Source organism: Rheinheimera texasensis (genome assembly GCF_964031785.1).
Taxonomy (GTDB): domain Bacteria; phylum Pseudomonadota; class Gammaproteobacteria; order Enterobacterales; family Alteromonadaceae; genus Pararheinheimera; species Pararheinheimera texasensis_A.
On sequence record NZ_CAXIRE010000021.1, the window covers coordinates 1,094,406 to 1,152,076 of the forward strand.

The 57,671-nt window shown below is 52.0% G+C and carries 50 protein-coding genes, 5 tRNA genes and 1 other RNA gene (2 of these 56 cut by a window edge); 28 read left to right on the top strand and 28 right to left on the bottom strand.

Annotated elements, in window-relative coordinates:
- From smpB to ABNT34_RS16435, 8 genes are all read left to right on the top strand, one after another.
- Positions 1–210, top strand: partial view of an SsrA-binding protein SmpB gene (gene smpB / locus ABNT34_RS16400; RefSeq protein WP_348733526.1) — the end only. Its footprint begins 270 nt before the window's first position; the window shows 210 of its 480 coding nt (coding positions 271–480); its start codon lies beyond the left edge, outside the window; the stop codon is at positions 208–210.
- A gap of 154 nt (positions 211–364) precedes the next feature.
- Positions 365–722, top strand: a transfer-messenger RNA (tmRNA) gene (gene ssrA, locus ABNT34_RS16405).
- Between the two features lie 142 nt (positions 723–864).
- On the top strand, positions 865–2,223 hold the full coding sequence (locus tag ABNT34_RS16410; protein ID WP_348733528.1) for a DUF6538 domain-containing protein: 1,359 nt from the start codon (positions 865–867) through the stop codon (positions 2,221–2,223).
- A 1,297-nt stretch (positions 2,224–3,520) separates the two neighbouring features.
- Positions 3,521–3,874 carry a Rha family transcriptional regulator gene (locus ABNT34_RS16415; protein WP_348733530.1) on the top strand — a complete coding sequence of 118 codons (354 nt, stop codon included), beginning with the start codon at positions 3,521–3,523 and terminating at the stop codon, positions 3,872–3,874.
- A 275-nt stretch (positions 3,875–4,149) separates the two neighbouring features.
- Positions 4,150–4,359: a hypothetical protein gene (locus ABNT34_RS16420; protein WP_348733532.1), complete on the top strand. Its 210-nt coding sequence runs from the start codon at positions 4,150–4,152 to the stop codon at positions 4,357–4,359.
- A gap of 184 nt (positions 4,360–4,543) precedes the next feature.
- Positions 4,544–4,834 (top strand): hypothetical protein, encoded by a 291-nt coding sequence (locus tag ABNT34_RS16425; protein WP_348733534.1) that lies wholly within the window; start codon positions 4,544–4,546, stop codon positions 4,832–4,834.
- Between the two features lie 73 nt (positions 4,835–4,907).
- Positions 4,908–5,936, top strand: coding sequence for a phage major capsid protein (locus ABNT34_RS16430; RefSeq protein WP_348733536.1), 1,029 nt, complete (start codon positions 4,908–4,910; stop codon positions 5,934–5,936).
- A gap of 55 nt (positions 5,937–5,991) precedes the next feature.
- Positions 5,992–6,366, top strand: a complete 375-nt coding sequence (locus tag ABNT34_RS16435; RefSeq protein WP_348733538.1) for a hypothetical protein — start codon at positions 5,992–5,994, stop codon at positions 6,364–6,366.
- A gap of 778 nt (positions 6,367–7,144) precedes the next feature.
- Here ABNT34_RS16435 and ABNT34_RS16440 read toward each other — a convergent pair.
- Together ABNT34_RS16440 and ABNT34_RS16445 are read right to left on the bottom strand one after the other, a co-directional pair.
- Complete coding sequence (locus ABNT34_RS16440) at positions 7,145–8,011, bottom strand: hypothetical protein (RefSeq protein ID WP_348733540.1); 867 nt, start codon at positions 8,009–8,011, stop codon at positions 7,145–7,147.
- A 2-nt stretch (positions 8,012–8,013) separates the two neighbouring features.
- On the bottom strand, positions 8,014–9,393 hold the full coding sequence (locus ABNT34_RS16445; protein ID WP_348733542.1) for an AAA family ATPase: 1,380 nt from the start codon (positions 9,391–9,393) through the stop codon (positions 8,014–8,016).
- Positions 9,394–10,252: 859 nt separating this feature from the next.
- Here ABNT34_RS16445 and ABNT34_RS16450 point away from each other — a divergent pair.
- From ABNT34_RS16450 to ABNT34_RS16485, 8 genes are all read left to right on the top strand, one after another.
- Positions 10,253–10,876, top strand: a complete 624-nt coding sequence (locus tag ABNT34_RS16450) for a cold shock and DUF1294 domain-containing protein (RefSeq protein WP_348733544.1) — start codon at positions 10,253–10,255, stop codon at positions 10,874–10,876.
- Positions 10,877–10,944: 68 nt separating this feature from the next.
- On the top strand, positions 10,945–11,175 hold the full coding sequence (locus ABNT34_RS16455) for a DUF350 domain-containing protein (protein WP_348733546.1): 231 nt from the start codon (positions 10,945–10,947) through the stop codon (positions 11,173–11,175).
- Between the two features lies 1 nt (position 11,176).
- Positions 11,177–11,989 carry a transglutaminase domain-containing protein gene (locus tag ABNT34_RS16460; protein ID WP_348733548.1) on the top strand — a complete coding sequence of 271 codons (813 nt, stop codon included), beginning with the start codon at positions 11,177–11,179 and terminating at the stop codon, positions 11,987–11,989.
- A 104-nt stretch (positions 11,990–12,093) separates the two neighbouring features.
- Positions 12,094–12,315 carry a hypothetical protein gene (locus ABNT34_RS16465; protein ID WP_348733550.1) on the top strand — a complete coding sequence of 74 codons (222 nt, stop codon included), beginning with the start codon at positions 12,094–12,096 and terminating at the stop codon, positions 12,313–12,315.
- A gap of 139 nt (positions 12,316–12,454) precedes the next feature.
- Entirely contained in the window at positions 12,455–13,837 is a 1,383-nt protein-coding gene (locus ABNT34_RS16470) for an APC family permease (RefSeq protein ID WP_348733552.1), read from the top strand.
- Between the two features lie 349 nt (positions 13,838–14,186).
- Complete coding sequence (locus tag ABNT34_RS16475; RefSeq protein WP_031568432.1) at positions 14,187–14,681, top strand: Dps family protein; 495 nt, start codon at positions 14,187–14,189, stop codon at positions 14,679–14,681.
- 176 nt (positions 14,682–14,857) lie between these two features.
- Positions 14,858–15,331, top strand: a complete 474-nt coding sequence (locus tag ABNT34_RS16480; RefSeq protein ID WP_348733554.1) for a hypothetical protein — start codon at positions 14,858–14,860, stop codon at positions 15,329–15,331.
- A gap of 97 nt (positions 15,332–15,428) precedes the next feature.
- Positions 15,429–18,197, top strand: a complete 2,769-nt coding sequence (locus ABNT34_RS16485; protein ID WP_348733556.1) for a PAS domain S-box protein — start codon at positions 15,429–15,431, stop codon at positions 18,195–18,197.
- Between the two features lie 50 nt (positions 18,198–18,247).
- Here the strand turns inward: ABNT34_RS16485 and ABNT34_RS16490 are convergent, their stop codons facing one another.
- From ABNT34_RS16490 to ABNT34_RS16500, 3 genes are all read right to left on the bottom strand, one after another.
- Positions 18,248–19,930, bottom strand: coding sequence for a diguanylate cyclase (locus ABNT34_RS16490; RefSeq protein WP_348733558.1), 1,683 nt, complete (start codon positions 19,928–19,930; stop codon positions 18,248–18,250).
- A gap of 69 nt (positions 19,931–19,999) precedes the next feature.
- Positions 20,000–21,259 (bottom strand): ABC transporter permease, encoded by a 1,260-nt coding sequence (locus ABNT34_RS16495; RefSeq protein WP_348733560.1) that lies wholly within the window; start codon positions 21,257–21,259, stop codon positions 20,000–20,002.
- A complete protein-coding gene (locus ABNT34_RS16500; RefSeq protein WP_348733562.1) occupies positions 21,250–21,951 on the bottom strand; it encodes an ABC transporter ATP-binding protein in 702 nt (233 codons plus the stop codon). The genes ABNT34_RS16495 and ABNT34_RS16500 overlap by 10 nt, the downstream gene beginning before the upstream one ends.
- A gap of 78 nt (positions 21,952–22,029) precedes the next feature.
- Here ABNT34_RS16500 and ABNT34_RS16505 point away from each other — a divergent pair, with 78 nt between their 5' ends.
- Positions 22,030–22,641 carry a DUF3299 domain-containing protein gene (locus ABNT34_RS16505; protein ID WP_348733564.1) on the top strand — a complete coding sequence of 204 codons (612 nt, stop codon included), beginning with the start codon at positions 22,030–22,032 and terminating at the stop codon, positions 22,639–22,641.
- Between the two features lie 148 nt (positions 22,642–22,789).
- Here ABNT34_RS16505 and ABNT34_RS16510 read toward each other — a convergent pair whose 3' ends face one another.
- Both ABNT34_RS16510 and ABNT34_RS16515 read right to left on the bottom strand, forming a co-directional pair.
- Entirely contained in the window at positions 22,790–23,320 is a 531-nt protein-coding gene (locus ABNT34_RS16510) for a DUF2796 domain-containing protein (RefSeq protein ID WP_348733566.1), read from the bottom strand.
- 92 nt (positions 23,321–23,412) lie between these two features.
- Positions 23,413–24,759, bottom strand: coding sequence for a GAF domain-containing protein (locus ABNT34_RS16515; protein WP_348733568.1), 1,347 nt, complete (start codon positions 24,757–24,759; stop codon positions 23,413–23,415).
- A gap of 176 nt (positions 24,760–24,935) precedes the next feature.
- On the opposite strand from ABNT34_RS16515, the gene ABNT34_RS16520 reads away from it, so the two are divergent.
- From ABNT34_RS16520 to ABNT34_RS16530, 3 genes are read left to right on the top strand one after another with little or no spacing between them, the layout of a single operon-like run.
- Positions 24,936–26,459 (top strand): cryptochrome/photolyase family protein, encoded by a 1,524-nt coding sequence (locus ABNT34_RS16520; protein WP_348733570.1) that lies wholly within the window; start codon positions 24,936–24,938, stop codon positions 26,457–26,459.
- Positions 26,456–27,829 (top strand): FAD-binding domain-containing protein, encoded by a 1,374-nt coding sequence (locus ABNT34_RS16525; protein WP_348733572.1) that lies wholly within the window; start codon positions 26,456–26,458, stop codon positions 27,827–27,829. Before ABNT34_RS16520 ends, ABNT34_RS16525 begins: the two co-directional genes overlap by 4 nt.
- Before the next feature lie 3 nt (positions 27,830–27,832).
- Positions 27,833–29,356 carry an FAD-binding domain-containing protein gene (locus ABNT34_RS16530; protein ID WP_348733574.1) on the top strand — a complete coding sequence of 508 codons (1,524 nt, stop codon included), beginning with the start codon at positions 27,833–27,835 and terminating at the stop codon, positions 29,354–29,356.
- Here the strand turns inward: ABNT34_RS16530 and ABNT34_RS16535 are convergent.
- The 9 genes from ABNT34_RS16535 to ABNT34_RS16575 all read right to left on the bottom strand — a co-directional run bounded on the left by ABNT34_RS16535 (position 29,335) and on the right by ABNT34_RS16575 (position 39,194).
- Positions 29,335–30,327, bottom strand: coding sequence for a M28 family peptidase (locus ABNT34_RS16535; RefSeq protein WP_348733576.1), 993 nt, complete (start codon positions 30,325–30,327; stop codon positions 29,335–29,337). The genes ABNT34_RS16530 and ABNT34_RS16535 overlap by 22 nt on opposite strands.
- Positions 30,305–31,480, bottom strand: a complete 1,176-nt coding sequence (locus tag ABNT34_RS16540) for a tetratricopeptide repeat protein (RefSeq protein ID WP_348733577.1) — start codon at positions 31,478–31,480, stop codon at positions 30,305–30,307. The genes ABNT34_RS16535 and ABNT34_RS16540 overlap by 23 nt, the downstream gene beginning before the upstream one ends.
- Positions 31,481–31,656: 176 nt before the next feature.
- Positions 31,657–32,145 carry a histidine phosphatase family protein gene (locus ABNT34_RS16545; RefSeq protein ID WP_348733579.1) on the bottom strand — a complete coding sequence of 163 codons (489 nt, stop codon included), beginning with the start codon at positions 32,143–32,145 and terminating at the stop codon, positions 31,657–31,659.
- A gap of 143 nt (positions 32,146–32,288) precedes the next feature.
- A tRNA-Leu gene (locus tag ABNT34_RS16550) sits at positions 32,289–32,373 on the bottom strand.
- A gap of 46 nt (positions 32,374–32,419) precedes the next feature.
- A tRNA-Leu gene (locus tag ABNT34_RS16555) sits at positions 32,420–32,504 on the bottom strand.
- Positions 32,505–32,704: 200 nt separating this feature from the next.
- Positions 32,705–33,658, bottom strand: coding sequence for a 2-oxoglutarate and iron-dependent oxygenase domain-containing protein (locus ABNT34_RS16560; protein ID WP_348733581.1), 954 nt, complete (start codon positions 33,656–33,658; stop codon positions 32,705–32,707).
- A 15-nt stretch (positions 33,659–33,673) separates the two neighbouring features.
- Positions 33,674–34,888, bottom strand: coding sequence for a NupC/NupG family nucleoside CNT transporter (locus ABNT34_RS16565; protein ID WP_348733582.1), 1,215 nt, complete (start codon positions 34,886–34,888; stop codon positions 33,674–33,676).
- A gap of 353 nt (positions 34,889–35,241) precedes the next feature.
- Positions 35,242–35,874 carry a uridine kinase gene (gene udk / locus ABNT34_RS16570; protein ID WP_348733584.1) on the bottom strand — a complete coding sequence of 211 codons (633 nt, stop codon included), beginning with the start codon at positions 35,872–35,874 and terminating at the stop codon, positions 35,242–35,244.
- A 158-nt stretch (positions 35,875–36,032) separates the two neighbouring features.
- Positions 36,033–39,194, bottom strand: coding sequence for a TonB-dependent receptor (locus ABNT34_RS16575; protein WP_348733586.1), 3,162 nt, complete (start codon positions 39,192–39,194; stop codon positions 36,033–36,035).
- 358 nt (positions 39,195–39,552) lie between these two features.
- On the opposite strand from ABNT34_RS16575, the gene ABNT34_RS16580 reads away from it, so the two are divergent.
- Positions 39,553–40,731, top strand: coding sequence for an endonuclease/exonuclease/phosphatase family protein (locus ABNT34_RS16580; RefSeq protein WP_348733588.1), 1,179 nt, complete (start codon positions 39,553–39,555; stop codon positions 40,729–40,731).
- A 73-nt stretch (positions 40,732–40,804) separates the two neighbouring features.
- On the opposite strand, the gene gpt is transcribed toward ABNT34_RS16580, so the two are convergent.
- The 6 genes from gpt to ABNT34_RS16610 form a co-directional block, all read right to left on the bottom strand.
- Positions 40,805–41,281: a xanthine phosphoribosyltransferase gene (gene gpt / locus ABNT34_RS16585; RefSeq protein ID WP_348733590.1), complete on the bottom strand. Its 477-nt coding sequence runs from the start codon at positions 41,279–41,281 to the stop codon at positions 40,805–40,807.
- Positions 41,282–41,294: 13 nt separating this feature from the next.
- Positions 41,295–41,996, bottom strand: a complete 702-nt coding sequence (deoD, locus tag ABNT34_RS16590) for a purine-nucleoside phosphorylase (protein ID WP_348733592.1) — start codon at positions 41,994–41,996, stop codon at positions 41,295–41,297.
- A gap of 32 nt (positions 41,997–42,028) precedes the next feature.
- Positions 42,029–43,237, bottom strand: a complete 1,209-nt coding sequence (locus ABNT34_RS16595; protein ID WP_348733594.1) for a phosphopentomutase — start codon at positions 43,235–43,237, stop codon at positions 42,029–42,031.
- Between the two features lie 316 nt (positions 43,238–43,553).
- Positions 43,554–43,629 (bottom strand) — tRNA-Phe (locus ABNT34_RS16600).
- Positions 43,630–43,643: 14 nt separating this feature from the next.
- Positions 43,644–43,719: transfer RNA gene (locus ABNT34_RS16605), tRNA-Thr, on the bottom strand.
- A gap of 69 nt (positions 43,720–43,788) precedes the next feature.
- Positions 43,789–43,864 (bottom strand) — tRNA-Phe (locus tag ABNT34_RS16610).
- Positions 43,865–44,172: 308 nt separating this feature from the next.
- On the opposite strand from ABNT34_RS16610, the gene ABNT34_RS16615 reads away from it, so the two are divergent.
- Positions 44,173–46,812 (top strand): ATP-binding protein, encoded by a 2,640-nt coding sequence (locus tag ABNT34_RS16615; protein ID WP_348733596.1) that lies wholly within the window; start codon positions 44,173–44,175, stop codon positions 46,810–46,812.
- A 44-nt stretch (positions 46,813–46,856) separates the two neighbouring features.
- On the opposite strand, the gene kdsA is transcribed toward ABNT34_RS16615, so the two are convergent.
- From kdsA to hemA, 6 genes are all read right to left on the bottom strand, one after another.
- Complete coding sequence (gene kdsA / locus ABNT34_RS16620; RefSeq protein WP_031568478.1) at positions 46,857–47,696, bottom strand: 3-deoxy-8-phosphooctulonate synthase; 840 nt, start codon at positions 47,694–47,696, stop codon at positions 46,857–46,859.
- Positions 47,697–47,764: 68 nt separating this feature from the next.
- Complete coding sequence (locus tag ABNT34_RS16625) at positions 47,765–48,139, bottom strand: SirB2 family protein (protein ID WP_348733598.1); 375 nt, start codon at positions 48,137–48,139, stop codon at positions 47,765–47,767.
- Between the two features lie 194 nt (positions 48,140–48,333).
- Positions 48,334–49,887, bottom strand: a complete 1,554-nt coding sequence (locus ABNT34_RS16630; protein WP_348733599.1) for a DUF3369 domain-containing protein — start codon at positions 49,885–49,887, stop codon at positions 48,334–48,336.
- A 179-nt stretch (positions 49,888–50,066) separates the two neighbouring features.
- The gene (prmC, locus tag ABNT34_RS16635) at positions 50,067–50,921 is read right to left on the bottom strand and encodes a peptide chain release factor N(5)-glutamine methyltransferase (protein ID WP_348733601.1); all 855 of its coding nucleotides are present in this window, start codon (positions 50,919–50,921) and stop codon (positions 50,067–50,069) included.
- Positions 50,921–52,012 carry a peptide chain release factor 1 gene (gene prfA, locus ABNT34_RS16640; protein WP_348733603.1) on the bottom strand — a complete coding sequence of 364 codons (1,092 nt, stop codon included), beginning with the start codon at positions 52,010–52,012 and terminating at the stop codon, positions 50,921–50,923. The genes prmC and prfA overlap by 1 nt, the downstream gene beginning before the upstream one ends.
- Before the next feature lie 42 nt (positions 52,013–52,054).
- On the bottom strand, positions 52,055–53,302 hold the full coding sequence (hemA, locus tag ABNT34_RS16645) for a glutamyl-tRNA reductase (RefSeq protein ID WP_348733732.1): 1,248 nt from the start codon (positions 53,300–53,302) through the stop codon (positions 52,055–52,057).
- Between the two features lie 180 nt (positions 53,303–53,482).
- Between hemA and lolB the strand changes: the two genes are divergently transcribed.
- The 6 genes from lolB to ychF all read left to right on the top strand — a co-directional run.
- Positions 53,483–54,049 (top strand): lipoprotein insertase outer membrane protein LolB, encoded by a 567-nt coding sequence (gene lolB, locus ABNT34_RS16650; protein WP_348733605.1) that lies wholly within the window; start codon positions 53,483–53,485, stop codon positions 54,047–54,049.
- A complete protein-coding gene (gene ispE / locus ABNT34_RS16655) occupies positions 54,046–54,909 on the top strand; it encodes a 4-(cytidine 5'-diphospho)-2-C-methyl-D-erythritol kinase (RefSeq protein WP_348733606.1) in 864 nt (287 codons plus the stop codon). Before lolB ends, ispE begins: the two co-directional genes overlap by 4 nt.
- Positions 54,910–54,991: 82 nt before the next feature.
- Positions 54,992–55,927 (top strand): ribose-phosphate pyrophosphokinase, encoded by a 936-nt coding sequence (locus ABNT34_RS16660; protein WP_106388982.1) that lies wholly within the window; start codon positions 54,992–54,994, stop codon positions 55,925–55,927.
- A 181-nt stretch (positions 55,928–56,108) separates the two neighbouring features.
- Positions 56,109–56,708 (top strand): 50S ribosomal protein L25/general stress protein Ctc, encoded by a 600-nt coding sequence (locus ABNT34_RS16665; RefSeq protein WP_348733609.1) that lies wholly within the window; start codon positions 56,109–56,111, stop codon positions 56,706–56,708.
- Positions 56,708–57,301: an aminoacyl-tRNA hydrolase gene (gene pth, locus ABNT34_RS16670; protein WP_348733611.1), complete on the top strand. Its 594-nt coding sequence runs from the start codon at positions 56,708–56,710 to the stop codon at positions 57,299–57,301. The genes ABNT34_RS16665 and pth overlap by 1 nt, the downstream gene beginning before the upstream one ends.
- Before the next feature lie 58 nt (positions 57,302–57,359).
- Positions 57,360–57,671: the 5' portion of a redox-regulated ATPase YchF gene (gene ychF, locus ABNT34_RS16675; RefSeq protein ID WP_348733613.1), read on the top strand. It continues 780 nt past the right edge of the window; only the first 312 of its 1,092 coding nucleotides appear in the window; its start codon is at positions 57,360–57,362; its stop codon lies beyond the right edge, outside the window.

The window sequence follows — 57,671 nt, forward strand, 5'->3', positions numbered from 1 at the left end:
CTGAATAAACGCGAAATCAACAAATTGATTGGCGCCAAAGAACGTGACGGCTACACCATGGTCGCGACAGCGATGTACTGGAAAGGCCCCTGGGTCAAACTAGAGTTCTATCTGGCCAAAGGTAAACGCGAATTCGATAAGCGCGACGACATTAAAGATCGCGACTGGTCGCGCGAAAAAGAACGGATGATGAAGCATTCCAAGCGGTGATTTAATCTGCCAGGGCTTGAAACTGGCGAATTGATCACCACTTAGAAGCTAAGTAGCACAGAAAGGCAGCAAAGCTCTAAAGCAACGCTTGCCGCAACATGCTGCAGGGCATAGAATGCCTAGGTTACTGAAGCGTTCGCTTCACGAAGAATTCGGGGCTGATACTGGATTCGACGGGATTCACGAACTCCTAAGTGCATGCCGAGGGGCGGTTGGCCTCGTAAAAAGCCGCAAAAAAGTAGTCGCAAACGACGAAACATACGCAATCGCCGCCTAATAAGCGGTAGATGCTCTTCCCCTCACGCATGCCTATAAGCTGAGACTCTGGAAGATCACCCCTAATAGGATCGCATGGCGGCTTTGTCCGGAGCCAAGATGCTAAAACCAATCGGACTCGCCCAACGATAGCCTGCCATTCGGCGCTCCTAGGGTTAACCAAATGAATGGATAAGCATGTAGTACTGAAGACGTAGGTTTTTCGGACGGGGGTTCAAATCCCCCCAGCTCCACCAACAAGCCGAGAGGCACTTAAAAGCCCTAAGAATCAAACACTTAGGGCTTTTTCATAACTTCTAATTTGGACCCCCTTTTTGGACCCCCCTCCTTTCCTGGTAGGATAAAGCCCTGAAGTTGATCAACAGGGAACTGAAGACCATGTCCAAAGACAGAGAATACAGCGGCAAACGCGGCATCTATTGGAAGAGCAACACCCTATACGCCCGGCTTGTCGTCCCCGCAGATCTGAAGGAACACTTCGAAACGGGAGAACTTCTCAGGAGCCTGCAAACGAGAGATCTTAAAGTTGCCGAGTACCGGGCCGCTCAGATATTCCATGAATGGAAAACGCAGTTCGACAAACTCCGGGGATCTTCCCAGGCAGTCAACCAGGCGATGACCTGGAAGACTAAACTCGAGGAAGAGAAACGACGCGACAAAGACCTCCTGGCTGCATTCAGGAGAAACAATCCCCAGAAGACCCTCACCTCCGCAGACATCGACGAGCTGGGCCTAGGTTCAACTTCAATCGCATTTTCTGAGTACATCGAAGAGGTCGCCGAGACTGAGGGAGCAGATTCAGCGAAAGCAATCGCGAATATCGCCAGGGGAACGTCCTTCCCGACGCTGCACTATGCGGAAGAGTGGAAGGCAAGTCTCAAGGTTATTCCCAGGACATTGCAGATGATGGGAACAAGGCTCAAAACGCTCCAGGAGCGATTCCCTGCCCTCCCAGTCAAAAAGACTGAGGTCGCCAAGTGGATCATGGAATTGGAGAGCCAGGACAAGGCCGAAGCAACGATCAAAGGTCTGATTGGAGGTTGTCGGTCTTATTACGATTACCTGATCAGACTGGGCCATGTTGACCCAGAAGTCCCGAACCCGTTCGAGCGGCACAAGTACGCCAGGAAGAAAAAAGCCAGTCGCCAGGACCTCCGCCAAGCCTGGGAAGTTGAGGACCTGATCAAGTTGGTCAATGCGGCCAAACAGAAAGACTCAGATCCGAATCTTTGCTCCCTGATAATCCTGGGAGCATTCACTGGAGCCAGGATCGAAGAATTGGCGAAATTGAAGAAGACAGACATCAAGACCAGGGCCGGAGTGCGTTATTTCTCAATCGAGGAATCGAAGTCCAAAGCAGGTCTCCGGGACATCCCGGTCCACAAGGATATTGATCAGTTCGTCTCTAACCTTGTTGAGAAGTCTTCAGATCAATTCCTGTTACCTGGAGAGCCAGTGACCGAAGTTGGAGAGCGTTCCTCAGCGATTGGGAAGCGTTTTGGGCGATTAAAAACGTCTCTGGGATATGATGGTCGCTATGTATTCCATTCGCTTCGCAAAACGCTTTCTACGCAGCTTGAGCGCCTGGGACTCCATCACAACCAAGCAGCAGAGATAACCGGACATGAGAAAATCGGTGAGACATACGGGACTTACTCCGCAGGTTTAACCATTCAGCAGAAAGCCGAGTTCCTCAACCAGGTTAAATACGACGGCCTGGTACTTCCATCCGTCTAAAACTTGACCCGTTCCTGGAGATGTTCGCCAAAGTGCAACTCTCCAGGAATGACGCGGCCTCCGTCAAAGTCGCTTCACCTAAGAAGAACAACACCCGAAAACTACCTGGAGAACTGTCTAAAAAACAGTCTCAGAGACCTATTTCCCGAAATTAGGTCAAACCCAGGAATGGCGCGGGTTTGCCAACAGTCCCTTCACCTAAGAAGAACAACACCCGAAAACTACCTGCAGAACTGTCTAAAAAACAGTCTTAAAGACCCTATTCCCGAAATTAGGTCAAATCCAGGAATGACGCAGGTTTGCGTTGCTGTCCCCCCACCTAAGAAGAACCACACATGAAAACGACCTGGAGAACTGTCTAAAAAACAGTCTCAAACACCTATTTCCCGAAAATCGACAACCCCAGCAACGACGCGGCTTCCGTCAAAGTCCCTTCACCTAGGAGAAAAAACATCGGAAAACGATCTGGAGATCTGTCTAAAAAACAGTCTCAAAGACCCATTTCCCCAAATCAGGTCAAACCCAGGAATGACGAGGGTTTGCCAACAGTCGCCTCATCTAAGAAGAACAACACCGGAAAACGACCTGGATAACCACCTCAAGTCTGAGGTAACTCAAAAATCGGGCAAACCCAGTAACGACGCGGCTTCCGTTGCTGTCCCTTCATATAAGAAGAAGAACACAGCGAAAAAGCGACAACTCTCAAAGACCAGTCTCCAGGACCCTTTCCTAAAGATCCTCCTCGAGACAATCCCCGAGATCCAGGAATGACGCGGCTTCCGTCAAAGTCGCTCCACCTAGGAGAAAGACCCTCAGAGATTGGCCTGGAGAACCACCTCAAATCTCAGTTTACCGATTTAAGGTCAAACCCAGTAATGACGCGGGTTTTCCAACAGTCGCTGCACATAAGAAGAACCACATCAGAAAACAACCTAAAAAACTGTCTAAAAAACAGTCTCAGAGACCATTTTCCCGAAATTAGGTCAAACCCAGGAATGACGCGGCCTCCGTCAAAGTCGCTTCATATAAGAAGAACCACATCAGAAAACGACCTGGAGATCTGTCTAAAAAACAGTCTCAGAGACCCTTTTCCCGAAAATCGACAAACCCAGCAACGACGGGGCCTCCGTCAAAGTCGCCTCACCTAAGAAAGAACCCACAGACCAAACCCCAGGACCGAACCGAAGGCCCTCTCCGAGATTTTTCCCTGGAGAGAGTCTCCGGGTCGGTCCTCATTCCCAAGCGAAAGAGGACTCAGACCAAACCTAAAACCAACCCATTGAAGGAGCAAAACTCAGTGAACTTGAAAACTGAAATGACCAGCCGAGAGATCGCCGAACTGACGGGCAAACGTCACGACAATGTTCTCCGGGACATCGAGGTCATGTTCAAAAAGCTGAAGACCAACCCGAGCGACCGTCTCGACAGTTACGTCGATGCAAAAGGCGAGACTCGGAAAATGTACCGACTCGACAAAGACCAAACACTCACGATTGTTACCGGGTACGACACCAAACGCCGCTATGCCGTGGTGCGTCGCTGGCATGAACTGGAGGAACAACTCCAGGGCAAGGAATTGAGCGTCGATGACGTCCTGGCACTAAACAACAGACTGATTGAACAAATCAGGGCCTCAGAGACTGGTCTTTAAGTCCAAACCTCGGGCCTCAGGAATAACGGGGCCTCCGTCAAAGTCCCTCCACCTAAGAAAGACCACACCCCAAACCAACCACAGGAGATTAGGAATCTACTCGTTATGCTCACTTGGAAAAAAGCCAAACTCAGGTACAAAACCAAAGTCAACTTCCTGGCGAAAGTCCGGAATGTTGGTCTCAACGGTCCCTGGAACAAACCCCAGACCTTTTACCAATCAACTCAACTTCCCGTTTTTTTGAAATCTAGGAGCAGAAAGGAGCAATCCCCAGCATGTACCAAAAAAAAACAACCTGGCTCGACTACGCAACCCAGAACAAGCGCTACAGCCTGAATGCTGATCCAACGACAGACCGCATCATTCAGCAAACCCAGAGAGCCCTCGAGGAAGAGATCGGTCAGAAGGTCAGTTACAGCTATGCCGTGGCTTATCTTCTGAAACGGGGCTTCAGAACTCAAGGGCTGCATCAGACCGCGTCCTGAAGTTAGGTTCGACAGCCTGTTCCCGTTTTCAATAACTCAAATTTGAGTTATCAGCGAAATCAACAAGTTAGCAATCTCAAATCTAAGTTTGCACAAAACCTGTCCCTGATTCCAATAATCCAAATCTGGATTATCTATGCAATCAACAACTTACCCCAGCAACAGCACTCAACCAGGAAATCTCATGAACAAAACAATGACTCTGGACCAGGTCCGGATCACTCATTGGACAGGCCCAGCAGGAGCCCAGGCGCTGATCGTCAGCTCAAGGACTGCGACGGCCTTCACGACCCACCTCAGCAACGCAGAAACCAAACAGGGACCTTGCCCTGGCGCATTGGCTCAGGTCTTCAAGGACGGTGACTTCAATCCGTCCGCGATCCCTTTAGGCTGGACAGCCTACGTCGTCCCCTCAGACTTCGCCACTGAGGCATTGATGGAGAAAATTCAAAAGGAGGGCTGGCCCCGGCACTGACTCAACACCACACACATTGACCCGTCTTTAAACCCCACCCCGCAAGAACTCAATCTCAAAGGAAATCTCAACTATGCAAAACTTCAATAACCAATCATTCGAAGACCTGATCCGCAATGCTCAACCACAACAGATCGCAATGTTCGACAAAGAGGACAATTTCAAGGGCTACCGCCAGGCCCCAGCATCGACCCTGACCGTTGATCTGAACTCTCCATTCGTCAGCCAGGCCGAGATCGCGACAATGTCAGATTCAGCCCGGAGCATGATGACCCGAGCCCATACCGCAGCGAATACCCAGGCTTTAATGGGCTCAAAACCAAACCAAACGACCTGGAAGCACATGATCGTATCTGCCGGGACCTTGGCTCGAGCTGGGATGTCTATCGACACCAGCGGCAATTTTGAGGGCTTCCCGTTCTTCATGGGCTTCGATGATGCAATCGGGACTATCTGGTTAGGTGAAGGAGCAACCATTCCGGAGAACTCAGCACCGACAACCAAGTTCCCTTATGAGATCCACTCCCTGGGAGCATTTACGATGGTCAGCCGTCGATTCCAAAAGATGGTCCCGTCGTTCTTCCCTCAGTTGAAGATCGCCCAGGCGAATGCAATCAGGGACGCCGTGGAGAAAGCCTTCATCCAGGGCAATAGCACGACGAACCCGGCACAGCCTGACGGTTTGGTTCGCCAGGTGACAAAGTACGCCCTAACGGGAGCCAGTAAGTCTGGTTTGATTATCATCGGTGAGTCCCTGGAGGTCCTCGAGGGGAACGGCCTGGACCGCGAGGAAGTCTCGATCATCATGAGCCCGGATGTCGCGAAGAAGTTCCGACTCGAGACAGGCGCTCCGGCCCACAAAGCACTGAGCATCAAAGAGGACCGCATCCTGGTCTCTCGGTTCATGCCTGCCGGGACAATGGTCTCAGGTCGATACAGCGACTTCCAGGCAGTGACAAACCCGTCTATCGCATTCCTGGCGCATACCTACACCCCAGCAGGCCAACCAGAGACAGGAGCAACCCGAGTCCGCTCGATCTTCGAGGCTGACGCCGTGGTCCTGAATCAAGACAGTTTTGTGAAGACAACCAGCATCGCATAACTAACCACCTCAAATCCCCAGGATGACCTCCTGGGGAACTCTCAAGGACCAACCTATGAATTTTTTCAGAAAGAAAACAGCCCCAGCCATCCCGAGTGAATACGGGATCGCCCTTCAGTACGCCAAAGACTGTCAGTTCGGAATGCGTAACGGAGATCCGGAGACAGACTTTGCTTATCTCGACGGTGGCGTTCGCCTGGTCATTTATGAGTTCGGAAGTTCACAACCCTTTATCCTGGGACGCACAACCCGAGACTGGATCAAAGAACGATTCAAGCTCTCGGACTATGAGACTCAAACGGTAATGGATGTTTTGAACTCCAGGGCCCGGAAGTTTCTCCAGGAGGCCGAACGTCGGAGAGTCGCAGAATCTCGAGGGATTGGCGGTCGCAGCATGGCCGACAGCCTCAGAAAGCAATGGTTTGGTTAGAGACTGATCTTTGAGACCGTCTGAAGACCGGTCTGATTAAGACTGCTATCAGTACCGACACCATCCAAAACTAGTCTCCAGATCTGAGAGACCCTCCTGGAGACTCATCTTTGAGACGGTCTGAAGACCAAGTCTGATCAAGACTGTTATCAGTACCGACAAAATCCAAAGCTGTCTCCGGGTCTCAGATCCCCCTGGAGACCGATCTTCAAGACCTCTTACTAATACCAAATAAATTCAGTCCCCTTTCCAGACTCGTCTCCAGTCCTCCCCGGACAGTCGTCTGGATTGGTCCCAAAGACCCCTTACTAATACCAAATAAATTCCTATGGCATTGAATAACCGATTTTTCGACTGTGTCGACTTTTTCAACTTCGATGAGTTCGACGAGGAAGAGAGTCTCCAGGACCAGTCAATCGAACCAGTCAAAAAACAGAGAGGGAGACCGCCTCTCGTTGTGCAAAACCCATTGGACGGGCTCCCGAGAGAATCCTACATAACAAAGTCAGGACAGCCGACAATCTGGCTTGATGACGCTCTTACCGGAGCAATTCGTATTGTGGGGGATAAAGACAGACGGAAGACCACCAAAAACGGATACGTCAGCTTCTGGAAGGTCTTCCGGGTATTGGTGACACTCAGAGGCCCCCTGACTCCAAAACGAGTCTCCGAGGCCCTGGGCGTGTCTCATAACATGGGATGGCGAATCGTGACTATCATAATATTTCTAAGAGACGTTTTAAAATTTACTCAGAAATATCATCAATCTAAATTCCAACTAAATCATTCCCATTGCACTAAACTTTCTCCCCATAGGACTCTGTATGAATTCGGAGAATTCACAAGCTAAACGAAGCATTAGTTCAATTCTGTCAGATGTCATTCCCTTATGCTTAGATCTTTCGAAATACATAGCCAGCATCTCCGTAACATCATGACCGCGAGAGAGAGACCATGGTGCAGGATATTCCCGATCAAGACGCTTTGCTTCCGCGATTAAATCCTCGACATACAGGGGATGATTCGACCACCGAGGCAACGCTTCGTATACTTCTGCTTCATCCACACTAATACTGTTTGGATCAAAAAAACCTCTTACTTCAAACCCATTCAATACACTTTTACTAAGATGATTGTCTCTTTGAACAATAATATCTGCGGCACGCAGACTACCGACAAATCTAGAAGCACGTTCTAATCTGGAACGAATTTTGTCCGCTTCAGAGGTATCGACATCTAAATTCACAAGAACTTTTTCAAACGCTCTTGTATTGATGAGGTATGCCTCCAAGTCATTGTAAAAAAGTTTACCCTCATCAAAGCAAAATGAGTTATAGACAAACTTCTGATTAGAATGTAGCTGCTTTTTTGCAACCACATCAAAATCGACATCAGCACAAAAATATAAAAAGTCGTAATCACAATAAGGTTTCAATTTTGAGCTTTCAAAAGTTTTCTCAACTAGCCACTTGCCATCTAGTCCATCAAATCGAATATTTAGACCATTATCGATCCATTGACTCAAAAAACGTTTATCACAAACTCCTTCAACAATAGCTGTCTTTATTTTCCTACTTTTGAACATGCTTAGTGCAGTATTCAACAAGTTTTTTGGATCAGTCTGATACTTCTTGAGCAAACTCATGATTAAACCTCTTTTCGAGATTCAGTTTCAGAGACTGAGTATTGCTCTGCCAATTCAATAACATTATCCCATCTATCACCAATAAGTATCGGAGAGTGTGTAGCGAGAAGAACAGAGAATCCATTTAATTTTCGAATATCTTCAAGAATCGATAAAAACTTTTCCTGCCACTCAGGATGGAAAGATATTTCAGGCTCATCGATTAAAACCAAAGCGCCTTGAGTCGTATTGAAAACTAACTTCCCGATCAAGACAATTAAATGTTGCTCACCCGATGAAAGAACAGACAATGGAATAGGCTTCCTATCCCCATCAATGACTTTCGCTAAAATCCCAAAATCGGCCGACGTCTCGATTTTTGTAAATGCTATTAGCTCATTAATAGAACTACAGAATATATCAAGCCGCTGCGCCAGATCTTCCAACAAAGAAAACTTTTCTAGGACGTCGTCTAAATATGTCTTAAGCACTAACATACCGGCATTTTCAGTAGATTCAGCATGGACATTTAATTGTCTAGTAGTTTCCGTATGTGGAAGTAAACCTAATCTACCATAACGTTCTTCATACCACTGAACCGAATTAATAGATTCAATTATAGACTGTCTTGTTGGTGCAATACCTTTCTTAAGAGACTCAATCAATCTTGTTGGGAAATTAGTCTCTTTCTTACGCCCGGCTTCAAATTGATTCCTTATTGCACTTTGCATTTTTTCTTCAATTTCTTTAGCAAGAGCCCCGACCATAAGACTATTTTTTACACCACCGTGGGTTCGATAATCAATTTCTTCTTCATATTTGAGTCTATTTGTAGGAATAGAAAATACATTCAATGAGTTTTGAATTTCAACCAGCCATGGTTCTTGTTTAATTTTCCGCTTAAACATTGGATGGTCACCATAACGTGACAAAAGCTCAATGCCATCTATTACTTCTCCAGTTCTATCATGTCGCCAAGTGCGCGGACCTATTCTAGTTAAGAATGGAAGCGAACGGTCGACAACAAAAGAAGGTTCATCATTATCCTGACTTGCAAACGGATCTTTTATTTTTGTGTAATTTAGACCTGAACGAATCAATATATAACGTGTGATATTTGATTTAGAACCGACATCGTTGCTAGGTGATTCTTCCTCAACATGAGACATCTCAATAACAGTTTCATTAGATAAGAAAAAACGGACAATCTCAAATCGCTCCCTTAAAAAATAATAGTAATCACCAGAAGCGAAACTATTTATCATTTTAAGAATCGTAGACTTCCCATAACCATTCGGCGCTGTCAGAATAGAAATTCTACTCTCGCTTTCAGATATATTTATAAAATAATCGAATCTACCAAACAGCTTAACGACTTCCATTCTTTTAATTCTAATTCCCATATAACACCCGCTAAATTGTTAAAAAAATCCCATGCCGAAATGAAATGCGAAAAAACAATAAATTACACAACGGCAAGCCGCATAACGTCCCTGATATAACAACATAACTTTGCAGTTTTTCCAAGGTCAGACGTCACTTTTTGCCAATAAATCTGCATGGCATGCAATCAACGGTATCAGCTATATGCGAACAGACTTTACTCAGGACATATATGTGTTATCAACTTAAAAGTACTTCGGGTCCTTCCTGGGCCTTTACGCTGTGGGTAGTTTGCGCCCCGATGTTTCAAATCTGGGAGGGTTTCCAAAAGGACTATATATCACCAACATCAGCCAAAAGCCGCGTCATATATGCTTTTTTGGAATATCAGATATAAAGCCGGGACCAGCGATCCCAGGACAGTCTCGAAGACGCCCCTCAAGATTTGGTGGAGACGTTTTAGGTTTACACTAAATCGGACTGCCGGGTTTTTCAGGATAAATACCCAACCCCAAGACAACCTTCAGGGCCATTATGAGGATTAGTTTTTGGACCCCCATTTTGGACCCCCTACCAAGCCACAACCCTTGTATATCAATAAATTCGCGGCCTCCAGAAAATTTGTCGTAGCCTCCCCCCAGCTCCACCAATAAGCCGAGAGGCACTAAAAACCCTAAGAATCAAATTCTTAGGGTTTTTCTTTTTTGGGGTTCGTAGACCCTTTTTGTAGACCTTAGGCAATGATACGAGCAGGTACCAATCCACCGCAGGGCTTTTTTTTAACCACAGTTTTCAGTCATGATGTCGCAGGGCCGCTTTTGAATTTTCATCCGGTAATCAACCGATAAACCCGGCCCACACAAATCAGGGAGAGCCAGGATGGCGGAAAAGCTTAAAGGCACTTTAGTGCAATGGGATGATGCCAAGGGTTTTGGTTTTATTGAGCCGAGGTTGCCGGGGCCGCGCGTTTTTGTGCATATCAGTGATTTTGCCCGTCAGACTCCAAGGCCGGAAGCTGGCTTGCAGCTGGTCTATCAGCTGGCGAATTCTGCGGATGACAAACAGAGGGCTGTCGCGGTGGTGCAAAGCCGGCTCGATGGCAAACCGCTGACTGCAACAGAGAAGCCAAACTCCGGACCATCCAAACTAGCACCACTGTTTACGCTGGCTTTTTGTCTTTCGCTGGCCGCAGCTACCGGCCTCGCGCTGGTGCCACAGCTGATTGGCAGTGCCTGTCTGCTGATGTCGATATTAACCTTTGGCTTATATGCCTGGGACAAAAAAGCCGCGCGCGCCGGCCATTGGCGCACCGCGGAATCCACTTTATTACTGGCCGGTTTACTCGGCGGCTGGCCTGGCGCTGTCGCTGCACAACACTGGCTGCGGCATAAAACCGTCAAAACCAGTTTTCGCGCACGCTTTTGGGCCACTGTCGGCCTGCATTGTTGCTTGCTGCTTCTGGCGTACGACCAACATTTTTTTGGCCTGCCCTATCGCTTCTAACCCTGTGATTGACAGTAACAGCACAGCGCCATACTGTAGCTAAACTATTTATTTCTCAGGGAAAATTTATGGAGTCTGCATTCATCAACGCCAGCTTGGTTAATCTGGCGCTGAACTTAAGTTATACCGTGATTTCGCTGTTCGTCGCGGTGGCTGCATTGATGGTGATCGATAAAGTTCTGCTGAAAAAACTCGATATTCAACAGGAACTGGCCAACAACAATCTGGCGGTCGCGATATTTTGCTCAGCACTGATGATTTTTGTCGCGCTGATCATCTGTTTTGGTTTGCAACACTAAGATGCGCTGGCTCTGGTTGCCGTTGCTGCTGGCTATTGGCTGTATCTATTGGCTGGACCGCCCATCAGCGGCAATGTCAGAGAGCCAGCAACTGATGCTGATGCTACAACAAAGCGCAGACCGGATACCGGCCGATTTATTGCGGCACAACAGAGCCGGCATGCTGACCATGAATACCACCGGTGAAACCATCAGCGAAATGGACATCACTGCCACATTACTGGACGGTAAAGATGACCGGGCGCAGCCATTTATGTGGCAGGACGCCAATGGCCGACCAGCCATTATCAGCGCACAAGGCATTGATACCGAACACCATTTCGCTAATAGTTATCTGGTTGGCGCCCATCCGTTTCGGATTGATAACCCGGCGTTACCGCTCTATTTCCTGTCGAAGCGCAAAGTCTATCAATATGACCAGCAGCAGTATCAGCGCGGTGATGTCTGGCAAAATTCTGCGCAGGCCTGGGTGCATTTACGTGGCGACTGTGAAGACCACGCGATGATCCTGGCCGACTGGCTGCTGGCTGAAGGCTTTGATGCGCGGGTAGTGCTTGGCAGCTACCGCGGTGAAGGCCACGCCTGGGTCGTCGCCTTTTTACAGGGGCAGGCATATTTGTTGGAAGCCACCGACAAACAAGCCGGCAAAAGCTGGCAACACTTGCCACTGGCAGCCCTTGCCACCGATTACCACGCCGAATTTATGTTTAACCGCGACAAATTCTGGGTGCGCCAGGCGCAGGCTCCGCTGCTGGACTATCAAAGTGCGCATTGGCTGGAAACAGCGCGGTTTCGTACACCAGACCCGGAGTAACCACTTTTTTCTGTCTGAATCTGAAGGATGCGGTTAATATCAGATTCATCCTGGCCCGTTAAGGTGAAGTTATCCCTGCTGCAACAGCACCAACGGAGCCTGCGATGGAAAAGCCAATTTTACGCACAGCCCTGATCCTGACTGGTATTCTGACCTTTTCGATTTCGGCGTTATCCTCAGCACCAGCCCGTTGTTTATCCCTCTCCCACGCCAATGACAAAGCCATGTGCCTGGCCAAAGCCCAGCTCGATGTCAGCCGCTGCGACCAAATCAGCGATAGCACTTTGCAGCAGCAATGCCAGCAAGCAGTGCACACAACGAATTAATTTGCCCCGCTGGCAGTCTATGTTGTCCTTTTGGCTGCCGGCATTTTCACTGCTGAATTGCATTCAGACTTTATTCCATCTTGCCGCGCTGTGCCTTTTCTGGCTATGGTAAGCCAGAGTCTTCTTTTTACAGCGCCAGATGCATCAATCCACCGCCACAACAGTGCAAACAAACGCAGCGCCAACAGAGACGGTTCAGCTGCCGCGCCAGCTTGGCTTCTGGAGCTTATGGCTCTTGGTCATTAATGGCCTGATTGGTGCTGGCATTTTTGGCTTGCCAGCCGGCGCCGCCAGACTGGCTGGTGATTTTAGCTTATGGCTCTATCCGCTTTGCGCTTTGCTCATCCTGCCGGTGTTATTGTGTTTTGCCGAACTGGCCAGCCGGTTTGCTGGCAGCGGCGGGCCGGCACGATACGCCGCTGCAGCTTTTGGCCCGGTGTTCGGCTTTCAGGCCGGTTGGTTATATTATCTGGCGCGGCTGGTCTCAGTCGCAGCCAACAGTGTATTGCTGGTGGATTCGGTCAGTTATTTTTTGCCGTCGTTGCAAAGTGGCAGCCCGCGCCTGCTGCTATTACTCAGCATCATTGGCAGCCTGACGCTGTTGAATGTCTGGGGCGTACGCCAGACGATGCGATGGTTGGGTACGCTGACGCTGGTAAAAATTGCGGTTATCGCCGGTTTTGCAATAAGTGGCTGCGCTTTGTTGCTGCTACCAGCGACGTCTTTGCATCACATCGAATGGCAACCATTCTGGAGTTACCCCGCCGTCAGCGATGGCCCCGCTGCATTACTTTTGCTGGTCTATGCCTTTGTTGGTTTTGAATCTGCGCTGATCCCGGCCGGTGAAGCGAAAAATCCGCAGCGCGATCTACCTCGTGCCCTGTTGCTGGGGTTAGCCGTCGTCACGCTGTTATATATGGCGGTACAGGCCGCCTGTTTGTTACTGCTGCCAAACCTGGCTGACAGCAAAACACCATTGTTAGAAGCCACTGCTCTCATCACCGGATATTGGGGCCAGACGTCGTGGCGCCCCGCCGCCACCGGCCTGCTGATGTTTGGCATTATCGCCTCGGTCAGCGCCAATCTGCTCGGCGCGATGTTCTCGACGCCAAGACTCAGTCACAGCCTCGCCACACAAGGCCAGTTGCCAGCCTGGTTTGCACGCGTGCATCCGAGGTTTCTGACGCCAGCCAATGCCATCTGGTTTTTTGGCGCGCTGACGCTGTTATTGGCCAGTGCCGGCAGCTTTTTCTATCTGGCTGCTGCGACGGTGTTAATCCGGGCCTTGTTATACGGTCTGTGTTGTTTGGCCCTGCCCGTGCTGCGCCGCCGCGAGCCGTCCATACTACAGCTGCCGCTGGCCCCTTTATGGCCCTGGCTTGGCCTTTTGGTTTGTCTGTGGCTGGCGTCACAGGTCAGCGCAGCATCGGTCTGGTTAACCTTGGTTTTGCTGGCGCTCGGGCTGTTGTTATTCCACGCGGCGGGCTGGCAGCAACAAAATCAAGGCTCTAGGGGCTGTTGATGTTTGGTTGTTATGTTTTGTTCGTTTCGGCCACCGCGTGGTGGCGGCGTTTTGGGCGCGAAACGAGGCGCGTGGCATAGTTATTCTATGTAAGCAACGAGTGACAAAGCCCAAAGCGCCGCCAAACGAACCCACAGGGCAGCGTTTGGCGGCTCTTTCTGCAGCGTTAGTGCTCGTTTGTGTAGAATAACACACTGGGTACCACGTACGGCGCTCGCACTGCCTTGCATAAAAAGCCGCCAAACTGCTGCAAAAAAAACACCAAACATCAACAGCCCCTAGGCTTTAGATTTGAAGAATGGACCCCAGATCCATTCTTAGTTCCCACGCAAGTACCTGAGGATTTATCATGGCGAAAAAACAACCGAAATCCGCCCAGCTGGATATTGGCATTTCACTGGAACACCGCGAAAAAATCGTCAAAGGCCTGTCCGCGCTGTTGGCTGACAGTTACACCTTGTACCTGATGACGCATAACTTCCACTGGAACGTCACAGGGCCACAATTTAACAGCCTGCATAATATGTTTATGGCGCAGTACACTGAACAATGGAACGCGCTGGATATCATCGCCGAACGCATCCGCGCTTTGGGTTTCCCGGCACCCGGCACTTACAAAGAGTTCGTGAAACTGACCTCAATTAAAGAAGTCGAAGGCGTGCCTTCCGCCAATGAAATGGTGCAGCATCTGGTAAACGCTCAGGAAACCACAGCCCGCACCGCACGTAGTCTGTTTGATCTGGTCGGCGAAGCCAATGACCAACCAACCGCTGACGTGCTGACGCAGCGGCTGAACGTGCACGAAAAAACGGCCTGGATGCTGAGAAGCCTGCTGGCGGAATAATCTCATACCGGCAAGAGACGCTGCTGCCGTGTGAAGGCCGCGCCTCTTGCCGACATTTTCAGCGAACTGTCGAGCCATTGCGGTGCAGTGGTTGACAGTGCGCGGCGCAGCACAGAAGATAACCGCCTGTTTTCATCCGCGTCTGCCTTTGATACGCGTTCTGCCTGAGGTTGTCTGTGTCAGCATCCCCCCAACAAACATTTTTACAAGGTCTTGGCCTTGGTATCGGCGCTGCCGCGCTGCTGTTTTATTTTTGGCACACCGAAGCGGTTTATCAGCTGCAGCAACAATGGCTGGCGGAACAAAAAGCCCAGCTCAGTGCGGTACTGCAAAAACCTTCTGCCGCACAGAATATCGAAACTATTGATTTACTGATGAAAAGCTATGCAGTGACCGCAGGCACTGAAGATGCTGATATGCGTGAAGCATTGATCCAAAGCCGCCATCTCGAATTGCTGCAACAACTGCAGCAAAGCACGCAAGTGGATATCAGTGATTTAGTCGACCCGGCACGGCCTTTTAATGCCGCACAGTTGTATGCGGCCCTGTTGCGGATCAAACAACAGCAGGAAAAACAACAAGCCCGCAAACTATTGGACGCGCGGTTAAGCGAACAGACATCACTGCCTGCCGCCAATCCGGCTCAATAAGCGCAGAAAAAAGTCAGCGAAAAAGCCGACAGAAAAAGATCGCAGTGCCGGATTTTCTGCGTACACTAGGAACAGCATTTCCTGATTTACGGCAGATATGAAGGCACTGATCCCGCATAACGAAACTGAACGTCTGCAGGCCCTGCAGCAGCTGCATATTTTAGATACGCCGTCCGAAGCCGCCTTCGATGCGCTGACCGAAATTGCCGCCCATGTCAGTGGCGCCGGCTTTGCGGCATTAACGCTGATTGACCACAACCGGCAATGGTTCAAAAGTACTTTTAACTTCTGTGAACAGGAAAACAGCCGCGAAGATTCATTTTGCTCGCACGCGATTTTAACCCCGCAACAACTGACTTATATCCCGGATGCCCGTGCCGACCAGCGCACAGCCGACAATCCACTGGTGACCTGTGACAACGGTATCCGTTTTTACGCCGGCGCGCCGCTGGTGCTGCAAAATAAGCTGGCGCTGGGCACTTTATGTGTATTTGATACCAAGCCGCTTGAGCTCAACGCCGTACAGCAGAAAACCTTGCTGCAGCTGGCCGACCAGGCCGTGCTGCTGATGAACAGCCGTCTGTTGCAGCAGCAAAGTGCCGAACAAAATTTGCACCTGCAACAGGAAAGGGACCGGATGGGCGCCATTATTGACGGCACTAATATCGGCACTTGGGAATGGAATGTACAAACTGGCAGCACAGTGTACAACAATTACTGGTACAGCATGCTGGGCATGGAGCCGGTTGAAAACTCCGACGTCAGCATCTGGCAAAGCCGGGTCCATCCGGAAGATTTGCCCGCCGCCGGCGAAGAGCTGCAACAACATTTTGCCGGCACCCGGCCATTTTTTGATGCGCGTTTCCGGATGCGCCATCAACAAGGCCATTGGGTCTGGATCCATGCCGTCGGCCGCGTCATGGCCTGGACCGACGAACACAAACCATTGCTGATGTTTGGTACCCACCGTGACATCACCCAGGAACGCACGCAACAACAGGAAATGCAGCGTACCCGTTCTCATCTGCAGGCGATCATCGACTCTTCCACCGAAGCCGCAATGATTTCGACCGATGTGCACGGCGTGATCCAATTGTTTAACCCTGGCGCAGAGCGGATGCTGGGCTACAAGGCAGAAGAGCTGGTTGGTATCGCCACACCGGCCCAGTTACACGATGCCGAAGAGATCCGCGCCAGGTCTGTGCAACTTAGCGCTGAATACCAGCAGCCCATCAACGGTTTTGATGTGTTTGTCTACAAAGCCCGCCATGGCACCAGTGAAACCCGGCAATGGACCTACATTGGTAAAAAAGGTGAACGTAAACAAGTTCGCCTCAGCGTGTCAGCGATCCGCACCGAACAGGGCGAGATCCGCGGTTATCTTGGTGTTGCTATTGATATTACCCAGTTAGAACAGCTGCATCATGCGCTGTTACTGAGTGAGCAGCGCCATCGTTCAATGCTGGAAAACCTGCCGGGCGTGGTCTACCGCTGTATCAACGACGCACAGTGGACCATGTTATTTATCAGCGACGAAGTGGAAAAGCTCACCGGTCATCCGGCGCGCAGTTTTATCCGCAACCAGAAGATTAACTTCGCTGAGCTACAGCTGGCCGAAGACTTGCCGCTGGTGCGTGAAGTGGTCGACCGCGACCTGAATAATCATGCCCGCTTCAGTGTCGAGTACCGTATTCGCCACGCCAATGGCACAGTGCGCTGGGTGCAGGAACTGGGGCGTGGGATCTACGACGCCAGCGGTGAACTGTTGTATATCGATGGTTTTATCTGGGATGTGACAGCGCAAAAAGAAGTTCAGCTGGCGCTGCGTGCCGGTGAGCAGAAGTTGTCATCGCTGTACCAGCTGGCGCCGCTTGCTATTTTACTCAGCCAGTTCGACAGCGGCGACATTCTGAGCGTCAATCCGCAGTGGTGTGAATTATCCGGCCTGCATGGTGAGCCTGCCCTGCCGCTGCCAGCATTGTTGTCGTTTAGCAGCGACCAGCTCGGGCAACGGCAACAAGCGCTGAGGGAGCATGCCAGTTTCGGCCCGGTCGAGCTGGAGCTGCAGCATGCCGATGGCCATCAGATCCCGGTTGTACTCAGTGAAGTGTTGATCCAGAACGCCAGCGGCACCGCACAGGTCTGGTCCATTATTCAGGACATCACCGAACGCCGTCGCGTTGAACAAATGAAAAATCAGTTTGTGTCGATGGTCAGCCACGAGTTGCGCACGCCACTGACGGCGATTTCCGGTGCTTTGGGCCTGCTAAGCGGCGGTGCCTTGGGTGTGTTACCACAGGCAATGCAGCCGATGTTACAGATCGCCGGCGATAACAGCGAAAAGCTGACGCAACTGATTAATGACTTATTGGATATCGACAAACTGGTCGCCGGCAAAATGCAGTTTGAACTGCAGGACTGCGCAGTGCGCGAACTGCTGGAGCAATGTGTCCGCCACAATCAACCTTATGCTGATAAATTCGGCGCGCACATTGCGCTGACAGCAGGGCCGGATGCGGTACTGGCGCTGGATCCGATGCGTTTTCACCAAATCATGGCGAACTTGTTGTCGAACGCGGCAAAATTCTCACCGGCCGGCTCCACAATCTCAGTCCAAACCACCTTGCAGCAAAACTGCTTTCGCATCAGCGTTGCCGATCAAGGCCCTGGTATTCCGGAAAGTTTCCGCGACAGAATCTTCGAAAAATTTTCCCAGGCGGATGCAGCAGACGCCCGCCAGCGCGGCGGCACTGGCCTTGGACTGGCGATAGTGAAAGAACTGACCAACCGGATGGGCGGTCAGATTGACTTTCACAGTGAAAGCGGTAAAGGCAGTTGTTTTTATCTGGATTTTTTCCTGCAGTAAGCCTGCGCAACTCATCATCACAGCACTAGCCGGCTAGCCTTACCCGGCGCCTATCCTTGCAATGACGACTGCGCCGGTACATCTTCCGGCGGCGCCTGATATAAAATTACCTGATTACGGCCCGCCCCTTTCGCCTGATATAACGCCTGATCAGCATGATCAACCACGATGTCAACCTGCTGGCTGTCACTGCCACTGGTGATGCCGGCACTGAAACTGCAGTGAAAAGTCTGACCATTGCTGACAAACGGAATACGGGCAAAAGCTTCACGCAGCTGATTCACCACCTGACAGGCTTTATCGAGCTGGCATTCCGGCAACACAATCAAAAACTCTTCACCGCCGTAGCGGCCAATCAGATCAGTTTTGCGCAGCTGCTGGCGCAATAAATTGGCCAGGCTGCTGATCACCTGATCGCCGGTTAAATGACCATATAAATCATTTACTTTTTTGAAGTGGTCAATATCCAGCATCGCCACACTGACACTTTCCTGTAGTCGCGCTGCCCGCTCCAGTTCAGCGCCGAGCCGCTCTTTGATATGCGCATGCTGCAACAAGCCGGTCAGACTGTCTTTGGTCATCACTTCAGCCAGCTGCCGGGCACGTTGAGCCCGGGCAAAAATCGCCACCACTAAGGCATTATCACTGATCGGTTTGGTCAGGAAATCATCACCGGCTTTAATCAGCGACGCCATTTGCCGATCGCTGTCAGTTTCGGAGGATAAATAAATGATCGGCACACCAAGCCATTCGTCCTGCAGCCGGATAGCCTGCGCCAGTTCAGGGCCAGAACATTCCGGCATATTCACGTCGAGCAGAATGACGTCCGGATGAAAGCGGCGCAGGCCCTGAAACACTTCGGCCGGATTGGTCAGGATCTCGGCGCGCAGGCCGGCATTTTGCAGCACCAGCGCATAATGCTGCGCCAGTAAAATATCATCATCGACAATCAGCACCCGGAACGCATCACGCTCGCGCACCGACAGCAGCCGCTGCAAACGGGCTTCCAGGGTGGCCGGGTTCAGCGGTTTGACAAAATAACCGAGCACACCGGCCCGCACCGCCTGCAGATAGTGGCTAAATTCTTCTTCAGACGACAACACAAAAATCGGAATTGGCTGAGCCTGCGGACATTGCAACCGGCTGAGTGCTTCAAGCCCTTGCGCCCGGTCGTCCAGCGCGTCGAGGTCGACGATAATCACGTCCGGCGCATCCAGCGCGGCTGAACTCAGCAACTGACTAAAATCACTAAAGCGTTCGACCTGATGGCCAAAAGTTTTTAGAGTTTGGCCTATGGGCTGGGAGATCAGCGGGTCATCACACAGCAATAAAATCCGCGCGTCTTGTTTCTCGGACTTTTTCGGTCTGGAACTACTGAGCTGCTGTTCGCTCGGTTGGCCGGCGGCATGCTGCATATCAACAAACTGCTGTTGTAATAACGCATGTTCGTCGCGGCCCGGCAGTTGTTGCTGCGTCAGCAGTGCTTTGAGCTGCAGTTCGATACTTTTGGCAATAGTACCAACATTGGCCAGACCAAAGGTGCCGGCAGAGCCGGCCAGGGTATGAAAACGTAAGATTAACACGGACGCCTGCTCGCGCCATTCCAGCGGCCCGGCCTGCACAAACTGCAGCAACAGCCATTGCAGTTGCGGCAGCTCCTGCTGCAGACGACGCAGATACTGTTGGTTCAGTTCCGCCAGTTGCTGTTCAAGTTTCGCTGCAGTCCCGTCCATGCACATCCCACTTTGATATCAAGCCATTACGCCTACTATAGCAAGGGCCGCCGGATGACTCCAGCGCCGTCACAGCCTGACTTGCAACCCCTGATTCAGGCTTTGCCGGTAGGCCTGCACTGCCGGTACAGCACCAAGCAACAGCGAAAGCGCCAGCACCAGCCCAAGGCCCGCCGCCGTATGCGGATGCCAGGCCAGCAGGCTAATCACTAAGCCATATTGACTGCTAAGCCAGGGTTGCAACGCCGCCAGACTGCCGGTTAATAACAGGAAAGCGCCGGCGATACTGGCCACTGTTAACAGCAGTACTTCCAGCTCGATCAGTAAAAACAGTTGCCAGGGCCGCGCGCCAATAGCCCGTAGGATCGCCAGTTCGCGCGCCCGTTCACGCTGTGCGGCTAATAAAGTGGTGGTCAGGCCAATCAAAGCCGCCAGCAACACCAGCGCCGTGATCACCAGCAGCAGATTTTCCACCAGCACCAGCATCTGCCACAGTTCCGCCAGCGCCGCGCCCGGTAAAATCGCCGTTAAAGGTTCAGCTTTAAATTCGTTGATTTGGCGCTGTACGGCAAAAGTCGCGACTTTGGATTTAAGCCCCAGCAAAGCACCGGTCAGCACGGTCGGCTGCAGCGCCGCAAGCTCGGCCTCCGACAATACAGTTTTGGCTTTACGCATCGCCGGCGCACCGTTTTGCCAGCCCTGATGAATGGCTTCGATGCCGGTCAGACTGACATGCACCGACTGGTCGACCGGCGTGCCCGTCGGCGCCAGAATGCCGACCACAGTAAAAGGCTGGTCTTTGTGCTGACTGAAACTGACCTTGCCAACGCCATGCGACAACACAATCTCCTGTCCGAGCTGATAACCGAGTTTTTTCGCCACATCGGCGCCAAGCACGGTTTCATAGACAGTGCTGAATTCACGCCCGGCGGCTAACTGTAGCGACTGCTGCTCGCCGTAACGGAAATAGCGGAAATAGTCAGTGTTAGTGCCCAGCACCCGAAAACCACGATGCGAGTCGCCCAGTGCCAGCGGAATCGCCCAGCGCACCTGCGGGTGCTTACTGATTTGCTCATAATGCGCGTAGCTGATGTTATTAGTAGCATTGCCGATGCGAAACACGGTGTACAGCAACAAATTCAGCTGGCCGGAACGGGCGCCGACAATCAAATCAGTGCCGGCGACTGTGCTGGTAAAACTGCGTTTGGCTTCCAGACGCAAATGGTCGATGCCGAGTAACAGGCTCAGCGAGATGATTAAAGAACACAAGGTCAGCCAGGCGGTGCCACGCCGGCTCCACAAACTTTGCCGGGCTAATTTCAACAACATACCGCCTCCCCGTGCACCGCTGTGACGCCATCGCTGAGCCGGCCCATATCCAGCTGATACTGAAAATAACCGGCAAGCGCCTGATCATGGCTGACAAAAACCACGGTACTGCCGGCCGCGTCGGCTTCGTGTAACAACACCCGCATAAAAGCATCGCGGTTGTCCGCGTCCAGCGCTGACGTTGGTTCATCCGCAATCAATAACGTCGGCTTGCCAAGCAAAGCCCGCGCTATCGCAACCCGTTGTTGCTGACCAACACTGAGCGCCGCAGCACTTTGCTGCCACAGCGCCTGCGGTAATTGCAGTGCCTGCAATAACTCTTGCGCCCGCGCCGGATCTGCTGGCTTGCCACTAAATGCCTGCCCCAGCAGCACATTGTCCAGCACCGACAGATACGGGATCAGATTCAGCTGTTGGAACACCACGCCAATCTGGCGGGCGCGCAGCTGGTCACGTTTCGCCGCAGAGTTGGGTTGCAGCTGCGCCCCGCCAAGGCGGATCTCGCCCTGCTGGATACTGAGTACTCCGCACAGCAGATTCAGTAACGTGGTTTTGCCGGAGCCAGAAGCCCCCCGGATAAATAAATGTTGTCCGACCGCCAAAGTCAGTGCCGGGATCTGCAGACAAAACGTCTGACCCGGCCATTGATGGCGCAGATTTTTGAGTTCAATTGCGGGAATATTCGGATCCACGGCGACAAGCTGCCCTTTGAATAATGCTATGATGCGAAAAACCGTGATTTTATAACATATAGTCGGGAAGAAGCTCCAATGTTCAAACCGTTGTTAATAGGAACTATTCTGGCACTGGTCGCATCTGCGCCAGCCATGGCTGCCGAAACTGCAAAAACCGCTGAACAGGCACCAGCCGCACGCAGCCTGCCGGCAGATAAAACTAAAGTTATCGAGCTGGAATGGACTGACTTATTGCCGGACGCTGACTTACAAAAAATGGAAGCCTTGCCAGAAGTCAGCCATGAAGGCGGCGAAGGCGCCGGCTCTGCTATCAACAAAAACTTTAATGCCAGCAACGACCCATCGATGAAAGCCTGGGCTGATGTGATGTCCTCCGCCAACGTCCGTGGTGAACTGAACGGCCGCAAAGTCAAGTTACCGGGCTTTATTGTGCCGATTGAATATGACGCCGACCAAAACATCACGGCATTTTTCCTGGTGCCTTATTTCGGCGCCTGTATCCACGTGCCACCACCACCACCTAACCAGATTGTTTATGTCAGCGGCGCAAAAAATTTAAAAGCCGACCTGATTTACAACCCATTCTGGATCGAAGGGACTATGACCACGGATACGATGAGCCACGACCTGGCCAACTCTGCTTATAGCCTGAAAGTCGACAAAATCAGCGAATACGTTTACGAATAAATCAGTGAAAGCGGCGGCGCCAAAACACAAAAATGTCCGGAACGTTTTTGGACAGCCGCAGGCTGGTTGCGAAGCAATTTGCTACATGGATGTAGAAAACAAAAAAACACAGCTATTGCTGTGTTTTTTGTTTTGGGAACCACTGCTTCTATTCGGTACCCGGTAACTGCAGCACCGGCTGTTTTGTGCTGAGTGTCGCTGCGCCCTGCTGACCGCCACTGACCCACTGCACGTCGATTTGTTGTAAATCCGCGGCTTGGCTAAAGAGCGTGAATGTCACCTCATTGAGCAATTCCGCCGCTTTACACTGATAACTGAGGCTGATGCTGATATCGGCGTGCTGCCCGGCTTTGGCCCATGGGTCTTCCAGCTGCTGCTGTTGCAACACACACTGCGCTATCGCCGGCAACTGCAGCCACTGGCCGCTTTTGAGCAACGCCTGCTGTTGCTGCCAGACGCCTTGCTGCGCTGCAGTCGCCGGTTTCTGTTCAAAGCCAAGCAGATTGGCCGCCGGGCTTTGCAGCATAATCTCCAGCAAGCCACCGTCAGTTGCCAGCGTGAGCTGAGCCTCGCCATGCACATGGGCGCCGTGTTCTGCATGGCCTGGCGTATCGCTGGCTAATTCCAATACCGGCGCTGTGGCTAAGCATAACAGCAGCCCTTTTACCAAATTGCGCATCTCTAATCTCCACATAGCTCCGCCGTCAGGCACGGTAAAGATGTGACACTATCACAAAAACCGGCATGACTGCAGCTGCTGACGCCGGACTATCAGGCCAGACAACTGATTTGCAGGCCGAACCCCGGCTCTTCCAGCAATTTCAGCTCACCACAAAGTTTTTTCTCTACCAGCTGTTTTAAAATCGACATGCCCAAACCAGTGCCGCCAGCATTGGGTTTAGTGGTAAAAAACGGTTCGAAAATCTGCTGGCGCACCTGCGGAGTTAAACCACAGCCATTGTCCTTGTAGACAAACTGCAGCTCATGTTGGTCGTTCAGCGTGGCGCTGATACTGATGGCCGGATGCGCAGTGCCATGAAACGCGTGCAGACAACTGTTGATCACCAGATTGGTCAGGATTTGCAGCCAGACATCGGCGGCGGTGATCAACGTCAGATTGGGGTCTATATAGACATCTGGAAATACCGGGACTTGCCGCGTCGCCGGCGTCAGACTCGCCAGCAAATCGACCACCAGTTGACGAAAGGCCACCGGCGCGGACTCCACCCGGGTCTGATGCGCAGCGGTTTCTTTAAACTGCGCCATCAGGCGCTGGGCGCGCTGCAAATTGGCAGTCACCAGCAGCGAACTCTCATGCATTTGTGCTAATAAGTTCATCGCCTGTGACGCACTGATTGAACGCGCACGCATACCAAAAATAAAGTCCTGCAGGCGCTGCTCCAGCAAAGTATTGGCAGTCAGCGCCACTCCAAGCGGTGAATTCACTTCATGCGCCACACCGGCGACAATACCGCCTAAAGTGGCGAGTCTGGCCTGCGCTTCCATCTGCTGATGGGCACGGCGCACCAATTCATCGGTGTCGGCCAGCTGCTGGCTGCGCTGCTCGACCCGCAGCTCCAGCTGCAGATTCAGTTGCTCCAGCTGGCTTTGCGCGCTGAGGAAACGGTCAGCATTCAGCGCCCGCCCAACCTGATCGGCCATCGCCGCAGCAAAGCGCACCTCATTGTCGCTCCAGTGGCGGCAGCTTCGGGTGTGTTCACAACAAATGATGCCAATCATCTTGCCAAGATGCCGGACCGGCAGGTCCAGCATGGAAAAAATCTGATAGTTTTGCAGATAATCGAGAAATTCGGCGGTTTGCGGGTCAACACGCGCATCATGCGCCACGATGGCGCGCTCGCGGCGCAGTGCCTGAAAATAAGCCGGGAACTGATTGGCTTGCAGGCGCAGCGGTTCGGTCGCAAACACCTCAGCATCAAGCAACAACTGACAGACCATACTCTGCTCATCCAGGTCATAGAGCCACAGGCTGACCCGTTGCACGGCCAGCCCTTTTTGCAGGCTCTGCAGAATCAGCTGACTGGCCTGCTCCCACGCGCCGAGGTCAATCAGCGGAGATGCCGAGACATCCAATAAAATATGCTCAAATGGATCCACGTCAACCCCACAGCCTGTCAGATTAAAATTTAAGCTAGCGAAAAGTGGCGCTGTTGTAAATCAACCTAAGGCCGCGAAATGCTGATCCAATCAAAAAATATTGACGTAGTGCCAGTTATCCGCCGGATCGCAACGAGTTTTCCCCAAATGCCAAACAAATCAAGGCGCTATTGCTAATGTCCGTACTCATTCTTATTACCGCCGATCAGCTGAGTCCGGCGCTGAGTGCGTTGCGTGACATCCAGCCCGGCGACCACATTCTGCTGGCGGAAGTTGCGGCCGAAGCCCATTACGCGCCGCACCACCAGCTGAAAATCGTGCTGTTATTCAGCGCCATGCGCCACTTTGCCGCCGCGCTGCGAGCGCAAGGCCATCAGGTGCATTATGTCGATTATGACCAGCAAGTGCCGTCATTACTGGCCGCAGTAGCGCTGGTATTACAGCAGCAACCTCAGCTGCAACGCGTACGGCTGACCGAACTGGCCGAATATCGTCTGATGCACGAAATCGCCAGTTGGCCGCAAACTTTAGGTCTGCCAGTAGATGTGATTGAAGACGACCGTTTTATCTGCAGCCACGCCATGTTCCGGCGCTGGGCCGCTGGCCGGCAGAGTTTCCGGATGGAATATTTTTACCGCGAGATGCGCCGCTATACCGGCTTGCTGATGGACGGCAACACACCAACCGGCGGCCAGTGGAATTTTGACGCCGAAAACCGCCAGGCTTGCCCGGCTGAGGTACAAATCCCGGCCGCCCCAGAATTTAAGCCTGACGCGATAACCCTTGAGGTGATAGCGCTGGTACAGCGCCATTTTGCCAGCCACATGGGCCAGGCCGGCCAATTTGTTTACGCGGTGACAGGCAAGGATGCCCGAGCCGCTTTTTTACATTTCCTGCAGCACCGGCTGCCGCTGTTTGGCAAATATCAGGATGCGATGCGTCAGGATGAACCATTTTTATTCCACAGTCTGGTGTCGATGTACCTCAATTGCGGGCTGCTGGACGCGCGCTGGCTTTGCCTGCAGGTCGAACAGGCCTGCAAAGCCGGATTAGTGCCGCTCAATGCCGCCGAGGGTTTTATCCGGCAAATTATCGGCTGGCGTGAGTATGTGCGTGGCCTGTACTGGCTGAAGATGCCCGAGTACCGCCAGCAAAACTTTTTTGCCGCCAGCCGGCCGTTACCGTCCTGGTACTGGACAGGGAAAACCCGGATGAACTGTCTGGCGCAGGCCATTGGCCACACCATTCAACATGCCTACTCGCATCACATTCAGCGGCTGATGCTGACCGGTAACTTTGCCCTGCTGGCCGGTTTGTCGGTCGATGAGATGACGGACTGGTATCTGGCGGTCTATGCCGATGCTTATGAGTGGGTGGAACTGCCCAACACACTTGGCATGGCACTCTTTGCCGACGGCGGTTTGCTGGCGTCTAAACCTTATGCCGCCAGCGGTAATTACATCGCCAAAATGAGTAATTATTGCCAGCACTGCCATTACGACGTCAAACAAAGCACCGGCGAACGCGCCTGCCCTTTTAATGCGCTGTACTGGGATTTTATCGCCCGTCATGAAGACAAGCTCGGCAGCAATGCCCGGATGCAGCTGACGTATCAGCAGTGGCGGCGTAAAGCAGCCAGCGACCAACAGGCGCTTCGCGCCAAAGCCGCAGACTTATTAATCCATCTGGAGCAGCTATGAGCCGTTATCTGCTGTTTTGCAACGACTTACTGCGGCTGGACGACAACCCGCTGCTAAGCTTGCCGGGCGATGCTGATGCCGCACTGGCGGTTTGTATCCTGCCGCAGCGCCAGTTCAGCCCAAAACGTGCCAGTGCGCGCCGCCGGCAATTGCAGCTGGGTTTATTGCGGGATTTTCAGCAGCGTCTGGCCACGCTTGGTATTCCGTTGTTACTGCGGGTAGGCGACCCGGCGCTTATCCTGCCCCAACTGCTTGCACAGTATCAGCTGGAACTCGTGGTCGCTGCCGAGCCTACCGCCCCCGAAGAATATCGCTGGGCAGCCGGACTAAACTGGCAATGGTTGGATGCCAATTCATTATTGGCGGATAAACTCAGGCCGGATCTGAACACGCTGCCGCGTAGTTTCACCGCGTTTCGCCAGCAACGCGAACCGGAACTGCAGGTGTTGCCGCCGCAGCAAGCACAACCGTCGACACTGGCGCTGAACAAAATTTTGTCAGTGGCCGCAGCGCTTGAATTGTCAGATTTGCTATTGCCTGAACCAGACCAGCCGCTGCCTGCGGCGCTGTCGGATCGGCTCCCTGCGTATTTCTCGTTTTGGCAACAACACCGCGAACCGGCTGCGCTTGAGGGTTTTTCGCAATATCTGCAGCAGCATGTGTCGCATTATAAACTCAGCCGCAACGCGTTAATTGGCGTCGATTTTGCGAGTTTTTTGTCAGTGCCGCTTAGTCGTGGCACTTTGTCAGTGCGGCGCGCCTGGCAGTTGATCCGCGCACACGAGCAGCAGTATGGTCAGAATGAATCGAGCTACTGGCTACGGTTTGAATTGTTATGGCGCGAGTATTTCCGTCATCTGCAGCGCAAACATCCACTGGCTTTTTTCCGCCATGCCGGTTTAGGCTTGCATCAGGTGCCCGGGACTGCCGGTGTCGCCGGTGAAGCGTTGCAGCGCTGGCAGCAAGGGCAAACCGGCTTGCCCTTTATTGACGCCAATTTGCAACTGCTGGCACAGACCGGCTGGATGTCGAACCGTGGCCGGCAGAATGTGGCGAGCTATCTGATGTTTCAGCTCGGCTGCGACTGGCGCCACGGCGCCGCCTGGTTTGAGCAACAGCTGCTGGATTATGACGTCGCCAGTAACTGGGGCAATTGGGCCTATATCGCCGGCGCTTTGTATTCAGCCCCACGTAGCTTTAACGCGTTGAAACAGGCCGTAGAATACGACCCTGCCGCCAAATTCACCGAATTGCTGTTGGGCCCGCCGAAGAGTGGCTACCACCGGCATCAGCCTGTCGCGCAGCCAGACTGGCCGGCGCCGCAAGCCTGGCAATGGCAACAATATCTGCAACAGCTCAGAGCTGAATAAGCCATGCTGACCCTGGTGTGGTTTAAACGCGATCTACGGCTGGAAGACCACGAACCGCTGGCTCTCGCCGCGCGGCAAGGTGCAGTGCTGCCGGTGTATATCATCGAACCGGATTATTGGCAGCAGCCCGATACCTCGCTGCGGCAATGGCAATTTAATCAGGACGCGGTGTATTTGCTTTATCAGCAGCTCAAAGCGCTGGGCCAGCCGTTATTGGTGCGGCGCGGTCCGGCCACCCGGGTGCTGCGGGAGCTAACGCGTGAATTTGCTGTGCAACAAATCGTCAGCCATCAGGAAACCGGTAATTTATGGACTTATCAACGCGACCAGGCCGTAGCGCGCTTATGCCATGAACTGGGCCTGCCCTGGCGGCAATATCGCCAGCACGCTGTACAGCGCTGTCTGAGCGACCGCGACCAGTGGTTTTTGCAAGCGGATGCCTTTTTAAAAAGCCCGACCTTTCAGGCGCCGAAATTTTTACCGCTTCTGGTGGACGCACCCTGGCCACAGGCATTGTGGCAGGCACCACAGCGCCGTGAGTTGCCACTCTGTCAGCCGCAACTGTGCCAGCAAGCCGACGCACTCGATGCGACTTTGCAGTCTTTCTGGTTAAGCCGCAGTAAAAACTATCAACGTGATATCTCGATCGCCGCCAAAGCCGGCCATAGCTGCTCCAGGCTCAGTCCTTACCTTGCTTATGGCCAGCTCAGTTTAAGGCAGCTGCAACAACAGACTTACCGCCAGATAAAACAGCTGCCGGAGGGGCGCGAACAACAGGCCTTAGCGGCGTTTTTCAGCCGGCTGCGCTGGCACTGCCATTTTATGCAAAAGCTGGAAGACGAGCCGCAAATTGAATTCGTACCGATGAACCCGTTGTATCAGGGCATGCGTGATCAGTTTGAACCACGCTTGTTTCAGGCCTGGCAATGCGGTGAAACCGGCTATCCAATGATTGACGCCGCGATGCGGTGTCTGCTCGCCACCGGCTGGTTGCATTTTCGCGCCCGCGCCATGTTAGTGGCCTTCGCCAGTTATCAGCTCTGGCTCGACTGGCGGCCGGTTGCACTGCATCTGGCGCGTTGCTTCACTGACTATGAACCCGGCATCCATTATCCGCAGATCCAGATGCAGGCCGGCACCACGTCAATTAACCCAAACCGGATGTACAACCCTTTGAAACAAAGCCTGCAAAAAGACCCACAAGGCCAATTTATCCGGCGCTGGTGCTCGGAGCTGTCGCGGCTGCCCAACGAATGGTTACACCAGCCGTGGTTATTGCCTGCAACGCTGCAACTGCAATATGGCATGCGGTTAGATGTCGATTATCCGGCGCCGGTGGTCGACCTGCAGCAGGCGACCCGGCAGGCGCGCAGCAGGTTAAGTGAATGGCATGGCCGTTTTGCTAAAACGGACTGGCAGCAAGGCCGGGAAGCCGTGCGCGAACGCCACGCCAGCCGGAAACGGCCGCCAGAGCGCCGCCCGACGGCAGCAAACAAACAACAGCCTCAGTTATTGCTCGATTTCTGAAGCCGCGCCAGCGTATGCGGCGGTAAGCTTTCCAGCCAGCGCCGGCTTTGTTCAATCAGCCGCAGCGCCGCAAAAAAATACTGTGGATCAATGCGTTGCCAGTCGTCTTGTGGCGTGTGGTATTGCGGGTGCACATCGACGCCAAAATACAAAAACGGAATACCGGCTTTACGAAACACCGCGTGGTCACTGGCATTACTCCAGTCGACCGGCGGCTGACTACGCCGACCCAGACTGCTTTGCCGGCCGTCATGTGCCAGCGTCAGCTTCAGTGGTGTCTGCACCTTTTCGGCAAACTGAGTGAGCTGCGGTAACTGCTTTTTGCCGGCCAGATACAAGCGCTGATTGCTTTCACCGCGGCTAATCATGTCCAGATTGATATTCAGTACAATAGCATCCAGCGCCACCGGCGGTTTGGCGATAAAGGCTTTTGCACCATCTAAACCCAGCTCTTCAGCATCTGTAGCCAAAAACAAATAAGAATAAAGCGGGCAGTTTTGTTGGGTCTGGGCGGCCAGATACAATAAACCCGCTACCCCTGAAGCATTGTCGTCAGCGCCGTTAAAAATCTTCTTGCCGCGTGGTTTGAGATGGTCATAGTGCGCGGTGACCACAACATAACGCTCCGGTTGCCCACAGCCACGGCGTAATCCCAGCACATTGACGCCGCGCCTCTCACTGAAACCTTCATGAAAACTAAATGGCTGCAAATAATTGCTCCCCAGGGATTGCAGCCCTAGTGCGGCAAAACGTCTTTGCAAATATTGTTGTGCCAGCAAACTGCCGGCGCTGCCAGTTGCCCGGCCAGCCATGGCATCTGCGGCTAATTGCTGCAAATCCCGCCAGGCCTGCGCTTCGTGCGCCGTGGCCTCTTGCTGCTGCTCTGTAGCTGCCGACGGACCAAGCCAGAACGCGGCGCTTAAGGCAAAAACCTGGGCTAAAACAAGGCTAATCCGTCTGAGCCACTGCATTTAACATCTCAATTTTGTGATCGTATAAGCGCCGGTCAGCGCCGGCCGGAGCATGCAAACGAGCCCGTTGCAGGTAACTGGTGGCGGCCGCATAGTCATGTTGCATGATAGCGACTTTCGCCAGCCCAAACAGCGCTTCCGGCATTTTTGGTTGTAAGCGGATGCTGCGGTGAAAGGCCAGCTCAGCATCGGCCAACCTTTGCTCACCGAGTGCTTCATTACCCTGCATCACGAAATAATACGGATTACGTAAGCGGGTTTGCTGCACTTTATTATCCAGCAGCGCGGCTTCCTGATGCCGCCCCATGGCGGCATACAAAATGGCCAGATTCGCCATGGTATTGGGATGTTCAGGTTCCAGCCTCAGGCTTTGCAGATAGGCACGCTCGGCATAATCCGGCATTTGGCGTTGCCGGTACAGCACGGCCAGATTGTTCCAGGTGGCTGCTACGCCGGGTGAAACTTCGGCGGCCGCCTGCAGATAACGATACGCCAAATCAAACTGCTGAGTCAGCATGGCGTCGGCAGCTTTGTTGTTATAAAACAGCGCAACGATGTCGTTTTCACTGATTTTACGCACCGGTAAGCGCTCACGTGAACCGCCGGCGCGTTCAAAGTCGATGAGGAAATTGTGTTCAGCAGAAATAAAGGTTTTGGTCAGGGTCTGCATGTAAGGCGGCGTCACGACCAGATTAACGTGGCCATTTAATACGCTGGTGCCATTGCGGGTGATCCAATACTCCGGGATCTGCACATCCTGGAATTGTGCACGAAAACCCAGTGCCCGGGCCAGACTATAAGACAAAATGGTCAGCGACAGACAATTGGCTTCGCGCTGCTCATAGGTTTGCAGCGCAGTGAGTGTGGCGTTATTGACATATTGCAGTGGGTCTTGCTGCTCGCGAAAAATAAACTTCAGTAATGCCAGGCTTCTGTCCCGCGGCATGCCATAGGCCAGCACGTCCTGGCGGGCTTCGGTGATGAGCGCTTCTGGCAAGGCAAAAATTTGTTCTTTGGTTTCAATCTGGGTATTAACCGGCATAAATGCCTGATTATTGAGTAGATCTTCGGTAGCTACAGCTCCGGCAGTTTGCGGCAGTTGCTGACAGGCACTTAGGCTCAGGACAGTTAAAATCAGGATCAATCGCCACATCACACACCTCCGGCCGTAGCGGTTGTTGTCATCTGGCTGCAGCCAGAAAAGCATCCTTTAGCTTTAAGCTAATAACCGGGATTTTGTCAATTATTTGTGACGGGAAGGTCTGAAATGGGACAAGCAGGGACAGTCAGGAAATATGGCCAACAGCACAGCTGTAACAATGCCATTGTTCAGCGCAGCAAATGACAAGGCAACAGCCATTGCAACCGGAACCCGGTCGTAGGCTCATACTGTAAACACAACAAAGTGCCCTTTTTTATCTGCACTGTGGGCTCAGACTGACCCAGACACAGCGCCAGCAATGCGGACAATTCAGGTTCATGCCCAACCAGCAAAGTCTGCGCCGGCCAATCCGGCAACGCCTGTATCAGCTGCTGATATTGTGTCGGCGCAGCAGTGCCATGCGATAACCATAAAGCTTCGGCCACATCGCAGGATAAATCCGCACTGGCGGCAACCAGCATCGCCGTCTGTAGCGCCCGCGGATAAGGACTGGTCAGCACCAGTTGAGGCTTCAATTGCTGACGGCGGATAAAAGCACCAATCCGCAACGCCTGCTGCCGGCCCTTTTCCACCAGGCAACGGTCCACATCAGCACGCAGCACGGAACGCTCTTCGGCTTTGGTATGACGTAACAGGTAAATAGTTTGAACAGACATTGAGCCTCCGTGTTCTATGCAAAGACCAGTGTCGGCTATTGAGATGACAACAACAAGACAGCGGCAGAAAAACGCCGGAAAGGAATTACAGGAATTTTTGGCGAATGCCAAAAACAAAAAATCCAGCATTAAGCTGGATTATTTGGTGCCTAGGGGGGGACTCGAACCCCCACGCCGCGAAGCGCTAACACCTGAAGCTAGTGTGTCTACCAATTCCACCACCGAGGCATGTGTTCTGCGTATTTTGCAATACGACTTTATTTGTCTGCGACTTTGGTGCCTAGGGGGGGACTCGAACCCCCACGCCGCGAAGCGCTAACACCTGAAGCTAGTGTGTCTACCAATTCCACCACCGAGGCATATGCCGCCGACGCCGTGCATATTATGCGCCAGTGGCAAAGTCGTCAACTGCTGATTGCAAAAAATCTGGTAAATACGGTGCGATTGCGCAAAACCTCAGCAACCTGAAGTTTTCTTCAACAGTCAGATGAAATCTCCCACTTTGCCAAGGCGAAAAAAAAACGGAGCCGTTGGCTCCGTTCTGGTGCAAATACTGCGATTAGTATTTGGCTTTTTTCAGCAGACCGATTTCTTCCAGCCGCTGTAACAGGTAGTCATTCGAGTTAATCGGCTCTGGGTAACGGTTTGGATTTTCTGCACTGATACAGCTGCTCAGCGTCTCAATCACATAGTCCGGGTTCGGATGCATAAAAAACGGAATGGAATAACGAGGCTGCCCTGCGGCAGCACCGGCCGGATTCACCACCCGGTGTGTCGTTGACGGCAGGATATGGTTAGTCAGACGCTGCAGCATATCGCCGATATTGACCACAATAGTGCCCGGAATGGTCGTGACTGGCAGCCAGCTGCCGTCGCGACGTAAAATTTCCAGACCTGACTCATGCGAGCCGACCAATAAAGTGATGAGGTTAATATCTTCGTGCTGACCGGCGCGGATACTTAACGTCGAGGTATCCTGGATCGGCGGATAATGAATAGGCCGCAAAATCGAGTTGCCGTAATTCACTTTATCTGCAAAGTACTTTTGTTCTTGTTTTAAGAACAAAGCCAAAGCTTCCAACACCTGGCACCCTAAATTTTCCAGCGCCTGATATAAGTTATAAGTCGCGGCTTTAAACTCCGGCACTTCGCTTGGCCATACATTCGGATACAAACATTCATGTGGTGCCGGGCCAGACAGCTCGCGACCGACATGGAAAAACTCTTTTAAATCCGGATGCTTGCTGTCTTTGGCTTTCTCAACGCCAAATCCCGTGTAGCCCCGTGCGCCACCTTGACCTGGCACATGGTACTGCTGTTTTACTTCAGTCGGTAAAGCAAAAAATTGCTTAATTGCTTTGTAGGTTTCCCCAACCACATCGTCTGAAATGCCGTGGCCGCTGATGCCACAGAATCCAAACTCAGTGTAGGCTTTGCCAATTTCGGCAACAAAGGCGTCTTTGTCGGTGGCAAACCGTCTGATGTCCAACGTAGGGACTTGTTGTTGAGTCATAATATCGACCTGTTTTTAGCTTAACGAGAAGAAAAAGCCTGCAATCGCCGCACTCATCAGGTTCGCTAATGTGGCGGCAAACAGTGCTTTTAAACCCAGCTCTGCAATATCCCCACGCCGGCTTGGTGCCATGCTGCCAAGACCACCCAGCAAAATGGCAATCGACGAGAAGTTTGCAAAGCCACACAGCGCTATAGTGACAATAATCTGCGTGTGGGCTGACAATTCACCAGCCTGCACATGCTTCATAAAATCAACGTAAGCGACAAATTCATTAATCACCAGTTTCTGACCAATAAAACTACCGGCCAGACGGGCCTCTTCCCAGCTGACGCCCAAAATAAACGCCAGTGGCTGGAACAGATAACCAAAAATCAGCTGCAGCGTCAGGCCTTCAAAGCCAGCCAGACTACCAACCCAGCCGACCACACCATTGACCAGCGCGATCAGACCCACAAAGGCCAATAACATAGCGCCGACATTCAGCGCCAGTTGCAAACCACTGGCAGCGCCTGCTGCGGCAGCGTCGATGACGTTGGTATTTTTTTCATCTGCAGTTAATTCAGTTAAATCGTTTTTCGGCGTGTCAGTTTCAGGCAACAATAATTTCGCCATCAACAGACCACCAGGTGCAGCCATAAAACTGGCAGCAATCAGATATTTGAGTTCCACACCCATACCGGCGTAACCGGCCAGTACCGAACCTGCGACCGACGACAAACCACCGACCATCACGGCGAACAGCTCTGAGCGGGTCATGGTCGGAATAAAAGGCCGCACCACTAATGGCGCTTCAGTCTGGCCGACAAAAATGTTGGCCGCACTGTTCATCGATTCCGGCCGGCTGGTGCCGAGCAGTTTTTGTAAACCACCACCAAGCACACTTATCACCACCCGCATCACACCAATGTGATACAGCACAGCAATCAAAGAAGAGAAGAAAATAATGACCGTCAGCACGTGAATGGCAAACACAAAGCCATATTTTTTCGCACCAGTGTCACCGAATAAAAACAGGATCCCTTCGTTGGCATAGCCAATCACGGCACCAACAGCATTTGAAACACTAATCAGCACATCTTTACCGGCTGGCACATAAAGCACAAAAGCACCAATCGCCAGCTGAATTGCAAAAGCGCCGCCGACAGTGCGCCATTTGATGGCGTGGCGGTGCGTCGAGCAAAGATAAGCGATTAATAAGATGGCAGCGATGCCAACTAAACTCATCATATTGATTTTCCTTGGATTTTAGGTCCGCTACAGCACTGCGGAATTATTGTTCTTGTGATGCTGAAATCCTAGGATAGCATCAAAAGATCAAGTAGTTACAGTTTCAAAGCGGGAGCCGGAATCATTGATTCTGACTGAGAATTGCTCGTATGGGGTTGTCTGAACTTGAAGTTTTGCCGGGCGATTATATAGCAGAAACATTGCAGTTGAAAAGAGACTAATTTAACAGCAGTGCAAACAAAATAACTGCTGATCAATTCTCGTAATTTCGCCGCAAAATTCCCGACGTTCATAACAAATTACGTAAAAAATTAATCCCGCCGCAGCGGGATTTATCAGTAAAACCTTGTAGCTTAATTGGACAACAAAGCGCGGATTTTGGTTTTTAGAATATCAATGGCAATCTGATTTTTTCCGCCGCGGGTCACGACGATGTCGGCATATTGTTTGGACGGTGCGATAAATTCAAAAAATGCCGGCCGCACGTAGTTTTCATACTGCTCTGTAATAGAGCTGATAGTGCGGCCACGGTCTTCCACGTCACGTTTAATCCGGCGAAGCAGACAAATATCCAGCGGCGTGTCCATAAACACTGTGATGTTAAATTGCTCGCGAAGGCGTGCATCGGTCAGCAACAAAATGCCTTCGACCAGCACCACTTTGGCGGGCTGTACTTTGATAGTCTCAGTCTTACGGGTATGGGTTTTATAACAGTATTGTGGCATCTCGACGGCAACACCGTCGCGCAGTTGCTGTAAATGCTGCGCCAGTAATTCGTGCTCAAAAGCAGCTGGATGGTCGTAATTGGTCAGCACCCGCTGGTCCATCGACAAATGATCCTGATTCCGGTAATAAGCATCCTCTGCTAACACGGAGATGCGCTCTCCGCCAAATTCTGCCACCAGTTCCTGATAGACGGTGGAGGCAAATAAACTTTTACCGGATGCGGAAGCGCCGGCAATGGCGATGATGGTTGGTTTGGCCACGGTGATTATTCTTCTTTGAGGATGTTTTGTTAATTATCGCCAATTCACGGCAGATTAGAAACCACTGTTACAGGGAAAATACTGCATCCCTGCCCTGGAATAAGCAAAAAACAAAACGCCGGCATTCGCCGGCGTTTTCATCACTACAACAGTTCAGCTTAGAACTTGTAGCTGACGCCTACTTTGATGCGCCAGGTTGATTCTTCAGTGTAGAACTTGTCCCAGTTCCGCGTCACAGAAGACACGTTGTTGTAGATGTACTTGTTATTGGTCTGGTTTAACGTGAAGTTTGTCAGCGTCAAATCACCAAAGTCATCGCCAAAGACTTTGCCTTTGTCTTTATCGATCAGGTTCAGCAGGTTGTCGACTGTGAAGTAAACAGTACCTTTATGACCTTCAGCAAAACCTGGGATTTCCTGACGCACTGACAAGTCCAGCGTGGTGGTCCAAGGCGTGGTATTTACACCTTTAGGCAGATATTGACCCTGATACTTATCCAGACCCAGCGCAGTGACTGTGTTCCAGAACGCAGTTTCAGCAGCAGCATCAGCAAAAGTTACGACACTGGTATCACCCTTTTTCGGAATGAATGGCAGGAAGTAGTTGTTGGTGGTGCCTGGGCTTAACTGCAGGTACGGGTTAGTTGCTTTGTTCGAACCGTTGAAATCCGTCACACCTAACACATAAGTGATTGGTTTGCCTGATTTACGCTCGAAGAACAGGTTGAAATTCGTCGCATAGTTAGCGAAGAACTCAGTTTCATAACCCAGATTTACGACAAAACGGTGCTCAGTTTCAAACGAACCACGACCAATCAGCACGTCGTTACGGTTGATCACGGCGTTGTTACCGTAGTTAGAACCTGCAGTAGAACTGGTTGCCGGTGCACCTTCAGTAATATCCATATTGGTATATGAAGTACGCAGGCTGACACCGCTGTCCCAGTTTTTCGCTAATTGTGTGCTGAACACTTTAGAACGGCCATCTTCATCAGCATTGGTCAGCATGATATCAACAACACCGTCAGTGTCGTTATAAATCACGCGTTGACCATCTGGTGTAGTGCCCACTTTTTCTTTGTCAGCCAGTGACAAATCTTTCCACAGTGCGCTGTCTTCTTTTTTGATATACAGGTATTCAGTGGTCCAGGTGATATCGTCACCAATCAGTGGCAGACTGAAGATGTAATCCGCACCTAACTGCGCACGCCAGTCCGAAGGCAGGTTGAAGTTCGGGTCCACCAGGTTGGTATTACCACCAGTGGTCACGCCTGCAACTGCGTCTTTTAATGACTGTGGAACTTGCGTCAGGCTGACGTTAGCCACGTTGCTCTGTGAACGGTCGCCGGTTCCGATACCTGGATTTGAATAGCTGTTAGATACCCAAACTGTTGGCTGGCCACCAGAGAAACGACCTACACCACCACGCACGGTTAAATCTTCCGTCATCATGTAGCTGAAGCCAACCCGTGGTAAGAAGATATCAACACCATCCAGGTTTTCGTCGTTGCGCAGACCCGTGCGGGCTTCAGAGAATTTGTTGTAGGTAGATTTATCGTTTGAACCCAAACGCTCATAACGCAGACCGTAGTTTAAGGTGAACTCATCAGTTACAGCCCACTCATCCTGTGCGTACAGCGCGTGTTCGTCACGGACGAAGCTTGCTGCAACGTCGTTAGGGTTGTGAGTCACAGAGTTCTGGTAACGGACAGACTGAGCTAAACGGTTCTGGAAGTTTGCAATGCTGCTGAAAGTGTATTCACCTTTAGTGCGCTGCAGGAACAGGTTGAAAATATCCAGGCGTTTCAGTTGGTAACCGAAAGATAAACGGTGATCGTCCATCAGGTATTCACCGTCAGCAGCGATGATCCAGGTTTTCTTTCTCAGATCATTGGAGTGACGGCTGATGTCGCTACCAATGTTGACTGAAGTCGTCTGACTGGCTGTACCGCCAACGCGTGGTACGTTGATGATGGCTTCACCGTAATTGCCCAGAGATGCCTGAACAGTGGCAACGTCCATATAAGTGGCGCTTAACTGGGTAGAGAATTCTGAAGTCCAGTCTGAATACAGTTTCAGCGCGTGGTTGTTCAGTGTTTCTTCTTTGTTATACCAGTTCGACGACAAACGCATCCGGGTGGTCGTAGACTGGTTGTTTTGTGTCTGGTTGCCTTTGTTGTACTGGTAAGTGTATGCAGCACGGTGGATATCAGAGATGTTCCAGTCTAACTTGGCCAGGAATTTTTCATCCGTTTCTTCCGGGTTCACATTCCAGTCACCGGCATCAACACCGTAGACGTTTTTCGCGATTTGCATGATCTGGTCCAGATCTGCCTGGCTGACTAAAGCCGCGTTTGACAGGCCAGAACCAACCGGGCCCCACTCCAGCGGTGGAGTGGCATCGTACTGTTCGACAGCAACGAAGTAGAATAATTTGTCTTCAACCACTGCGCCGCCTAAAGTACCGGCCCAGTTTTTGTTTTCAAAATTCAGCGGCACTTCGCCTTTTGGATTGGTTGGGGTCGCGGCGAACTGGTTTTCCGGGGTACCGGCTAAGCTGTCGTTTTTGATTTCATAACGCAGAGAGCCAAAAGTTTCATTGGCGCCAGACTTAGTCACAGCGTTGATATTGCCGCCCTGGAAACCACCGGCTTTGGCGTTAAATGGTGATACATCAACCGTCACCTGGTCGATAGCATCAAAAGAAATTGGTGTACGGGTGGTTGGGTAACCGTTGGCATTCAGACCAAAATCGTCGTTCTGAGAAATGCCATCGACGCTGATGCTGTTAAAACGTGGGTTAGTACCCGCCACGCTCAGTTCGCCGTCTTTTGGCGACAATACTGCTAATGGGTTGTTTTTAACGATATCTTTTAAATCGTTGTTTAAGCTTGGCGCGTTTTCGATTTCTTTGGCGCTGAAGTAGCTTGAGCTACCCGTGGCAACGACTGTTGCGATAGCAGAGCCAGTGACGGCGATACGCTCAACAGAGGCAGATTGCAGCTGACGGTTTAACTGATAAGTGTCACCCAGTTGCAGGAAGATGTCGTTGACGGTTTCGTCGTTATAAGTCTCTGAATCTACGATGACTTTGTACGGACCACCAACACGCAGACCTGAAGCTACAAAGCTACCGGATTCGTTTGTCGTGACGGTACGGCTGGTGCCTGACGGTACGTGTAAAATGATGACTTTAGTTCCTGCGGCGGCTGCGCCTTCAGGATTAGAAATACGACCGCGGATTGCTGAAGAAGTATCAGCGATGGCATAGCTAGAACCTAAGGCTACGGCAACCGCCATAGCAATATGTCTGATTTTCATATCGTTTTTCACCTGGTAGTTGTAGGTATTGTCAAACCCTGAATAAAACCAAACTGTATGTCCAATTTGGGCGACAAGCTTAACGCAGTAACATTACGTTTTTCTTACACAAGATCTTGCTGATGAATTATTTATTGAAGTCGTTGGAACTTATCCAAACTTCGGCAGTCAAGAACCTGATGTCATGCGAGTGTAACATATCAGACCAGAAATATGCAGGCGGCCTAAATAAGTTTGTTTAAATTTTCGCTGTATTTTGTTGACATTTTCGGCTATCCAGCCGTCTGAATTGAAATTTCTGGGCTAAAAGCGCAATTCTGGTTAGGCTGTGCCTGACTAATTCTCTGAGTATTCAAACATGAACCCATCATTTAAAGGTCTGCTGGCCGGACTCGGGCTGTGTGGAGGTCTTCACGTGCATGCAACTGAACTGACCATCGCTACTTTTAACGTCAGCATGGAAGCCGAAAACTATGTGGCTGAAGGCAGCCCGCTTGGACCCCAGGTGCTTGCCAGTCAATTAGCCAGCGGCAAGAACCAGCAAATCAGCAATATCGCGGCGATTTTGCAGCAAGTCCGGCCTGATATTCTGCTACTGAACGAATTTGATTACATCGCCGATCCATCGCAGGGCGTGCAGCAATTTATCCGGCAATATCTGGCAAAGCCGCAGCACGGCGGCCAGCCACTGCAATATCCGTACTTTTACTACCAAACTGTTAACACCGGCCAGCCGAGTGGCTTTGATTTAAATAATGATGGCAAGGTCGAAGGTGCAGAAGATGCCTGGGGTTTTGGCCATTATCCGGGTCAATATGCGATGATGGTGTTGTCGCGTTATCCGATTGATGCCGCCAAAGCCCGCACTTTCCAGCACTTTAAGTGGAAAGACTTACCTGGCCATAAAGAAACAAAAAAAGCCGATGGCAGCCCTTGGTTTAGCCCGCAAGCCTGGGCCAACATGCCATTATCCAGCAAATCGCACTGGGATTTACCGCTGAATGTCGATGGTAAACCGCTGCATTTATTAATCAGCCACCCGACGCCACCAGTGTTTGATGGCGCGGAGAACCGCAACGGTCATCGCAATCATGATGAAGTGAAATTCTGGGTCGACTATTTATCAGGCCAGGCTGACTATATCTATGACGATAAAGGCGGCCGCGGTGGTTATCAGAGCGCAGCGCCATTTGTTGTGATGGGCGATCAAAACTCATCACCCGATGAAGGTGATGCGCACCGCGATGCCATTCAGGCGTTGGTGAATCATCCGAAAATTCAGCATGACCCAGTACCGCAAAGCGCCGGCGGCGCCGCACACAGCCCGGACAATCCATTGGCGAAATACCACACAGCCGGCTGGCGGATGCGGGCCGATTATGTGCTGCCGTCCAAACATGGCATTAAAGTCCACAGCAGTGGTGTGTTCTGGCCAGTCAAAGGTGAGCCATTATATGAAGCAGTGGCAAGCCGCGGCGCCAGTTCCGACCACCGGCTGGTCTGGGTCAAACTGAGCCTGACTGACGAGAAAAAATAAGACGGGAGTTGCTTTTAAGCTATCGAATATAAAAAACCGCCAATGGCGGTTTTTTATATTCTGGAACAACTACTTAACGCTGTTGCTCGGCCAATGGCGCGCTATACGCCAGTTCCATATCCCAGGGTAAATGGATCCAGGTGTCCTGCTCGATATCAGTGACATATTTGTCGACCAGTGCTTTACCCTGTGGTTTGGCATACACAGTGGCAAAACAGGCTTTTGGAAAACGCTCACGCAGCGCACGGGCCGTTTCGCCGGTGTCAACCAGATCATCAATCACCAGCAAACGTTCAGAATCCGGCAACGCCGCATCTTTTAATACCTTCAGTGCCCGTTGCTGATCGTGGTCGTAGCTCGACACACAAATGGTATCGAGCACGCGGATATTCAGCTCGCGGGCAATGATAGTTGCCGGCACCAGACCACCGCGGCTGACCGCGACGATGCTGTCAAAGTTGCCATGCAGACACATTTTCGCCAGCTCTTTGGTGGCGCGGTGAAAGGCTTCCCACGACACATAAAAGTTCTTGTTACTGGATAATGACATGTTGCAGCTCCTGTTAAACCAGTGCCAACGCGATTTCAACCATCTCGTTAAAGCTGGTCTGGCGCTCGTCCGGGCTTAAGGATTCGCCGGTACGGATATGGTCCGACACCGTCATAATAGCCAGCGCATTGACGCCATACTCGGCAGCCACACCGTACAAACCGGCCGCTTCCATTTCAATGCCGAGGATGCCGTATTTTTCCAGCGTATCAAACAGCGTTTCGCTTGGGTTGTAGAACAGGTCTGAAGTAAACACATTGCCGACTTTGACACCGATTTGTTTCGCCCGGGCTGCAGCGACCGCGCGTTCCAGCAGGTCATAGTTTGCCAGTGCTGCGAAATCCATGCCCTGCAAACGGTTGCGGTTGACGGCTGAATCTGTGCTGGCGCCCATCGCAATCACCACTTCGCGTACTTTCACCGACAGCGGTAAACCACCGCAGGAACCGATACGGATGATATTTTTCACGCCGTAATATTTCACCAGCTCAGTGGCATAAATCGACATTGAAGGCACGCCCATGCCTGAACCCATCACACTGACCGGTTTGCCCTGATATTTACCGGTAAAGCCGTACATGTTGCGCACTGTGTTGATACATTGCACGTCCGTCAGGAAAGTGTCGGCAATATGTTTTGCGCGCAGCGGATCACCTGGCATCAGCACAGTTTCAGCAAAAGCACCGGCAGCGGCGTGGATATGTGGAGTGGTCATATTAAATTTATTCTCTTATAAATGGTTGAAATTTAATGCATTTGTGTCAGGAACGACTGGCCATAAGCCATCGCATCGAGCGCAAAGTAGTCGGCCAGCGTCTGGCCCATGTCGGCAAAACTGGCGCGTTCGCCAAGCGGTCCGGCTTTGATTTGCGGGCCATAACACAACACCGGCACATATTCCCGGGTGTGTTCGGTGCCAATCCAGGTGGGGTCGCAGCCATGGTCGGCGGTTAATAACATCAGGCTGTCCGGCTCCAGCATCGCCATCAGTTCCGGCAAGCGACTGTCGAAATACTCCAGCGCCTCACCGTAGCCAATAGGATCCCGGCGGTGGCCGTAGTTCTGGTCAAAATCCACCAGATTGGTAAAGATCAGGCTGTTGTCCGGCGCCGCCTGATATTCGCTGATGGTTTTATCAACAAGCGCTGCCAGGCCATTGGCTTTCACGGCTTTGCTGATGCCCTGATGAGCATAAATGTCAGCGATTTTACCGATGCTGACCACAGTGCCCTGCGCGGCGGTTAACTTATCTAACAGCGTGGGTGCCGGTGGCAGTACGGAATAATCACGACGGTTGCCGGTACGGGCATAATTCGCCGGTGCATCACCAAGGAATGGCCGGGCGATGACGCGGCCTATGTTGTAGTCATCCAGCAACTGGCGGGCAGTTTCACAGAACTGATACAGGCGCTCCAGGCCAAAATGGCTTTCATGGGCGGCAACCTGAAACACGCTGTCGGCCGAGGTATAACAAATCGGCATACCGCTGCGGATATGTTCGTCGCCAAGCTTCACCAGAATGTCGGTGCCAGAGGCGTGACAGTTGCCAAGAATACCGGCAACGCCAGTGCGACGGCACAGCTCATCGATCAGCTCTTGCGGGAAACTTTGTTGTTTATTATGGAAATAGCCCCAATCGAATAACACCGGGACGCCGGCAATTTCCCAGTGACCACTGGGCGTATCTTTGCCGCTGGACAATTCGCGGGCATAGCCATAAGCCCCCACTGTAGTTTCATTGTCGGCCACACAGGCCATTTCCGACGAGGCCGCAAACGCGGCTTTGACCAGACCCAGTCTGGCCAGATTAGGCACCTGGAGCTGGCGGCCTTTGTGGTTCGCAAACACCCTTGCAATGCTGGCAAAGGTATTAGCACCACTATCACCAAATTTATCGGCATCCGGCGCACTGCCAATGCCAAAACTATCTAAAACCAGAATCACTGCTTTTTTCATGGTCGAACCTCTACAGCGCAAGATCTGCAAGCCAGTGGACTCACAGCAGATACGATAACCATAGCTGAAGCGGAAACTGTTGATACTCAGTCTGCACTGACCGCTGCTTTTTTCAGCAATATGGCCAAACCAACCCTTTGTTGCGGCGCAAAAGCAAAAAGGGGCACGCAGATTAAGCCGAATGCGAAGAATTAGCAACTACTTAACTGAATGCTGACAACATCCGGCTGACCTTTAGCCGGTTTTAGTCACGATGGAAAAAGATCAAAGGTGCAGAAAATCAAAAGCCCCGGATAAAATCCGGGGCTTTCAAGAGTGGTGCCCAGAGGCGGAATCGAACCACCGACACGCGGATTTTCAATCCGCTGCTCTACCGACTGAGCTATCTGGGCAAAAAGGTCTGAAATGGTGCCGCTTATCCGAGTCGAACGGATGACCTACTGATTACAAGTCAGTTGCTCTACCAACTGAGCTAAAGCGGCATTTTCATTGCGAAACTGGTTTCGGCTTAATTAGCGAAATGATGTGTAAAATCAAGACACTGGAATTTGTGGTGCCCAGAGGCGGAATCGAACCACCGACACGCGGATTTTCAATCCGCTGCTCTACCGACTGAGCTATCTGGGCAACGGGGGGTATTAAACGGATTTTGCCGATCCAAGTCAACTTTTTTTTGGCCATAACCGTCTGACCGCTTATGGATTGAGCAAATCGCGCTATTCTGCAGCAACAATCGATAATTTTCGCCGTTCCCCGCTTCACACTGAGCAGAACGCTCCCATCAGCTGACTGGCTGCATGCCACAGCAAGCTGCAGGGGCTTCGCGCAAAAATTCCGCGCCACTACAGATAATTAGCCAAAACTGATTAGACTAAATCAACTTGCCTCTAGCTTTTCCTGATGTTATGCCGCATTCGAGCTTTAAAACGCCATTGATGTTCATTTGGTTGCTGGCTATTTGCAGCAGTCTGCTTGCTGCAACACTTTGGTGCCAGTCCTGGTACCAGCAGCACCAGCGACACAGTGCTCAGCAGGTGCTACTGCAGCACCAACTGCAGCTGATCAGTCAGATATTACCCAAAGACATCGCACGGCAGCCGCTGCAACAGGCCAATCAGCAACTGGCCACGCTGCTGTCTGATCCGCAGCAACAGGCGCTGTATTTAATCAGCCCAACGCAACAGATCCTGGCGCATACCTCAGGCCTCGCCGGTTTTCAGCCGCTTGAAGCGCGCGCCACCACAGCAAATATCCTGCTGCTCCGGCAAAAAGTGGCGCAAGGCGAGCTGCTACTGGCCAGCCGGCAGCCCCAGCCGGATTGGCCGCTGTGGGCAGGCCTGGCGGCGGCCGGTGCCTTGCTGTTAATGCTGCTGGGATTGGTGCCGGCACGCTTGATGGAACGACGGTTACAACAGCAACAACAACAGTTGCTGAATCAGCTACAGCAAAGCCTCTCAGCGCAGCAGTTTGCTCTGCAGCTCAGTGTGCCGGCCAGCTTGCAGATGCTGGAGCATCCGCTGCAATTGCTATTACAGCATTGTCGCGAACAGCAACAACAGCTGGCACAGACTAAAGCAGAATGCAGCGCCCTGCAGCGCGAACTGGACGATAAAATCCTGCAGCGGACCGAAGCGCTGGCTGCGGCGAAAATCAGTGCCGAGCGTGCCAATGAGGCCAAATCCACGTTTCTGGCAACGATGAGCCACGAGATCCGCACACCGATGAATGGCATCATCGGCACTGTGGATTTACTCAGAAACACTATGCTCAGCAGCAATCAGTTGCGGCTCAGTAACACCATCCGCGAATCAGCTTTTGCATTGCTTCGCATCCTCGACGACATTCTGGACTTTTCCAAAATTGAAGCCGGCAAAATGGAAATTGAGCATATTCCACTGTCGGTTAACGAAGTCGCTGAAGCTGTTGCCCAGGTCATGTTTACCGTCGCGCTGCAACGCCAGCTGCAACTGACGGTCTTTGTCGACCCGGCCATCCCCGAATGCCTGCTTGGTGACCCGGTGCGGCTGCGGCAAATTCTGTACAACCTGACCGGCAACGCCATCAAATTTACTGAGACTCAGCCCGGCCAGCTCGGTAAAGTGCAAATCAGGGCTGAACTGCTCGACGACAATCTGGAATTCTGTCAGGTTCGCATTTCTGTGACTGACAATGGCAAAGGCATGACCCCACGCCAGCTCAATCAGCTGTTTCAGCCGTTTTTGCAAGCCGAAGGGTCTATCACCCGTAAATATGGCGGCACCGGCCTTGGCCTGTCGATTTGTCAGCAACTGACGGAGCTGATGTTTGGCCGTATTGATGTACAGAGCGAAATCGGCAAAGGCAGTGTGTTTACCGTGGTGTTGCCGCTGCGCCACGCGGAGGAACAAATCAGCACCACGCAGCCAGACTTACACAACCAGACAGTAGCGATTTGCAGTGAAGACCCGGAGCGGCTCGAATTGCTGAACTGCTACCTGAAGGCTTTTGGCGCGGCGGTTGAATCAGTGCCATATGCGCAGCTCTGGCAACGGCAGGCCGCGCTTTATATCCTCGACTGCAGTGTGCAAACCGACATCACCTGGCCGTCATCTTTGCCAGGCCCGGTGTTGTGTCTGGTCAGTGCGGAATCCGGGCTACACAGTGTCCCTGAAGGTATACAGGTGCTGGAGATGAATCCACTGTGCCGCAGCAGTCTGAGCAGCAGCCTGCAACGCCTGCAGGGGGCTGAACCGGCAGCTCCAGCCCAAGCGGCACATGCGGGCCCCCGCTTGACTGCTTTGAGCGCGCAGGCGCCGCTGCTGTTGTTGGCGGAAGATAATCCGATGAACCAAAAAGTGCTGGTTGAGCAACTGCAAACGCTGGGGTATCAGGTGGAAGTCGCGGACGATGGGCAAATCGCGCTGGATAAGTGGCGGCAATACCGATATCCGCTGCTGTTAACTGATTTGCATATGCCCAATCTCAGTGGCTACGATCTGGCCCGTGCCATTCGCAAAGAAGCTGCACAGTATGACGACGACGAGATTGTTTACACCCGGATTGTCGCCATTACCGCCAACGCGCTCAAAGGCGAAGCACAAAAATGCCTGAGCGTCGGCATGGACGATTATCTGACTAAACCCGTTGAACTGGCGAAATTAAACGCGGTACTGCAGCGCTGGTTGCCATTGTCAGTGGCTCCGGACTCAGCCGCAGCAGTGGCGGCGCCCGTGGTCAGCGGTCAGGACAATACACCGATTTGTTTCACCACTATCGCCAATTTCTTAGGACCGGACCCGCAAAAACATCAGGAATATCTCAACTATTTCACGACTCAGGCCGCAGGCCTGTTGCAACAGTTGCAGCAGGCTGTGGCTGAAGTGCAAACAGAGCGCTGCCGCAGCCTCGCGCATCAGTTGAAATCCATGGCAAAAAGTGTGGGAGCATTAAGTTTGTCAGAGCTGGCGTTACAGCTTGAGCAGGCTGCCGACAGCGACCATGCCACAGGGCCGGGCGTGCTTTCTGGCCTGTATAGCGCATTGCAGCTAAGTTTTTTGCAAGTTACTAGCTATGTCGCCGACCGCTATAAAGCTTGATAACGCTTTATAGCGGCCAGCTGGTGTGGACCTGCTCGTACCAATTAGTTCGCTGAAGTATCCAGCGGTGGGAAAGATTTCACTAACTGGTCAAGCGCCTGCATTTGCTGCAGATAATCTTCCAGCTTGGCAAGTGGCAAGGCACATGGGCCATCACATTTGGCCTGATTCGGCTCCGGGTGGGCTTCGATAAACAAACCGGCAAGCCCAAGCGCCATGCCGGAACGGGCCAGCTGCGCTGCTTGCGCCCGGCGTCCGTCAGCAGAATCAATGCGGCCGCCGGGTTTTTGCAGCGCGTGAGTCGCGTCAAAAATCACCGGGCCATATTGCTTCATTTCATCCATCCCCAGCATATCAACGACCAGGTTGTTATAACCAAAACAAGAACCACGTTCACATAAAATGACTTTATCGTTGCCGGCTTCGCTGAATTTGCTGATGATATGGCGCATTTCATGTGGCGCTAAAAACTGTGGCTTTTTCACGTTAATCACAGCGCCGGTATTTGCCATCGCCACGACTAAATCAGTTTGACGCGCCAGAAAGGCCGGCAACTGGATCACGTCAACCACTTCCGCCACAGGTGCAGCCTGATAAGGTTCATGCACGTCAGTGATAAGCGGAATATTAAAAGTGCGTTTAATTTCTTCGAAAATCCGTAAGCCTTCTTCGAGGCCAGGGCCACGATAAGAATGTACGGATGAGCGGTTTGCTTTGTCAAAAGACGCTTTAAACACATAAGGAATACCAAGTTTTTCGCAGACTTTGACATAATGTTCCGCAATTTGCAGCGCCAGCTCGCGCGACTCAAGCACGTTCATGCCACCAAACAACACAAAGGGTTTGTCATTGGCAACTTCAATCTTGCCAATCTGAATATTCATTGCAGCCACCTGGGCCTCCTTAAAAACACAGCGGCTTTCGCCCGCTGTAACATGATTCGACTGTCGGGTTAACCGAACAACACCGGCGTTTTGGTGACAGCGACGCGCACCATCAGCGCTAACCAGCCTAAAGCACCAAAAAACGCAAAGACCCGTAAGGCTTTAGTCCGGCCTTTTAACGCCATCCAGCCGAGCGCGATATAAGCCAGTAAACCGATAAATTTCTCAGTGAGCCAAGGCGTGACAAATGGATACTGTTGCAAGGTCAGCATCAGGCCTACGGCTGATAACAATAAAAAGGTGTCGACCACATGCGGCAACACTTTGAGCAGCTTTTTCTGCAGCAAAGGTGATTCAAGCAAGCTCAGCACAAAGCGGATAAACAACAAAGCAACGCTTAATGAAACCAATAACAAATGCGTGTGTTTTAACGCCATATACATAACAAGACTCCGGAAATTCTGCGAAAGATGGACTGGACCGCATATTTTGCATGGAAGCTGATGCAGCGTCTATCCCTGCCGCAGAAAAGCCCATAGCATCAGTTGCATGCAAGGTAGAAACTGGCTGACACGAATCAGCGTGAGCGAAAATAACAAAGCCACCGCTGGTGGCTTTGTGCTGCATCGCAGGCGACTTATTCTTCGTCCGGATACTTCTGCAAAATGGCTTCAATCCGGTCAACCCGGCTTTTCAAAATTTCGACCAGCTTGGGGTCAAATTGCCGGCCGGATTCGCTTTCGATATGCGACAACGTCGCCTCCGGTGTCCAGGGGGATTTGTAACAACGCCGGTGTCTGAGTGCGTCGTACACGTCCGCCACCGCAGCGATGCGACCATAAATATGAATGTCTTCACCACGTTTGCCGGCCGGATAACCGCTGCCATCCCATTTTTCATGATGATCGCGGGCTATCACAGCCCCGGCCTGAATAATGGCCCGTTTGGAGTTCTTCAAAATCTCATAACCGATATTCGAGTGGGTTTTCATCACCTCCCACTCATGTTCAGCCAGTTTCATCGGTTTATTTAAAATGCCATCCGGAATGCCCACTTTGCCGACATCGTGCAATGGCGAAGCAAACATCAGTTTTTCCGCTTCATCTGTTGCTAAACCATAAGCCGTGGCCAATTCATAACAGATAAAAGCCACCCGTTTGACATGATTGCCGGTTTCGATCGAGCGTTGCTCGACCGCTTCGCTGAGCCGATAAACAATTTCGCGTTGGGTATCTTCAATCTCGTGCTGCAACTGCACGTTTTCATAAGCAATTTGCACGTTCTGCGAAAACAGTTCAATCAGCCGTTTTTGCGTTTCGTTGACCTGATTCGGCAGCCCGGACACATACAATAATGAGCCATGAGTAAACTTACTGGTACAATAGGCCACCAGATAATTTTCCCGATAAACAATGCTGCGGCTTTTCAGCGCCTGATGGAAAGCATCCATCAGCGTGGGATCCAACACATCAGACACGGCGCGGCCTTCCTGATTTTCAAATTCGCCAAGGCCGGCAAACACCACCAGCTGATCCGGGTCGGTATTTTCATAAATATTCCCGGCGACCAGCGACGAAGTGACCAGTAAGGCGTTTTCATCACAACCCAAAATCGACGTCAGCTGTTGCAGCACGCCGTCGATGAACTGTTCCATCGAATGGGAGGAAAATAAATCGGCGGAGGCGGTAATGATTTTTTCCAGGCCACGGCGGCTGTTATCAATCGACAGGATGTCGCGGTACGAGCGCAGACTGGACATGATCACGGTAAAGAGTTTTTGCGCGGTCAGTTCGGTTTTGGATTTGTAGTCGTTGATATCGTAGTTGACGATGACCTGCCGCTCCGGCGCCTGGCCGGGCTGGCCGGTGCGCAGAATAATCCGCACATAATGATTGTGCAGCTCTTCGCGGATATAACGGGCGACAATCAGACCGGCGTCATCCGATTCCATCACTACGTCGAGCAGGATGATGGCGGCATCATGATGATCTGCAATTAGTTTTTTGGCTTCAGCCCCTGAGTAGGCGCTGAAAAATTCCAGATTTTTGCCCTGAAAAGAGAAATCGCTGAGTGCTAACTTCGTCACCGCATGCACTTCAGGCTCATCGTCTACGATCAGCACCTTCCAGCTGCCGTTATGTTGCGGTACTTGCTCTTCCGGTTCATCCGCAAATAAAAAATCGTTCGCCACGCTTGTTCCCTCTTGAGCTTCGCTTACCTGATTGCAGTAGCTTAAGTGATTGAGATGAATTAATTATTTTTAAGAAGAATCAGCAATAGTTATATGCGCTATTCCAGCGATGGTCAAAAGATTGCGGCAAATTACCGTGAAAAATACCAGGGGAATTGAGTGATAAAAGCGCGACTGACTTAACGCGGCAAGCGGCCGCCACTGATCCGCCAGTTGCCGCCATAATCGCGTCTTGAGCTAACATCGATGAACCCGGCTTGCTGCAGGATTTGCTGCACAGCCTCATGTTGCTGATGACCGTGCTCCAGCCAGAGCCAGCCGCATGGTTGCAAATGCGCTGGCGCCTGGGCGCAAATCAGCCGGATATCGGCAAGGCCATCTTCGGCTGCGACCAAAGCTGTTAGCGGTTCATAACGCACATCGCCCTGCGTCAGATGCGGGTCTTGCGCATCGATATAAGGTGGGTTGGACAGGATTAAAGCAAAACGCTGGCCGGCGATGGCCTGATACCAGTCACTTTGCAGGACCCGGGCATTATCCAGCTGCAGGCGGCAACGATTGCGCTCAGCCAGTGCAACCGCGTCAGCAGAATAATCAACCGCAGTCAGCTGCCACTGCGGCCGCTGTGACGCCAGCGTCAGCGCGATAGCGCCGGTGCCGGTGCCTAAATCCAGCACCTGGGCATTGGCTGGCAAAGCAAGCTGTAACGCCTGTTCGACTAAGAGTTCAGTATCAGGTCTGGGAATTAAGGTACAAGGTGCGACTTCCAGCTCTAAATCCCAGAACCACCAGCGCCCGGTGATATAAGCTAGTGGTTCACCGCTGGCGCGCCGTTGCAATGCGGTATTTAACAACGAAAGTTCGGCTGCACTTAATGCCTGATCCAGATATAACCGCTCACTGGCCGGATTTTTATCCAGCACGTCGGCCCAGAGCCGGCTGGCTTCAAATTTGAGATCTGTCGCCTGTGGGTCTTGCTGCGCCAGCGCCTGCAGCGCCGTTTCGGCCTCTGCCAGCCACTGGCGCAATAACATCAGCGGTTTTCCTCGGCCAGCGCAGCCAGCTGGTCGGCCTGATGTTCGTGGCTCAGTGGTTCCAGCACTGCATCTAAATCGCCTTCCATTACATCGAGTAATTTATAGATGGTCAGGTTGATGCGGTGGTCGGTTAAGCGGCCTTGCGGGAAGTTATAAGTGCGGATGCGCTCAGAACGATCGCCGGAGCCGACCAGCAAACGCCGGGTCGATTCTTCTGCCAGCCGGTGTTTTTCATCTTCGGCCGCCTGAATGCGCGACTGCAGCACCGACATGGCGCGGGCACGGTTTTTGTGCTGCGAGCGCTCGTCCTGACATTCCACCACAATACCGGTCGGCAAGTGGGTGATCCGAATGGCAGAATCGGTCCGGTTCACGTGCTGACCACCGGCGCCAGATGCACGGTAGGTATCGACTTTTAAATCGGCCGGATTGATTTCGATGGCTTCACTTTCCGGCACTTCCGGCATAATAGCCACAGTACAGGCGGAGGTATGCACCCGGCCTTGCGATTCAGTGGCCGGCACACGTTGTACGCGGTGACCGCCGGATTCAAATTTCAGTACGCCATAAGCGCCGTCGCCCTGCACACTAACGATAATTTCTTTGTAACCACCGTGTTCGCCATCGTTAAAACTGATGATCTCTGTTTTAAAACGACGTTTTTCACAATAACGGCTATACATGCGGTACAAATCGCCGGCAAAAATGGCGGCTTCATCACCACCGGCACCAGCCCTAATCTCCAGAAAACAATTTTTGTTATCGTTGGGATCTTTTGGCAACAACAGGATTTGCAGTTCCTGATCGAGTTGCTCGATACGCTCTTTGCCGGATTTAAATTCTTCCTGCGCCATTTCGCGCATATCCGGATCTGAATCCTTCAGCATTTCTTCGGCACTTTGCAAATCGTCCTGTGCCTGACGGTACTGGGCAAAATGCTGAGCAATGGGCTCGAGCTGGCTGTATTCGCGGGATAACTCGCGGAATTTATTCTGATCAGAGATCACGGCAGCGTCGCTAAGCAGCGCCTGCACTTCTTCATAACGCTCGACCAGACCTTCGAGTTTGCGATATACCGATTCTTTCATGGAGCAATAAATACCTGATTAAATACCTGATTAAACATCAAACTACACATCGAGCAGCGTGTTGATTAATGTCTGGGGTTGCGTGGTGTCGTCCTGCAACAACTGCCGGATAGTCCGGGTTGGTGCATGCATGAGCCTGTTGCTGAGTTTAGTCGCTAATTCCGTCATCACCTTGTCGGCACTCTGGCCGCTGGCGAGCTGATTCAGCGCCCGTTGTAATAATTCCTGTTTGACCGCCTCACAGCGCTCACGATAGTCGCGCACCCAGTCAATATTGCCCTGCAGCGACAGCCATTGACTGAAATCGGCCACGCCGTCGGCAATCATCTGCTCGGCCTGTTCGGCGGCGTGTTGGCGCGACTGGATATTTTGCGCGACGATATTTTGTAAATCGTCAACAGTGTAAAGATAAGCGTCTTCTAATTCTGCCACTTGCGCTTCGATATCACGCGGTACCGCCAAATCGACCAGAAACATCGGTTTATGCCGGCGTTTTTTTAAGGCCTGCTCGACCATGCCTTTGCCGACAATAGGCAAAGTACTGGCCGTGGAACTGATGACCACATCGGCATCGACCAGCGCCTGCGGTACCTGGGATAAAGTCACCACCTGACCGTTAAACTGGCCGGCAAGCGCCGCGGCTCTGTCGTAAGAACGGTTGGCCACTGTTAAATGCGCCGCGCCTTGCTCCAGCAAATGTTTGGCAACTAATTCGATGGTTTCACCGGCGCCAATCAATAACACTTTGACATCATTGAGTTTGCCGAAAATTTGCCGCGCCAGTGTCACAGCAGCAAAAGCCACCGATACAGCACTGGCGCCGATTTCAGTGTCGGTGCGCACCTGCTTGGCCACGGCAAAAGTTTTCTGGAACAGTCGTTCAAATACCGGCTGAATAGTGCCGAGCTGGCGTGACTGGCTATAAGCCTGTTTGACCTGACCTAAAATTTGCGGCTCACCCAGCACTAAAGAATCGAGGCCACAGGCCACCCGCATCAGATGGGTCGAGGCGGCATCATCACAATGCAGATATAAATGCGGTTCCACATCAGAGCGGTTTAACTGATGAAATTGCGTCAGCCAGGCAATCACTTGTTTCGATTGTTCGCTGCTGCCGCTAAAATACAGCTCAGTTCTGTTACAGGTGGACACTATCACCGCATCGGTCACCGCCGTTTTGGCAGTCAGATCCAGCAAAGCTTCAGCGATTTGCTCTGGCGCAAAAGCCAGTTGTTCGCGAAGCGCCACTGGTGCTGTTTTGTGATTGATGCCAAGTGCAAAAATAGCGATTCACCTAAAAAATTAAAACGCCGCTTCGGCCTGTTCAGCCCAAAGTCACGGAGAAAGGCGCGATTGTACGAAAATCCACTGACGCTGAAAAGCCTGCTGCAATGGTCAGCGTCTGTCATCCGTCCATTTCAGACAGGAAAAACTGTGTTTTTAAAGCAAAATCTCTGGGCTGGCTGTTTAGTGAGCCTTTTATTAACCGGCTGTGCCAGCCAGCCTGCACCTCAAGCTTCCCGTCCGTTGCCCGCCGCCGAACGCGAGCAAGCGCTGGATGCGATGACCGAATTTACAGTGCTTGCGACTTTAGGCGTAACAACTCCAGGCGAAAGTGTCAGTGGAAACCTCAACTGGCAACAAAACGGTGCTTTTTACCAGACTTCGATGACCAATTTCATCGGCCTCACGGTTTTTGAGCTGACCACTCATGCAAACGGTGCGACGGTGAAAGTCGATGGCGAAACCCATCAGGCCATGTCGGCCGGCGCTTTGCTGGATTATTTATCCGGCTGGTCTTTGCCGATTGAAGAGATGCAGCTGTGGCTCAAAGGCTTGCCGGGTCCCAGCAGTGAAAATCTGCAACGCGACGGCATGGGCCGCCTGACCAGTTTTACTTTGACCGACAGCCGGGGCCGACAATGGCAGGTCAGCTACAGCGACTTTTTCCCTGACGCCAAATCGCTGCCGCGTAAAATGCGGCTGCAATCCGGTGACACTCTCCTCAAGCTGGTGATCCGGGAGTGGCAGCCATGACCGGCAGTTTGACGCTACGAACTTTAACCCTGCCGGCGCCGGCCAAACTGAATTTATTTTTGCATATCACCGGACGGCGCGCCGATGGCTATCACAATTTACAAACGCTGTTTCGCATGCTGGATGTCGGCGATGAGTTGAATTTTCAGGCAGATAGCAGCGGTGAAATCCGCTTCAGCTGTTCAGATATCAGCATCAGTGGTGATGACAATCTGGTGGTGCGTGCGGCAAAGATGCTGCAGCCGCTGGCGGCACCGGATGCCGGTGTTTGTATCCAGCTGGATAAACGCACACCGATGGGCGGTGGCCTCGGTGGTGGTTCGTCTGATGCAGCAACGACTTTGCACGCCTTAAATGTCCTGTGGCAGCTCGGGTTGTCGACCCAACAGCTCGCCGACATCGGCTTAAAACTCGGCGCCGACGTGCCGGTATTTGTCCATGGTCAGACTGCTTTTGCCGAAGGTGTTGGCGAAAAACTCCAGCCGGTAGAACTGCCAGATTGCTGGTATCTGGTGGTCACGCCGGATGCGCATGTGTCGACCGCGGCGGTGTTCACTCATCCTGATCTCATTCGCGACAGCAAGCCGCTGACACTGGCAGATTTAATGACCAGTCCATGGCGAAATGACTGTCAGCCACTGGTTGAACGTCTCTGTCCGCAGGTTGCAATAACCTTACAGTGGTTGGTAGAATACGCGCCGTCTCGAATGACGGGTACTGGTGCCAGTGTCTTCGCTGAATTCGCTGATGAACTCAGTGCTCGTCGCGCCCTGGCTGACTTACCGGCAAATTGCCGCGGATTTGTCGCCCGGGGGCTCAACCAGTCGCCGCTGCTGACTGCGTTACGACATGCCGTATGACGAGGGATCAGCGCCTGACCGCCGAGCGCGCTGATCTCAGATTTTAACCGGAGCAATCCCTGAGGATCCTACCGTGCCCGACATGAAGATATTCGCTGGTAACGCCGTACCAGAACTCGCCAGAAAAATCGCCAGCCGCCTGTACATCAAGCTCGGCGATGCCGAAGTTGGCCGTTTCAGCGATGGAGAAGTCAGCGTTCAGATTAATGAAAACGTCCGTGGATCGGACGTTTTTATTATCCAGTCCACCTGCGCCCCGACCAACGATAACCTGATTGAACTGATCGTAATGGTCGATGCGCTGCGCCGCGCTTCAGCCGGTCGTATCACTGCGGTGATCCCATATTTTGGTTATGCCCGTCAGGACCGCCGTGTCCGTTCCGCCCGGGTACCTATCACGGCGAAAGTCGTGGCAGATTTCCTGTCCAGCGTGGGTGTGGACCGCGTATTAACGGTTGACCTGCACGCCGAGCAAATCCAGGGTTTCTTCGACGTCCCAGTCGACAACGTGTTCGCCTCTCCAGTGCTGCTCGATGATATGCGTAAGCGTGAATTCCAGGCGCCGGTTGTGGTATCACCGGATATCGGTGGTGTGGTACGTGCCCGTGCTATTGCCAAACTGTTAAACGATGCCGATTTAGCCATCATCGACAAACGCCGGCCAAAAGCCAACGTGGCGCAAGTGATGCACATCATTGGTGACGTCAAAGACCGTGACTGCATTATCGTTGACGACATGATCGACACTGGTGGCACGCTGTGTAAAGCCGCTGAAGCGTTAAAAGAGCAAGGCGCCCGCCGCGTGTTTGCTTACGCGACACACCCGGTGTTCTCGGGTAATGCCGCAGAAAATATCGCCAACTCTGTGATTGATGAACTGATCATCACCGACACTATCCCACTGTCGCCAGCGATGCAGGCCGTGAGCAAAGTGAAACAGCTGACGTTAAGTGAAATGATGGCGGAATGTATCCGCCGTATCAGCAACGAAGAATCGATTTCTTCGATGTTTGACTAAGCGTCTTCAATGTTGACAAAAGCCGCTCCCAAAGCGGCTTTTTTGTTTGCCTGAGCATAGCGCCGGTGCTATCATGTCGCGCTTTTTTCCGCCAGCCCACCTTGTGTGTTGCTGCCGTGAAAAAAATCTAAGCTGGTTTTCTGGTCGCGGAAACCAGCATTCTTAATTTTTGGAGATCCAAATGTCTGAAGCCATTTACACGTTAAATGCCGAAATCCGTAACGACCTGGGGAAAGGTGCGAGCCGCCGCCTGCGTCACGCGGATAAAGTTCCAGCAATCATCTACGGTGGCCACCAAGCGCCTCTGTCTATCACTCTGGAACACAACAAACTGATCCAGGCGCAAGCCAACGAAGGTTTTTACACGCACATCCTGACTATCAACGTCGGCGGCGAAGAAGTAAAAGCAATCGTTAAAGCAATGCAACGCCACCCGTTCAAGCCAAAAGTAACACACGTTGACTTCCAACGCGTTGAAGCTGGCCACGAACTGCACACTGTCGTACCTCTGCACTTCATCAACGAAGCTGCTGCTGGTAAAAAAGGCGGTATCGTTGCTCACCACATCAACGAAGTTGCTATCACAGTTCTGCCAGCTAACCTGCCAGAATTCATCGAAGTTGACCTGGCTGACGTAGCTGTTGGTCAAACGCTGCACCTGTCAGACCTGAAAGTTCCAGCCGGCGTGACTATCGCTGAACTGGTTAAAGGCGCTGGTCATGACCAGGCGGTTGTTTCTGTAAACAAACCAGCTGGTAAAGCGGAAGAAACTGCTGAGTAATGTCTGACTTTGTTCAGCTTATCGTGGGCCTGGGTAATCCAGGCCCCGAATATGAAAAAACCCGCCACAATGCCGGCCAATGGTTTGTCGAACAACTGGCCCGCCGCTATAACGTACCGTTAAAAGCTGACCCGAAATATTTTGGTCTGACAGGGAAATTTCTGTTGGCCGGTCAGGAAATCAAGTTATTAATCCCCACCACTTACATGAACTTAAGTGGAAAATCTGTTGCCGCTATGGCGCAGTTTTTTAAAGTCACACCTGAACAGATTCTGGTCGCGCACGATGAAATGGCAATAGCGCCGGGAGTGGCTAAATTTAAGCTCGGTGGCGGTCACGCCGGTCACAACGGCTTAAAAGATATCACCAGTAAATTGGGCAATAATGCCAACTTTTACCGCCTGCGCTTAGGGATCGGCCATCCGGGTCACAAAGACCTTGTCACCGGATACGTATTGGGCAAAGCCCCGCAAGCAGAGCAAAAATTAATAGAGAACGCGCTCGACGAATCGTTGCGCTGCCTTGAGCTGTGGCAAAAAGACGGCCTTGTCAAAGCCCAGCATCGTTTACACAGTTTTATCGCCACGACCTGAGGGTCTGGTAACAGCGGCTGCGCTATCTTGGCGCCGGCTCAGCACTGAGGATACTTCCATGGGTTTTAAATGTGGCATCGTTGGTTTACCCAACGTCGGTAAATCTACACTGTTTAACGCTTTAACCAAAGCGGGTATTGAAGCGGCGAATTTCCCGTTTTGTACTATCGAACCAAATACCGGCGTAGTGCCAGTGCCGGATCCACGCCTGAATCAACTGGCGGCTATCGTCAACCCACAGCGTATCCTGCCAACCACGATGGAATTCGTTGACATCGCAGGTCTGGTGAAAGGCGCTTCAAAAGGTGAAGGTCTGGGCAACAAGTTCCTGGCCAACATCCGCGAAACTGATGCGATTGGCCACGTGGTA

What these genes read in the sequence shown, in the direction of transcription:
- ABNT34_RS16410 (WP_348733528.1), top strand. Translation starts at nt 865, where the DNA reads ATGTCCAAAGACAGAGAATACAGCGGCAAACGCGGCATCTATTGGAAG.
- ABNT34_RS16420 (WP_348733532.1), top strand. Translation starts at nt 4,150, where the DNA reads ATGTACCAAAAAAAAACAACCTGGCTCGACTACGCAACCCAGAACAAG.
- ABNT34_RS16425 (WP_348733534.1), top strand. Translation starts at nt 4,544, where the DNA reads ATGAACAAAACAATGACTCTGGACCAGGTCCGGATCACTCATTGGACA.
- ABNT34_RS16430 (WP_348733536.1), top strand. Translation starts at nt 4,908, where the DNA reads ATGCAAAACTTCAATAACCAATCATTCGAAGACCTGATCCGCAATGCT.
- ABNT34_RS16435 (WP_348733538.1), top strand. Translation starts at nt 5,992, where the DNA reads ATGAATTTTTTCAGAAAGAAAACAGCCCCAGCCATCCCGAGTGAATAC.
- ABNT34_RS16440 (WP_348733540.1), bottom strand. Translation starts at nt 8,011, where the DNA reads ATGAGTTTGCTCAAGAAGTATCAGACTGATCCAAAAAACTTGTTGAAT.
- ABNT34_RS16445 (WP_348733542.1), bottom strand. Translation starts at nt 9,393, where the DNA reads ATGGGAATTAGAATTAAAAGAATGGAAGTCGTTAAGCTGTTTGGTAGA.
- ABNT34_RS16450 (WP_348733544.1), top strand. Translation starts at nt 10,253, where the DNA reads ATGGCGGAAAAGCTTAAAGGCACTTTAGTGCAATGGGATGATGCCAAG.
- ABNT34_RS16455 (WP_348733546.1), top strand. Translation starts at nt 10,945, where the DNA reads ATGGAGTCTGCATTCATCAACGCCAGCTTGGTTAATCTGGCGCTGAAC.
- ABNT34_RS16460 (WP_348733548.1), top strand. Translation starts at nt 11,177, where the DNA reads ATGCGCTGGCTCTGGTTGCCGTTGCTGCTGGCTATTGGCTGTATCTAT.
- ABNT34_RS16465 (WP_348733550.1), top strand. Translation starts at nt 12,094, where the DNA reads ATGGAAAAGCCAATTTTACGCACAGCCCTGATCCTGACTGGTATTCTG.
- ABNT34_RS16470 (WP_348733552.1), top strand. Translation starts at nt 12,455, where the DNA reads ATGCATCAATCCACCGCCACAACAGTGCAAACAAACGCAGCGCCAACA.
- ABNT34_RS16475 (WP_031568432.1), top strand. Translation starts at nt 14,187, where the DNA reads ATGGCGAAAAAACAACCGAAATCCGCCCAGCTGGATATTGGCATTTCA.
- ABNT34_RS16485 (WP_348733556.1), top strand. Translation starts at nt 15,429, where the DNA reads ATGAAGGCACTGATCCCGCATAACGAAACTGAACGTCTGCAGGCCCTG.
- ABNT34_RS16490 (WP_348733558.1), bottom strand. Translation starts at nt 19,930, where the DNA reads ATGGACGGGACTGCAGCGAAACTTGAACAGCAACTGGCGGAACTGAAC.
- ABNT34_RS16495 (WP_348733560.1), bottom strand. Translation starts at nt 21,259, where the DNA reads ATGTTGTTGAAATTAGCCCGGCAAAGTTTGTGGAGCCGGCGTGGCACC.
- ABNT34_RS16505 (WP_348733564.1), top strand. Translation starts at nt 22,030, where the DNA reads ATGTTCAAACCGTTGTTAATAGGAACTATTCTGGCACTGGTCGCATCT.
- ABNT34_RS16510 (WP_348733566.1), bottom strand. Translation starts at nt 23,320, where the DNA reads ATGCGCAATTTGGTAAAAGGGCTGCTGTTATGCTTAGCCACAGCGCCG.
- ABNT34_RS16520 (WP_348733570.1), top strand. Translation starts at nt 24,936, where the DNA reads ATGTCCGTACTCATTCTTATTACCGCCGATCAGCTGAGTCCGGCGCTG.
- ABNT34_RS16525 (WP_348733572.1), top strand. Translation starts at nt 26,456, where the DNA reads ATGAGCCGTTATCTGCTGTTTTGCAACGACTTACTGCGGCTGGACGAC.
- ABNT34_RS16530 (WP_348733574.1), top strand. Translation starts at nt 27,833, where the DNA reads ATGCTGACCCTGGTGTGGTTTAAACGCGATCTACGGCTGGAAGACCAC.
- ABNT34_RS16535 (WP_348733576.1), bottom strand. Translation starts at nt 30,327, where the DNA reads ATGCAGTGGCTCAGACGGATTAGCCTTGTTTTAGCCCAGGTTTTTGCC.
- ABNT34_RS16540 (WP_348733577.1), bottom strand. Translation starts at nt 31,480, where the DNA reads ATGTGGCGATTGATCCTGATTTTAACTGTCCTGAGCCTAAGTGCCTGT.
- ABNT34_RS16545 (WP_348733579.1), bottom strand. Translation starts at nt 32,145, where the DNA reads ATGTCTGTTCAAACTATTTACCTGTTACGTCATACCAAAGCCGAAGAG.
- ABNT34_RS16560 (WP_348733581.1), bottom strand. Translation starts at nt 33,658, where the DNA reads ATGACTCAACAACAAGTCCCTACGTTGGACATCAGACGGTTTGCCACC.
- ABNT34_RS16565 (WP_348733582.1), bottom strand. Translation starts at nt 34,888, where the DNA reads ATGATGAGTTTAGTTGGCATCGCTGCCATCTTATTAATCGCTTATCTT.
- ABNT34_RS16575 (WP_348733586.1), bottom strand. Translation starts at nt 39,194, where the DNA reads ATGAAAATCAGACATATTGCTATGGCGGTTGCCGTAGCCTTAGGTTCT.
- ABNT34_RS16580 (WP_348733588.1), top strand. Translation starts at nt 39,553, where the DNA reads ATGAACCCATCATTTAAAGGTCTGCTGGCCGGACTCGGGCTGTGTGGA.
- gpt (WP_348733590.1), bottom strand. Translation starts at nt 41,281, where the DNA reads ATGTCATTATCCAGTAACAAGAACTTTTATGTGTCGTGGGAAGCCTTT.
- deoD (WP_348733592.1), bottom strand. Translation starts at nt 41,996, where the DNA reads ATGACCACTCCACATATCCACGCCGCTGCCGGTGCTTTTGCTGAAACT.
- ABNT34_RS16595 (WP_348733594.1), bottom strand. Translation starts at nt 43,237, where the DNA reads ATGAAAAAAGCAGTGATTCTGGTTTTAGATAGTTTTGGCATTGGCAGT.
- ABNT34_RS16615 (WP_348733596.1), top strand. Translation starts at nt 44,173, where the DNA reads ATGTTCATTTGGTTGCTGGCTATTTGCAGCAGTCTGCTTGCTGCAACA.
- kdsA (WP_031568478.1), bottom strand. Translation starts at nt 47,696, where the DNA reads ATGAATATTCAGATTGGCAAGATTGAAGTTGCCAATGACAAACCCTTT.
- ABNT34_RS16625 (WP_348733598.1), bottom strand. Translation starts at nt 48,139, where the DNA reads ATGTATATGGCGTTAAAACACACGCATTTGTTATTGGTTTCATTAAGC.
- prmC (WP_348733601.1), bottom strand. Translation starts at nt 50,921, where the DNA reads ATGTTATTGCGCCAGTGGCTGGCAGAGGCCGAAACGGCGCTGCAGGCG.
- prfA (WP_348733603.1), bottom strand. Translation starts at nt 52,012, where the DNA reads ATGAAAGAATCGGTATATCGCAAACTCGAAGGTCTGGTCGAGCGTTAT.
- ispE (WP_348733606.1), top strand. Translation starts at nt 54,046, where the DNA reads ATGACCGGCAGTTTGACGCTACGAACTTTAACCCTGCCGGCGCCGGCC.
- ABNT34_RS16660 (WP_106388982.1), top strand. Translation starts at nt 54,992, where the DNA reads ATGAAGATATTCGCTGGTAACGCCGTACCAGAACTCGCCAGAAAAATC.
- ABNT34_RS16665 (WP_348733609.1), top strand. Translation starts at nt 56,109, where the DNA reads ATGTCTGAAGCCATTTACACGTTAAATGCCGAAATCCGTAACGACCTG.
- pth (WP_348733611.1), top strand. Translation starts at nt 56,708, where the DNA reads ATGTCTGACTTTGTTCAGCTTATCGTGGGCCTGGGTAATCCAGGCCCC.